The 52,229-nt window shown below is 60.0% G+C and carries 42 protein-coding genes; 23 read left to right on the top strand and 19 right to left on the bottom strand.

Features of this window, described 5'->3' with window-relative positions; all coding sequences use genetic code 11:
- Positions 1 to 341 precede the first annotated feature (341 nt).
- Complete coding sequence (gene codB / locus OC445_RS20450; RefSeq protein ID WP_057976620.1) at positions 342 to 1,610, top strand: cytosine permease; 1,269 nt, start codon at positions 342 to 344, stop codon at positions 1,608 to 1,610.
- A gap of 48 nt (positions 1,611 to 1,658) precedes the next feature.
- Positions 1,659 to 2,894, top strand: a complete 1,236-nt coding sequence (codA, locus tag OC445_RS20455; RefSeq protein WP_262020311.1) for a cytosine deaminase — start codon at positions 1,659 to 1,661, stop codon at positions 2,892 to 2,894.
- 9 nt (positions 2,895 to 2,903) lie between these two features.
- Here the strand turns inward: codA and OC445_RS20460 are convergent, their stop codons facing one another.
- From OC445_RS20460 to OC445_RS20480, 5 genes are all read right to left on the bottom strand, one after another.
- The gene (locus tag OC445_RS20460) at positions 2,904 to 5,054 is read right to left on the bottom strand and encodes a lipase family protein (RefSeq protein WP_262020312.1); all 2,151 of its coding nucleotides are present in this window, start codon (positions 5,052 to 5,054) and stop codon (positions 2,904 to 2,906) included.
- 13 nt (positions 5,055 to 5,067) lie between these two features.
- Positions 5,068 to 5,847 (bottom strand): hypothetical protein, encoded by a 780-nt coding sequence (locus tag OC445_RS20465; RefSeq protein ID WP_374956622.1) that lies wholly within the window; start codon positions 5,845 to 5,847, stop codon positions 5,068 to 5,070.
- Positions 5,840 to 6,676 carry a DUF4123 domain-containing protein gene (locus tag OC445_RS20470; RefSeq protein ID WP_262020313.1) on the bottom strand — a complete coding sequence of 279 codons (837 nt, stop codon included), beginning with the start codon at positions 6,674 to 6,676 and terminating at the stop codon, positions 5,840 to 5,842. Before OC445_RS20470 ends, OC445_RS20465 begins: the two co-directional genes overlap by 8 nt.
- Positions 6,676 to 8,571 (bottom strand): type VI secretion system tip protein TssI/VgrG, encoded by a 1,896-nt coding sequence (gene tssI / locus OC445_RS20475; protein WP_262020314.1) that lies wholly within the window; start codon positions 8,569 to 8,571, stop codon positions 6,676 to 6,678. The genes OC445_RS20470 and tssI overlap by 1 nt, the downstream gene beginning before the upstream one ends.
- A gap of 284 nt (positions 8,572 to 8,855) precedes the next feature.
- Entirely contained in the window at positions 8,856 to 9,842 is a 987-nt protein-coding gene (locus tag OC445_RS20480) for a diaminopimelate epimerase (protein ID WP_262020315.1), read from the bottom strand.
- 360 nt (positions 9,843 to 10,202) lie between these two features.
- Here OC445_RS20480 and OC445_RS20485 point away from each other — a divergent pair, with 360 nt between their 5' ends.
- Complete coding sequence (locus tag OC445_RS20485; RefSeq protein WP_034125817.1) at positions 10,203 to 11,354, top strand: MFS transporter; 1,152 nt, start codon at positions 10,203 to 10,205, stop codon at positions 11,352 to 11,354.
- Between the two features lie 9 nt (positions 11,355 to 11,363).
- On the opposite strand, the gene OC445_RS20490 is transcribed toward OC445_RS20485, so the two are convergent.
- The 7 genes from OC445_RS20490 to OC445_RS20520 all read right to left on the bottom strand — a co-directional run bounded on the left by OC445_RS20490 (position 11,364) and on the right by OC445_RS20520 (position 18,627).
- On the bottom strand, positions 11,364 to 12,026 hold the full coding sequence (locus OC445_RS20490; RefSeq protein ID WP_230960040.1) for a type III secretion effector protein: 663 nt from the start codon (positions 12,024 to 12,026) through the stop codon (positions 11,364 to 11,366).
- Between the two features lie 421 nt (positions 12,027 to 12,447).
- Positions 12,448 to 12,624, bottom strand: a complete 177-nt coding sequence (locus tag OC445_RS20495) for a type III secretion effector protein (protein WP_080757665.1) — start codon at positions 12,622 to 12,624, stop codon at positions 12,448 to 12,450.
- Between the two features lie 291 nt (positions 12,625 to 12,915).
- Entirely contained in the window at positions 12,916 to 13,932 is a 1,017-nt protein-coding gene (locus tag OC445_RS20500; protein ID WP_262020316.1) for a type III secretion effector protein, read from the bottom strand.
- Between the two features lie 245 nt (positions 13,933 to 14,177).
- Positions 14,178 to 16,571: a TonB-dependent siderophore receptor gene (locus tag OC445_RS20505; RefSeq protein ID WP_262020317.1), complete on the bottom strand. Its 2,394-nt coding sequence runs from the start codon at positions 16,569 to 16,571 to the stop codon at positions 14,178 to 14,180.
- A 97-nt stretch (positions 16,572 to 16,668) separates the two neighbouring features.
- Positions 16,669 to 17,619: a FecR family protein gene (locus tag OC445_RS20510; protein WP_034125821.1), complete on the bottom strand. Its 951-nt coding sequence runs from the start codon at positions 17,617 to 17,619 to the stop codon at positions 16,669 to 16,671.
- 26 nt (positions 17,620 to 17,645) lie between these two features.
- Positions 17,646 to 18,146: a sigma-70 family RNA polymerase sigma factor gene (locus tag OC445_RS20515; protein ID WP_034125822.1), complete on the bottom strand. Its 501-nt coding sequence runs from the start codon at positions 18,144 to 18,146 to the stop codon at positions 17,646 to 17,648.
- Positions 18,147 to 18,225: 79 nt separating this feature from the next.
- The gene (locus OC445_RS20520; RefSeq protein WP_080757661.1) at positions 18,226 to 18,627 is read right to left on the bottom strand and encodes a cytochrome c; all 402 of its coding nucleotides are present in this window, start codon (positions 18,625 to 18,627) and stop codon (positions 18,226 to 18,228) included.
- A gap of 146 nt (positions 18,628 to 18,773) precedes the next feature.
- Between OC445_RS20520 and OC445_RS20525 the strand changes: the two genes are divergently transcribed.
- Genes OC445_RS20525 through OC445_RS20535 form a run of 3 tightly spaced genes read left to right on the top strand, consistent with a single transcriptional unit; the run spans position 18,774 to position 22,292 of the window.
- A complete protein-coding gene (locus OC445_RS20525) occupies positions 18,774 to 19,574 on the top strand; it encodes a glucose 1-dehydrogenase (RefSeq protein ID WP_034125823.1) in 801 nt (266 codons plus the stop codon).
- The gene (locus OC445_RS20530; protein WP_127882054.1) at positions 19,567 to 21,393 is read left to right on the top strand and encodes a glycoside hydrolase family 15 protein; all 1,827 of its coding nucleotides are present in this window, start codon (positions 19,567 to 19,569) and stop codon (positions 21,391 to 21,393) included. Before OC445_RS20525 ends, OC445_RS20530 begins: the two co-directional genes overlap by 8 nt.
- Positions 21,381 to 22,292, top strand: coding sequence for an alpha/beta fold hydrolase (locus OC445_RS20535; protein WP_054922252.1), 912 nt, complete (start codon positions 21,381 to 21,383; stop codon positions 22,290 to 22,292). Before OC445_RS20530 ends, OC445_RS20535 begins: the two co-directional genes overlap by 13 nt.
- Here OC445_RS20535 and OC445_RS20540 read toward each other — a convergent pair.
- The gene (locus OC445_RS20540; RefSeq protein ID WP_252950281.1) at positions 22,278 to 23,246 is read right to left on the bottom strand and encodes a GlxA family transcriptional regulator; all 969 of its coding nucleotides are present in this window, start codon (positions 23,244 to 23,246) and stop codon (positions 22,278 to 22,280) included. The genes OC445_RS20535 and OC445_RS20540 overlap by 15 nt on opposite strands.
- A gap of 89 nt (positions 23,247 to 23,335) precedes the next feature.
- Between OC445_RS20540 and inhA the strand changes: the two genes are divergently transcribed.
- Complete coding sequence (gene inhA, locus OC445_RS20545; protein ID WP_054922247.1) at positions 23,336 to 24,016, top strand: isonitrile hydratase; 681 nt, start codon at positions 23,336 to 23,338, stop codon at positions 24,014 to 24,016.
- Between the two features lie 463 nt (positions 24,017 to 24,479).
- Here inhA and OC445_RS20550 read toward each other — a convergent pair whose 3' ends face one another.
- Positions 24,480 to 25,109, bottom strand: a complete 630-nt coding sequence (locus tag OC445_RS20550; protein ID WP_262020318.1) for a LysE family translocator — start codon at positions 25,107 to 25,109, stop codon at positions 24,480 to 24,482.
- Between the two features lie 168 nt (positions 25,110 to 25,277).
- On the opposite strand from OC445_RS20550, the gene OC445_RS20555 reads away from it, so the two are divergent.
- The 15 genes from OC445_RS20555 (at position 25,278) to OC445_RS20625 (ending at position 45,083) form a co-directional block, all read left to right on the top strand.
- Complete coding sequence (locus OC445_RS20555; RefSeq protein ID WP_200583018.1) at positions 25,278 to 25,793, top strand: sigma-70 family RNA polymerase sigma factor; 516 nt, start codon at positions 25,278 to 25,280, stop codon at positions 25,791 to 25,793.
- On the top strand, positions 25,780 to 26,730 hold the full coding sequence (locus OC445_RS20560) for a FecR domain-containing protein (protein ID WP_054922239.1): 951 nt from the start codon (positions 25,780 to 25,782) through the stop codon (positions 26,728 to 26,730). The genes OC445_RS20555 and OC445_RS20560 overlap by 14 nt, the downstream gene beginning before the upstream one ends.
- A gap of 104 nt (positions 26,731 to 26,834) precedes the next feature.
- A complete protein-coding gene (locus OC445_RS20565) occupies positions 26,835 to 29,324 on the top strand; it encodes a TonB-dependent siderophore receptor (RefSeq protein WP_262020319.1) in 2,490 nt (829 codons plus the stop codon).
- Between the two features lie 404 nt (positions 29,325 to 29,728).
- Entirely contained in the window at positions 29,729 to 31,168 is a 1,440-nt protein-coding gene (locus OC445_RS20570) for an undecaprenyl-phosphate glucose phosphotransferase (protein ID WP_034125832.1), read from the top strand.
- Complete coding sequence (locus OC445_RS20575; protein WP_262020320.1) at positions 31,168 to 32,625, top strand: mannose-1-phosphate guanylyltransferase/mannose-6-phosphate isomerase; 1,458 nt, start codon at positions 31,168 to 31,170, stop codon at positions 32,623 to 32,625. Before OC445_RS20570 ends, OC445_RS20575 begins: the two co-directional genes overlap by 1 nt.
- 1 nt (position 32,626) lies before the next feature.
- Positions 32,627 to 33,538 carry a glycosyltransferase family 2 protein gene (locus tag OC445_RS20580; RefSeq protein ID WP_054898216.1) on the top strand — a complete coding sequence of 304 codons (912 nt, stop codon included), beginning with the start codon at positions 32,627 to 32,629 and terminating at the stop codon, positions 33,536 to 33,538.
- A 29-nt stretch (positions 33,539 to 33,567) separates the two neighbouring features.
- Positions 33,568 to 34,344 (top strand): polysaccharide biosynthesis/export family protein, encoded by a 777-nt coding sequence (locus tag OC445_RS20585; RefSeq protein WP_034125835.1) that lies wholly within the window; start codon positions 33,568 to 33,570, stop codon positions 34,342 to 34,344.
- A gap of 14 nt (positions 34,345 to 34,358) precedes the next feature.
- On the top strand, positions 34,359 to 36,350 hold the full coding sequence (locus OC445_RS20590) for a GumC family protein (protein WP_034125836.1): 1,992 nt from the start codon (positions 34,359 to 34,361) through the stop codon (positions 36,348 to 36,350).
- Positions 36,350 to 37,540, top strand: coding sequence for a glycosyltransferase (locus OC445_RS20595; protein ID WP_054898214.1), 1,191 nt, complete (start codon positions 36,350 to 36,352; stop codon positions 37,538 to 37,540). Before OC445_RS20590 ends, OC445_RS20595 begins: the two co-directional genes overlap by 1 nt.
- Positions 37,530 to 38,858, top strand: coding sequence for a cellulase family glycosylhydrolase (locus OC445_RS20600; RefSeq protein ID WP_262020321.1), 1,329 nt, complete (start codon positions 37,530 to 37,532; stop codon positions 38,856 to 38,858). Before OC445_RS20595 ends, OC445_RS20600 begins: the two co-directional genes overlap by 11 nt.
- Positions 38,859 to 38,866: 8 nt before the next feature.
- On the top strand, positions 38,867 to 40,084 hold the full coding sequence (locus OC445_RS20605) for a glycosyltransferase family 4 protein (RefSeq protein ID WP_198791566.1): 1,218 nt from the start codon (positions 38,867 to 38,869) through the stop codon (positions 40,082 to 40,084).
- Entirely contained in the window at positions 40,075 to 41,178 is a 1,104-nt protein-coding gene (locus OC445_RS20610) for a glycosyltransferase family 4 protein (protein ID WP_197883595.1), read from the top strand. Before OC445_RS20605 ends, OC445_RS20610 begins: the two co-directional genes overlap by 10 nt.
- Positions 41,175 to 42,608 (top strand): O-antigen ligase family protein, encoded by a 1,434-nt coding sequence (locus tag OC445_RS20615; RefSeq protein ID WP_054898211.1) that lies wholly within the window; start codon positions 41,175 to 41,177, stop codon positions 42,606 to 42,608. Before OC445_RS20610 ends, OC445_RS20615 begins: the two co-directional genes overlap by 4 nt.
- Entirely contained in the window at positions 42,608 to 44,017 is a 1,410-nt protein-coding gene (locus OC445_RS20620; RefSeq protein ID WP_054898210.1) for a lipid II flippase MurJ, read from the top strand. Before OC445_RS20615 ends, OC445_RS20620 begins: the two co-directional genes overlap by 1 nt.
- Positions 44,018 to 44,039: 22 nt before the next feature.
- On the top strand, positions 44,040 to 45,083 hold the full coding sequence (locus OC445_RS20625) for an acyltransferase family protein (RefSeq protein ID WP_181125381.1): 1,044 nt from the start codon (positions 44,040 to 44,042) through the stop codon (positions 45,081 to 45,083).
- Positions 45,084 to 45,154: 71 nt separating this feature from the next.
- On the opposite strand, the gene OC445_RS20630 is transcribed toward OC445_RS20625, so the two are convergent.
- The 4 genes from OC445_RS20630 to OC445_RS20645 all read right to left on the bottom strand — a co-directional run bounded on the left by OC445_RS20630 (position 45,155) and on the right by OC445_RS20645 (position 49,576).
- Positions 45,155 to 45,730 carry a DUF4174 domain-containing protein gene (locus OC445_RS20630; protein WP_198791588.1) on the bottom strand — a complete coding sequence of 192 codons (576 nt, stop codon included), beginning with the start codon at positions 45,728 to 45,730 and terminating at the stop codon, positions 45,155 to 45,157.
- 152 nt (positions 45,731 to 45,882) lie between these two features.
- On the bottom strand, positions 45,883 to 46,515 hold the full coding sequence (locus OC445_RS20635; protein ID WP_054898208.1) for a glutathione S-transferase family protein: 633 nt from the start codon (positions 46,513 to 46,515) through the stop codon (positions 45,883 to 45,885).
- 49 nt (positions 46,516 to 46,564) lie between these two features.
- Positions 46,565 to 48,922, bottom strand: coding sequence for a DNA polymerase II (locus OC445_RS20640; protein ID WP_034125845.1), 2,358 nt, complete (start codon positions 48,920 to 48,922; stop codon positions 46,565 to 46,567).
- A 186-nt stretch (positions 48,923 to 49,108) separates the two neighbouring features.
- Positions 49,109 to 49,576 (bottom strand): SRPBCC family protein, encoded by a 468-nt coding sequence (locus OC445_RS20645; RefSeq protein ID WP_262020322.1) that lies wholly within the window; start codon positions 49,574 to 49,576, stop codon positions 49,109 to 49,111.
- Between the two features lie 98 nt (positions 49,577 to 49,674).
- On the opposite strand from OC445_RS20645, the gene OC445_RS20650 reads away from it, so the two are divergent.
- Entirely contained in the window at positions 49,675 to 50,076 is a 402-nt protein-coding gene (locus OC445_RS20650; protein ID WP_198791565.1) for a GFA family protein, read from the top strand.
- A 1-nt stretch (position 50,077) separates the two neighbouring features.
- On the opposite strand, the gene mrdA is transcribed toward OC445_RS20650, so the two are convergent.
- Positions 50,078 to 51,970, bottom strand: coding sequence for a penicillin-binding protein 2 (gene mrdA, locus OC445_RS20655; protein WP_262020323.1), 1,893 nt, complete (start codon positions 51,968 to 51,970; stop codon positions 50,078 to 50,080).
- Positions 51,971 to 52,229 lie beyond the last annotated feature (259 nt).

The raw sequence follows: 52,229 nt of genomic DNA on the forward strand, positions 1-52,229 counted from the left end.
CTCCCGCTGGGTCGCGAAGCGGCCCCAAAAGATGGGACTGCTACGCAGCCCAACGGGAGCAAGCTCCCTCGCCACAGGTCACTGTTTGTTCGCTCTAGCTCTTAATTGGCTGGCATTGCCAACTGTAGGTGTTTTTTTTCGAAGCGGCGGGCTGATCCATTAGGAAAACCCGCACAGACGCCGATCGACTGAGCCAGTTTGGCTCACCGCTGCACTGCTTTTGCGCTGATTGGGAGGAGGCGGCCTTATAAAGGGCTTACTCCGTCAGCGCATACCTGCCTGCACCTGCATTGGCACGCAGGATGCACACGACCTGGGTCACCACTCAGGGAGCAGCCCCCATGACGCAACAAGACCCCGGCAACGACTACCCTCTCAGCGAAGTCCCCTTGCACGCGCGCAAGGGTCTGGCCTCTACGGCCATGGTGTTGCTGGGGTTCACCTTTTTTACCGCGACCATGTTCGCCGGCGGCAAGCTGGGGGTGGCGTTCAGCTTCATCGACATGCTCGGCGTCGTGGCCCTGGGTAACCTGTTGTTGGGTATCTACGCCGCAGGCTTGGGTTACATCGCGTTCAAGAGCGGCTTGAACTCGGTGTTGATGGGGCGTTTCTGCTTTGGCGAAGTGGGCAGCAAGCTCAGTGACTTGATCCTCGGTTTTACCCAGATCGGCTGGTATGCCTGGGGCACGGCCACGGCTGCGGTGGTATTGGGCAAGTATTTCCAATTGAGCCAGGGCAGTGTGCTGGGGCTGATGGTGATATTTGGCTTACTGTTCTGCGCCACCGCCTATGTGGGGTATCGCGGCTTGGAAATCCTGTCCTACATCGCGGTGCCGGCCATGGGGCTCCTGTTGCTGCTGTCGATGTGGGTCGCCACCGTAAAGGTCGGCGGGCTGGAGGGGCTGCTGGCGGTGGTGCCCAGCGCTGAGCTGGACTTGTCCACCGCCATCACCCTGGTGTTCGGGACCTTTGTCAGCGGGGCAACCCAGGCCACCAACTGGACGAGGTTTTCGCGCTCGGCCAAGGTTGCGGTGCTGGCCAGCCTGATCGGTTTTTTTGTCGGCAATGGTTTGATGGTGCTGATCGGGGCCTATGGCGCCATCGTCTATCAGCAACCGGATGTAGTGGAAGTCTTGCTGCTGCAAGGTTTCGCCACGGCGGCGATGGCGATGTTGCTGCTCAATATCTGGAGCACCCAGGACAACACCATCTACAACTTCGCCGTCGCCGGTTGCAACCTGCTGCGTACCCAGCGTCGCAAGAGCGTGACCCTGGCCGGCGCGGTGATCGGCACCCTGCTCGCCTTGTTCGGCATGTACGACCTGTTGGTGCCGTACCTGATCCTGCTGGGCACGGTCATCCCGCCGATAGGAGGCGTGATCATGGCGGACTTCTTCTATCGCTATCGCGGCCAATATCCGCGCTTGGCAGAGGCTCACTTACCGGCATTCAATTGGCCAGGTCTGATCGCGTATGGGGTGGGTACCGTGGTCGCGTTCAACTCGCCGTGGGTCGCGCCGTTGGTGGGAATTTTTGCCGCATCGCTGACCTATGTGCTGCTCAGCGCCATACTACGCGCCATGACCGCCTGGACATCGGTATCGTCCTGAGGATCTGGCGGCTGTCTGCCTGATTTTTTAGCCAAGAGGAACTTGCCCATGCACATCATCAATGCCCACCTGCGCAACCGTGAAGGCCTGCATGATCTGCACCTGGAAAATGGCCGGATCGCCAGCATCACTGCGCAAACCGGAGCGCCCACACTGATGGCCGGCGACTTGGACGCCGCCGGCAACCTGGTCATACCGCCCTTTGTCGAGCCCCACATCCACCTCGACGCCACCCTCACCGCCGGCGAGCCGCGCTGGAACATGAGCGGTACGCTGTTTGAAGGCATCGAGTGCTGGGGCGAACGCAAGGCCACCATTACTCTGGAAGACACCAAGGCCCGGGCCAAAAAAACCATTCAGGCGCTCGCCGCCCATGGCATCCAGCATGTGCGCACCCATGTCGACGTCACCGACCCGGACCTCACCGCACTCAAGGCCCTGCTGGAGGTACGTGAAGAGAGTACCCACCTGATCGACCTGCAAATCGTCGCCTTCCCCCAGGAAGGCATCGAGTCCTTCCGCAATGGTCGCGAGTTGATGGAAGAAGCCATTCGCCTGGGTGCCGATGTGATCGGTGGCATCCCCCACTTCGAATACACCCGCGACCAAGGCGTGAGTTCGGTGAAGTTCCTCATGGATCTGGCCGAGCGTACTGGCTGCCTGGTGGACGTGCACTGTGACGAAACCGATGACCCCCACTCACGCTTTCTCGAAGTCCTCGCGGAAGAAGCCCGCAGCCGCGACATGGGTGCCCGCGTGACCGCCAGCCATACCACCGCCATGGGTTCCTACGACAATGCTTACTGCGCCAAGCTGTTTCGCCTGCTAGGACACTCCGGCATCAGCTTTGTCTCGTGCCCCACCGAAAGCATCCACCTGCAGGGCCGCTTCGACAACTTCCCGAAACGCCGTGGTGTCACCCGTGTGAACGAACTGCTTGAGGCCGGCATGAACGTGTGTTTCGGCCAGGATTCCATCGTCGATCCCTGGTACCCGCTGGGTAACGGCAACATTCTGCGAGTACTGGAGGCCGGTCTGCACATCTGTCATATGCTCGGTTACCGCAATTTGCAAAACGCCCTGGACCTGGTCACCGACAACAGTGCCAAAGCCATGAGCCTGGGCGATCGTTATGGGTTGCAAGCAGGTCGCCCGGCCAACCTGCTGATACTGTCGGCCGACAGCGACTACGAAGTCATACGTAGCCAGGGCCTGCCGTTGTACTCGATTCGCAACGGCAAGGTACTGATGAAACGGCAACCGGCACAGGTAGAGTTTATGTAACCGCGTGGGTTAGACGACTGAGTCGATGTCCAACGTTTGCACCCGTACCTGTTCATCGTGGGAAGGCGGCGGAACGCTGGTGAATTGGGCCGGCTCACGATTCTCACGATGGCGGAACCAACGCTTGAGGCTCGCTTGCAGATGTGCAGAAGAGGCATGGCTGCCGTAGACATCGCGGGCTTGCAGGCGACGCCAGCGCAGGCTTGCCAAGCGCTCGCGGCTGGTGTGCAAACGGTCGATCTCTGCGTTCAAGGCATCGGTAGGTTCATGGCTACGATCATTGGCAGGGCGCCGCAGAGCAAGCTCACGCCGCTTGGCCCGTAGTTGCTCGCGCATGTCTTCAAAGGCCCGGTCGAGCAGCTCGAATTCCCTCTGGGTCACCAACGAGCCCTCACTCTCCAGGGTTTGTTGCCAGCGGCGCAATGTCGCCCACGCCGCGGGGATGTAGCTGGTGGTCATGAAGTGCTGGTCGGCTTGAAACAGCTGCCTCAGCACATTATCGCGGTCGGGCATGTCGCCCTGCAGTTGCAATGCGCGGTTGCAACCCGCTTCTTGGAGGGATTCACAGCCAGGTTTCCATAACACCGAAGAATGGCTGCCATCCGGGAGCGTGATCGGCATGAAATGATATTGCTCGCCATGATGCCGATAGGGGTTGCCGCCCACGCGCATCAGCCCTGCGGCGAACAACAGGCCACCGGGTACGGGGTTGCTGAATAGTGTGATGGCCCCGGGAATCCAGAGCTTGGCGGTGGTATTCATCCAGGGCGCCGGGACGCTGGGGACGGGGTCGTTGTGGTTGACGATGCGGTGGTGGACCAGGGAAGAGGCACCGGCGGTAAATTCAGAGTCGGCGGCGCGGGGAGCGCCGTAGGTGTAGAGCAGGATGTTGTAATGGGCGTCTGGGGTTCGGCGCAGTCCTTCTGCCAACAGCAGTGCTATGGCGCCGCCGAGGCTGTGGCCGCACATTACGATGCGCTGGCCGGTGTGAAACTGATCAAGATATTGCAATACGAAATTACGCAGCGCCCGATAGGCCTGGTAAAAACCATCGTGGGCTTTTCCAACACCGCCTTCGAAGGCCACCTGATGGGCGTCGGCGTCACGTAATGCGTCGGCACGGCTGACCGTTCCTCGCACAGAGATCAGGATGACTTCATCGTGGTGGGTGATGAAGGCCTGGGTGTCAGTACCGAATTTTTCATCATCGAAAAAGTGCAAACGTGCGGGATGCTCCTGCTCTTCGTTTCGTTCCGGGCGATTTTGGGGATACAACACGGGATCGAACGGCAGGATTTCGAAGCGTTGGGAGTAAGGGATATCTTCGTAGATCGGGTAAAACCGGTGTGATTGCTTCGGATCAATTCGCCAGGCTTCGTGATACACCGAAAGCTGTTCAGCGAATAAATTTCCAACGCTCGGATCCAACGGAAACCGGACTTCGTCTAATGGTTTTTCGGCGGGGGCCTGTCCAAAATCGCAGTAACTCAACGCAGCAAACAATGCCAGTTGGTATAGGTTAAGGGCGCAGAAGCCGTCTTCGGTGGATAAGATGGGGCGTAAGGCCCGTAGTGGTCGCACTTCCAGAACGGTGTGCTTGTTGGGGAACAGTACGATACCCACCAATGAAGGCTGAGGCGGGCCGAAGCCCAGATCGGCCATCATTTTCAGTGCGTGACGCTTGGGAGAGTGGACTCGAGGCGTTGTCGGAGGCAAATGGGCAACATGACGAACTAAATCTCTAACTTCGACTTGATAAAATCTGTTGGGTTGATGTTGAGCGGGATTGGCTTCAATACGACGTCCATCGACCGAAGCAAATCTGGTTTGCTCAGCACGAAATTGAAGCTCGGTGATAGGTAGCTGATAAGTCGGCCGCATCATTAACCGACGATATGGCTGCTCGGTTCCTGAATACAAATCGTCAAAAACGAGGACCACAGGACCGCTGTAAATGTCTTTTAGCTTGGCGAATCCTTCCTCGTTCAATCTACCTTTGTACTCTCGTCCAGCGCTGTCGCGGACCGTATACGACAGGCCGCCGTACGTCGCCCCAACTCCAGTTTCATCGACCAAGCAAAAACTCACCCACTGCCCTCGCAATGAACAAGCTGGCGTGCTGTCACTGAAAAAGGGTCGCTTCCTTGCGTCCAAATACATGGCCTACTCCTTATTACTCACACGATGGATAAATATTACAAATGCGACCATCCGGCATTTTTATCGGTTTAAAGTCGGTGGTATTGCCGTTGCAATAAGCGTCCCGATCGGCAAAGTTCTTACCCCTACATCGCTTCCATCCACCTGGGACATTTATCCAATTATCGTCAAAGGCGGGTCGTTCCTCATCAGTCAAATTCAACACAACCTTGAGTTTTTTCCCCGGCAGTTGATCTCTTTGTACAACGCCCCCTACCCGCGACTCTTGCAACTTGCCCATCGAATCCAATGAATTGCAGATCAGGAGTTTTCTAATCGCATGCAAAGGCCCTACCGTCCGAAAGTGCCACTTACATTGCCCAAGGACTTCCTGCACACCCGACTCGGGCATCCCAGGCAGGTCGGCCTCCAAACGGTCTCGAATGGAAATACTCCCGAAATTCCCGCCCACATCCGTACTCCGCGTCCCCCACTTCGCATAGAAGTCAAATTCCACGCTGCGCAGGACCAACGGACATCCTTCTACCGTTTCAGTCAGTGGCAACTCGTAACTCACACTGCTCGCCACAGGCTTGTAGTCTGTAAAAAAGACTTTCCGCTCAGGTCTTTTGCCTCGCCGCCGAGGCAAGGTGCAGGTCTCACCCGTTGCGGGCCGGTAGTTGGCAGCCGTTTTAAGTTCAAATTGCGCCGGCAAATCCACCTCCAATGTAAAACGCTCCACCGTCCTCCCCGTACACCCCGAAAGCCACGCAGCCGCAACAACCAGCAACACCCACCCTATCCACCTATTCACCTTTCCCTACCTCCCTGTGCCACTGCTCCACCACTCGTTCAAAATGCTCCCCTGGCGCCTCGCCGGCCCTCGGCTGCCAATGGATAACACTGCTTCGGGTCGCCTCTGCCAAACGACGCACCACCAGAAATTCGAGCTTCTCCGGCTCCCGCCATTGCCAAGCGCGCGCCTGCGCCAGTACCTGGGCCAGCCAAATCCTTGGGTCTTGGAATTCGACCAATGCCGCCAGGTCTTCACTGTGTTCCGCCAACAGGTAACGCAGGATATTGACGTTCAGGATGGCTTCGGCCTGGGGGTTGGGTGTATCGAGCCAAGGCGGGAGCAGAGGCGCTGGGTAATCGCCCGGTGCAGGGTTTTCGTGATGGCACCAATGGCCTTCGTGCCAATAGCACACACTGATCAGCGGCCCGAGGTAGACCGGCCAATGCTCTTTGGCCAGATAGGCCAGGGCGCGGGCCAAGGTGCGGTTGTCGTGAATGCGGTAAAGCGCCTGCTGGCCCTCTGGCCCTATCAGCAGCCTTTCGCGCCAATGGCGCGCCACATCCGCCAAGTCGGTAGCCGACAAGCTCGCGAGCCACCCCCAGTTTGACTCGGGGTGTTGCAACAGATCAGCCAGGGCGGGTTCATTGATCTGCTCAAGCAAGAGGATGATCGGGCCAGAACTCGCCAGCTCCGCCGCGGCGGTATCGCTATAGAGATTGCAATAGTGCGACGGGGCGCAACCTGCCAATAGAGGCTGGCGAGCCTCGTGGTCACCTTCCACTATCAGGCACAATCGGTGCCCGTTCTGCAGCTGTTGGGCCATCCAACGACGGGGCAAGCTGTCCATCAAGCCGCCCTCTGCGTGATATCGCACAGGCCTTCGCGACAGCGCTCGCACAGGGGGCAAAAGTCCGCGTCAAGTTGCCTGGCCAAGTCCATGACGACACTTTGCACTGCCGACAACTGCGCGCCAGCGAACAAAGCCAGGCTCGCCGAACTGTTTGCGACCGACGAACCGGCCTGGGTAAGGGGCCTGCTGCTTGAGATACTGCCCGCTTGCATCACCAAGTGTTCCCCGCCAGCCATCAAGCTCAGTTGCGCACCGGCCTCAATGACCAGGCTGGCACCGGCCTTGAGGTGAACCCGCTGCCCAGCTTCGATCACCAGATTCTGGCCAACGCGAGTCAGGCTATCGCCCTCTACCTCCAGGCGACTGTCATGACCCACCCGTTGTTCCAAGTCACGCTGGGCGTGCAGGTAGATGAGCTCTTCGCCGCGTCGATCTTCAACGTGCAGCTCGTTAGCCCCTCCACCATTCGGTGAACTGCGGCTACGCAGCACGCTGCGTGTCTTGTGTTGCGGCAAGGGATAGGCTGGCAGGTGTGATGCATTGGGCAGGCAACCCGTAACGAGAGGGTGGTCCGGGTCGCCCTCCAGAAAGCTCACCAGCACTTCCATGCCTACCCGTGGAATCACCATGGCACCAAACCCGTCCCCCGCCCAACCGGACGCCACGCGCAGCCAGCAACTGCTCGCCCCCTCGCGGTTGTCCACACGATCCCAATGAAAGCGCACCCTCACCCGACCATAGGCATCGCAATGCACGTCCTCGCCCGCAGGCCCGGTTACCGTCGCGGTCTGGCTGCCACTGATCGTTGGCCTGGGATGCTTGAGGGCCGGTCGATGCACTGCACGCCAGGGTGTCGCGGTGAATCGGTTGCGATAGCCCTGGAATCCACTGGCTTCAACCATCGACTCCTCCAACACCTGCGGCTGGTAACCCTCATGACGCACCGAAGTCAGCAGCCATAAATCGTTGCAGAGTGGGTCGGGGTGATCACATAGCTCAAGGAAGTGACCACTGCACAATGCCGGCTGATCGCTCTTGCCCAACACCCTGTGGCGATCACGCTGGTGACGCTCCAGGCCGCGTCGCGCCAGCTGCGCGCCGCGCGCATGCCTCTTAAAACCGGCAGGGTAGGCATAGTCTTCCAAAGCTTGCGCCTGCAGGGCACCGGCCTCTTTTTGCAGGCGAAATGAAGGGTGCTCGAAGTCATAGTCACGACGTACAGTGCGCCGGCTGCGCGTCTCCAATCGCAGGTCGAAGCGCTGTACAACATGGCTCTGGAGCGCCGGATCAGGCGACGAACAATACCGCTGCACCGACAACCGTCGAAATACTGTCTGATCATCACCGAACACCAGCAGATGATTGTCCACGCTGTGACGAAAGTGATAGTGGATGCCCTCCTCTTCACACAGCCGCTGGATAAAATGCAGGTCGGACTCCCTGTACTGCACGCAAAACGCGCGTGGCGGATACACCACCGGCCCGAGTTCAAAGGCATAGGCGTCAGAGAAGATGCCGTGGTGTTCGAGGACCGTCGCAATGATCTGCGGTACGCTGCGCTGCTGGAAAATCCGCTGGTCGCACCGATGGGCAAGGGATGCCAGACGTGGAGCCAGCGTGATGTGATAACGGGTGAGTCGCGCACCGGGATCGTCCCGACCGATGGCGTAGACGTACCCATGCAGGCCCTGCCCTGCTTCCCCGAAGTCCAGATAGGCGGGTTTATGAAGCAATGCCTCCAGGTCAAGAGAAGGATCTTCGCTGACTAACTGCACCTGTATGAAGTAAGGTTGATCGAGGGCTTCGCTGCCTTTGAACGCTACTACCTGAAGATCTGTATTTATTTCTGAAAGGATCAATTTGAAACATGACGAAAGAAACTTGTTAACCATCCTTTGTTACCCGCCATCAACTTTTCGATTGAACGACTCTCTTTCGCCAACGCCAACTGGATTGGAAAAAAGCACCTGAACATGCTCAAGCTTAGCGATTTCAGGCGATTTTCGGCCTGCATTGAATAAAAAAGAAGTTTCGTACAGCGAGGATGGAAGTGTCTTTTTACAAAATATTAATACTTCCCATAACAAACAGAAAACGCGGACTGTTGCTTGTCTCTTTATAACCAAGTTTTAAGGAAACGACTGACACTAATTCAAGGCGCCTGCTGTTCCGAGGTCTAAATAGTTAGTCGCGCCGTCCCGAAAAGACTCACACTCAGCACATTTCCAGACTCGGTCTGCAATCGCACTGGCGCCGTGCCACCCGGCATCACCACCGTTACGTCGTCACCCTCAATCCAACCCGCGCGCCATGCCGCGCATGCTACTGCGCTGGCGCTGGTCCCCGAGGACGCCGTAGGCCCCTCTCCTCGCTCAAATACGCGCGCGATGACTCGATTGCCAGCGTCTCGAGCAACCCATTGCAGGTTGACCCCGCCAACACAGAGTTGCCCGCACCCTGCCGGCGGTGCAAAAGCGATGGCCTTCAACCGATTGAAAAGTGCCAACTGGTGCATCGTGTCATTAACCGGCAACGCCGACACATGCTCAACCAGCGTCACACAATGAGGGTTGCCTATCCGGACAAATTGGCTGTTTCCCCATTGCGCATTGATCGACGCCAATGCCGCCACGCGGCTGAATTCATGATGTGCCGCGACCACAGGGCTCACACCGACCGCCCCCACCGCCAAGGGGCCAAACTCGGGCCTGCCCAACGCCAGCCAGAAGCCTGGCACCTGTTCATGCTTCGCCGGCTCGACATAGGTGATCACGGGCGATACCGCATCCGGCTTATCGTGATACACCCGCAACTCGCTACCGTGCACCATTAACCCCTGGTCGGTTAACGCCTGGGCAAAAATGGTCAGGCCATTACCACTGCGTTCGGCGAGAGAACTGTCGGTATTGATGATCAGCAGATCAAACGGTGGCCGTGCTTGAAATGGCCCGACTAACAAACCATCACAGCGATACGCCTTTGCACCGGCCGGTGGTGGTAATGCACCCCAGCCACATTCGGACGCAATGGCCGATGCGGCCCACATCTCGCGCGTGCTTGCAGCCAAGCGGGCGTTGTCGGGCACATCGATACCCAGACCGCGCAAATGGGCCGGGCTGACCACCCCATAGATATTTCCGCGTGCATCGTAGAACCGAGTCATGACCACGCCAGCCAGAGATTTTTCATCGGTTCGTCCGCTCACTTATCGACCATCGGGACAGCAGCGTATTACAGAACGGTCGATCTGTGGGAGGTGGGCGCAAAGGCAGTAAGCCACTGCAAGAACCTGGGGTTCAGCCACTCCTGCAGGGAGTACACACCTTCCGGACCACCTCCTACAGATTCGACCATTCCTACGTGGTTACCCCACGCCAAAGCGTTCCATTTTTTGTAAAAAAAATGCTCGCAATCTGCGCTTTTAATCCTGATAACAAAAGGAACCCAGCTCGCTCGAGAGGGCCTGATGTGCAAGGATGTCGCGCCGGACATCGTTCGTTGAACGCCAAACCAAGGATTTTTCATGACTGCCATTCCCACCCCTGCCCCCGTGGTTCCCGGGCGGCTGGAGCAGATGTCGACCCGCATCGCTTTTTTTATCGCAGGTTTCGGTATCGCCGCCTGGGCACCTTTGGTGCCGTACGCAAAGGCGCGTGCAAATCTGAATGAAGGCACCCTTGGCCTGCTGTTGTTGTGCCTGGGGGTGGGGTCGATCATCGCGATGCCCGCTGCGGGCGTGCTGGCATCTCGCTTTGGCTGCCGACGCGTGCTCACCGCAGGGACGCTGATGATCTGCCTGGCCCTGCCGATGCTGGCCACTGTCAGTTCGATCCCGCTGTTGATCGCGGGGTTATTCCTGTTTGGCGCGGGCCTGGGCACCGTGGACTCCACCGTCAACCTGCAAGCGGTGATCGTTGAGCGCGCCAGTGGCAAAACCATGATGTCGGGCTTTCACGGGTTGTTCAGCCTGGGGGGCATTGTCGGCGCAGCGGGGGTTGCGGGGTTGCTGGGGCTGGGCCTGTCGCCATTGCAGGCGACTCTGGTGGTCGTCGTTATCACGGTGGCGGCGCTGTTGAAAGCCGCACCGCATTTGTTGCCTTATGGCAGCAAAAGCTCGGGACCGGCATTTGCAGTGCCCCATGGCGTGGTGTTGTTTATCGGTTGCCTGTGTTTCATCGTATTCCTGGCTGAAGGTGCCGTGCTGGATTGGAGTGCTGTGTTCCTCAGCGCCGAGCGCGGCCTGGATGAGGCTTACGCCGGCCTGGGGTACGCGGCATTTGCCTTGACCATGACTGCTGGACGCCTGACCGGCGATGCCATTGTTCGACGCCTGGGCCCCACTCGCGTAATCGTGATCGGTGGCGCGCTGGCCTGTGCCGGCTTGCTCCTCGCGACCCTATTGCCAACGTGGGAAACGGCGCTGCTCGGCTACGCGCTGGTGGGTGCAGGGTGTTCGAATATCGTACCGGTACTGTATACCGCCGTGGGTAAGCAAACGGTGATGCCAGAGCATATCGCAGTGCCTGCCATCACCACATTGGGCTACGCCGGGATTCTCGCCGGCCCCGCCATGATTGGCTTTATCGCCCATGGCAGCAGCTTGAGTACTGCGTTCATCCTGATCGCGGTATTGCTGGCGGCAGTAGCCATCAGTGGAAAAATCCTCAAGGTATGAGTCCAAGCTTCAACGCGCTTTGCGAGCATCGTCCTGCTCCCGCCAACGTTCGAGGCTTTTGTTGCTGAGCCAACCGTCCTTGTGAGGCGGGCCAAACAGTCGTGTGCCATTGGCTCGCTGTAATGACGACAGCAAACCCGGACGGTCAAGAATATTCTTCGCTGTGTAGACACTGAGCTCGCTGTATTGGGACCTGGGCATGCCTGTAGACGTATCCAGCACAGGCGCGCCGTGTTGATCTACCTCATACGGGTCTTGCATAACCGACCGAAGCTTGGCTATTTCAACGTACTGATGCGTTTCAAAGAGATAGGTTCGATCCATGGTCTCGTCTCGCAGATGCGCAAACTGGCTTTGCAGCGCCTCCACCACCCGTGCATTGCTTTGGGCATGAAACGGATCCTGGCTGAAAACACTTGGAGAGCTGTTGCCCTGCAAGGTCTGGGCAGCCGCACTGAGGCTGTCACGTGTGATATCGCCATCACGGCTGAAGATAGCGTCGCTTAGCCGAGGGCGTTTGAGAATTTCTCTGACGACCTGGATCGCGTTGTCCAACACCTCGTTTTCACCCGTCGGTTGAGCAGCGATCCGCTTCAAGGACGTCCAAGTCAAGCGCCCGTCATTCAGAAACGGGTGCACCGCGCCGAAGGATTTTTCCAAGGCCTTTGCCAACTGGCTATCCTTTGTAGTTGCACTTGGCAGGGAACCACTGGCCCGCTCAACAGGGGAGTTCTGCAAGTCTCGATAGCGCAGAGCGGATAAGGTCCCACGCAAGAGAAAGGGTTTGTGCGAGCCTCCAGCCGAGGGCGCGGATGGGGCTTCATACCAGGTTTCAGATTGGCAGACCGGTGGTGGAGTGGTTGATTGTGCGGCCAGCCTGTCGGGAGGAAGCGGCCGGGCGGAAGGTACTGCACCCTTAATTGTCATGGGTTTTCTCCAACTCTTTTCAGATGCATATCCGCTGGGTGGTCTGTGCCGTGATGGACAAAATCAACGAATAGACTCTCCTCAGGCAGGTACCTCATGTGTGGTTGGATGGGCTCGACAGTTCCGAGTAAAAGGCTAATACCAATGACAATATGTAAAACCGTGGTCAACCACCCTCATCCAGCTTTCGCCTACGCCACCAGCCTGCCAGGCTGTTGATCAAGCCGGTGTCTTTCAATGAATCGCCACCGGCCCCCGGCGTCTGCAACTCCGCCAGCAGGCCCCGGGAAAAATCATCCGAAACGGGCGCCTGGAATTTGCGCTCGCCGGCATAAGCCTTCATGCGCCGCGCCTCGGCCTCATATTCGGTCGACTCAAAGGGAAGACTTTGCGACGCTGCGCACTCCTCTGGCATTGCCAGACTCGCTTGCTGGGTGTTGCGCAAAAGCTCGAGAGGGCCAGGTTTGGGGGAATTAAACGAGGTTGAAGTCATATGTTTCCCTCATTCGAAAGCTGAAAAAACGGCATGCCAAATCACTACCGCAGGTACCACCTATGTGGCAACCGGGAATAATTCGTTCCTTGAAACATATAAAACTGGCGCCACCTCAAAAAGGTGGCGCCGCAAGAGTGGTCAGCGGGACAACGAGTACAGCCCTCTACGGCTGATCTTCCCATCGCCGTCTTTACTGAGGTGGTTATCCATTTTTTCGAGCACGTCACTGCGCGTGAGTATTTCCTGGGATAACTGAATCAGATGGTCCTTGGCTGCATCGCCAGTGAGCGGCTTGCGCGCCCACTCTTTCAGTTCGCTGATTTTCAGGCTTGAGCCCCCGCTCCTTTTCTTCAACTCGTCGAAATGATCAAGCAGCTCACCGGCCAGTTCCTTGTCAGTCTTGTACTTGAAGTAGTTCTCTCCTTTGATCACCATATTCAGTTTTTGCCGGTCGATAAGACCATCCAGGGCGCCGGTGGAACTGTGCCTATCCATCGCTGCCATCAGTTCCGGACGTCGTAGCAGCTCATTGGCCAGGCGGATGTTCTCGTTCATGACGGGGTTAGGCGACCACCCTCTTTTCGCCATCGCAAGAATGCTGTCAACGCTGACGTAGCCAGGCTTCTTCGGGTCTCTGAAGGCATTGAAGTTGTCGAGCAGTTGTTGGGCCAACTCTTCGCGGTTCTTCAACGCGTACTGCGGATCCGGCCTGCCGGGGGCAGGCGGATACGGTCGACCTGTGGTGGGGTCCGGTCGTGGTGGTGGATTGCTATCAATCGGATTTGGCCTGGGGGGCGGGTTGCTGCAACCTGGGTTTGGCCTTGGCGGCCGATGTTCACAACCAGGATGCGTGGGCGGCCGATGTCCGCTGAAGCAATGACCGACCCACTGCTTGAATTGGCTCAGCAAACTCTGCGCCCCCTGCGGGCTGTGGTGACGCCCATACGCGTCAGCCGCGGTGGTCGGCGCCTGAGGACTACCAAATACCGGCCCATCCTTGTTCTCCCTGGATTGGAAATTAACATGGGCAGCATTCTGGCCATTGAAAGAACGCGCAGCCGCAGCCTCGTTAGCGACTTTGATGTCGACCTTGGCCGGTGGAAGGTCAGACGTTGCTGAAGCAGAGACGGGTGTATCCAACATCGATACCGACATAAGTTTCTCCATGACAGTGGGCGATTTTCAGCTTGTCGCTCCAACGCAATGTCGAAGCCCACCAGCTTTCCCATGTGTGGTTTTGCGTCGGAATCAGTTCCTGATCCAGCAACAATATGTGATCAAGGTGTAGGAAACAGCTTGGACAGCGGCGATCTTCTCGCGATGAATGGGCGGTGCCCCTGGCCCGGGCCAAAAAAAAATCGCGACCTTTGAGATCGCGATTTTTCTTCATCGGCTAAAGCTCAAAACCCTACGCTTGCCTGTAGGAAGAACGTGCGAGGCTCACCCAGGTACAACCCTGCATTGTTGTCGCTAGAGCGTGTGTAATGCTGCTGGTCGAAGACATTCTTCACGCCCACGCCCAGTTTCAGGTTCGACAGTTGCGCGCCAAAGTCGTAGCCGCTGCGCAGGTTGACCGAGACATACCCGGGGATATCACCGTATTGGCCATCAGCAGAGCCTTGGGTGATATAGGTGGTGCCGGTGCCGGGCGCACGCTGGCCGGACTGGGCATAGACGTCCAGGTTGTGGGTCCAGTGGTTGACGTCGTAACGCAGGCCCAGGGTCGCCACTTGGCGGGAATACAGTGGCAGGTCACGGCCCTTGAACGGCACATCACCTTCGGAGGTGGCCTTGGTGTAGGTGAAGCCCGCGTTGGCGGTCAGGCCGTCGAGGCGCGGGTCGAGGTTGGACAGGTCGTAATGGGCGGATGCTTCGATGCCGCTGTGCTTGGTGGCGCCGAGGTTGGTCCAGCCCACGTCATTGCTGACGTATTGCAGTTCATCCGAGAAGTCGATGTAGAACAGCGTCACTTCGCCGCCCCAGACGCTGTCGTTGTAGCGCGTACCGACCTCGTAGGTCTTGGCCTTTTCCGGGTTCAGGCCGTTGGCCGTCTGGTCGCCGGTACCGCCCTGGCCGAGTTGGAAATACTGCAGGCTGCCGAAGGACGTTTCGTAGTTGGCGAACAGTTTCCAGGCGTCAGACACGTGGTACATCACGCTCAGCGCCGGCAGCGGTTCGTTGTTGTGGACCTCGCGGCGTTTTTCATCGGTACGCTTGCCGTTCAGGGCAACGACCGGGCGGTCATGCCATTCGGTACGGATATCTTCAAAGCGAATGCCCGGGGTGATGGTCCATTTGCCAATATCGATTTTGTTATCGATATAGAAGGCGTTGGCTTCAGTGCCCCCCGTGCGGTCCTGATACACGTGACCGTCGCTCTGCCCGCCCGGCGTCGGTACGTTGTTGACCAGGTTCAGGCCGGTGGCCTCCTCGTGCATGCCTTCTTTGAGGTAGCGATACCCCACACTGACTTCCTGGGTACTGGGCCCCAGGTCAAACACATGGGACACACGCGGCTCGATGCCGAAGGTGTAGTAGGTGCGCGGGTAGGAGCTGAGGGTCTTGAGATCGCGGTTGGCAATGTTGCTGCCACGGAAACTGTCGGAATAGTAAGTCAGCACTTCGGCCTGGGTGCGGTCGTCGATCTGGCGGATGTACTTGAACGACACGTCCGTGCGGCGCCCGCTGAAGTTGTCCCAGTCACGCACCGATTGGTACGGGTTGGCATCGAACTGCTTCTGGGTCAGGCCGCCGGGCATATCGGCGCTGGCATCGTAATAGTGGAAGTTCAGCGAGAAATCGTCTTGATCGGTCGGCGCCCAGTGGGTTTTGAAGATCACATCATCGATGTCGTTGCCGTTGTTGCCGTTGCGGTAACCGTTACCGTTGACCCCGGAGTACAGCAGCGCGGCGCCGATACCGTTGTCGGCAGTGCCGCCGATAAAGGCATTCTCTACATGCTTCCAACCACCGTGGGCAGACGTTTGCAGGGTGGTGCCGACTTCACCGGAGAAGTCTTGCGGGATCGTACGGGTCACGAAGTTGATCACGCCGCCGACGTTCTGTGGCCCATAACGCACCGAACCCGCACCGCGGACAACGTCGATACTTTCCAGGTTACCGGCAGAAATCGGCGCCATCGACAGCTGTGGCTGGCCGTAAGGAGCGAACGCAGCCGGTACGCCGTCAATCAGCACGGTGGAGCGCGGTGACAGGCGCGAGGTCAGGCCGCGTACGCCGACGTTGAGGGAAATATCACTGCCACCAGTGCCGTTGGATTCCTGCACTTGCACGCCAGGCACGCGGCGCAGGACGTCACCGATGTTCATCGCGCCCTGCTCTACCATGGCTTCGCGTCGAATGACGGTGCGTGCGCCGGGATGGTTCTGCACCACTTCGGCATCGGCGTCGGCAAGCCAGTCGCCCACCACCTTGATATCGGTGACCCCCAGTTCCAGCGGTGAGCCCGCTTCACCGGTGCCGCGGCTCACCGGACGCAAGGTCACGGAGCCGGCGTCAATCTGGTAATCCAGGCCACTGCCTTGCAGTAATTGCCGCAGGGCTTGTTCGGGCGAGAGATTGCCATCGACCGCAGGAGCTTGCTTGCCAGCAACCATATCGGGGCTGAAGAACACTTGCAGCGAGGTCTGCTGGCCCAATTGGCTCAAGGCTGCGCCGAGGGATTGCGCACGAATGTGGATACCCTCGGCAGCCTGTGCGGTACTGATGGCAACGGCCAGGGCCAAGGGCGCCCAGCGGGAAATTTTATTGTTGTGGGGGGCAAGTTTTTTCACGTCGAACCTAGTCCTGTGATCGCAAGCATGCGCGGCCGTTAATGCAAACCAGTTGCAGTTGCAGGAGAAGACGAAGAACTCGAAAAAAACCTGAATGTCAGCGCGAAATAATTTCCTGGCTACCGTCCGGCAAAGTGCGCAAGGCGACCGGCAGGATGTGGGGCAAGGCCTTGAGCAAGGCATCGGTATCGCTGGAGTTGAAGACACTGGTCAAGCGCAGATTGCCCACCGCTGCCGTACTGACACGCAGCGGTTGCTCGCGGTAGCGCGACACTTCCCGCGCCACGTCGACCAAGGTGGCGTTGTTGAACACCAGTTTACCGTTGCGCCACGCGGTCAGTTCTTCAGGGTTCACCGCGTAGGCCGCCGCCACTTGGCCTTGGGGATCGACATGGGTGCCACGCCCGGTGGTGAGCGTGACGATGTGATCGGATGCCCGGCCCTGCACCTTGACCGTGCCGGCTTCGACCGCCACGCGGGTCTGGTCCGCCTCCCGACGTACATCAAAGCGCGTGCCGGTGACGGTCACCTGCCCTGCCCCGGCTGCGACCACAAACGGGCGCCCGGCGTCATGCTGCACGCTGAACATCGCCTCGCCCTGCTTGAGCTCTACGCCCCGACGGCCCTTTTCGTAATGAACCGCGACCACGCTGCGGCTGTTGAGGTCCATCACGGAACCGTCAGGCAAGATCACCTGACGATGCTCGCCTAACCGCGTGCTGAATTCGGCATTGTAGGGCTTTGGCTGCCCCAGACCGCGGTACGCACCCAGGCCCACTGCAATGGCGACCACACTGGCGGCCACGGCATAACGCATCAGCGCACGCCGTCCAAGGCGCTCGGTCGGCGCATCGCCCAGCGCCTGCAAGCGGGCCTTGGGCAGCAAATCCGTCGCACTCCATAGCCCTTGCAGCACATCGATTTCGTACTGATGCGCGGGCTGCGACCTGCGCCAGGCATCGAAACGTTGGCGTTCCTGGGCGCTCAATGGGCCGTCTTGCAGGCGTACAAACCACTGCGCGGCCTCATCACGGACACGGTTATCCATCGTGGAAGATCCTGTTTCAAAGCCGGTCATGGCGCGCTCGCATCCAGACGATCACGCAGATGCCGCAGGGTGCGGATCATATACTTTTCCACCATGTTTTTAGACAGCCCCAGGCGTGTGGCGATTTCCTGCTGGGTGAGCCCTTCGATCTTTTGCCAGATGAAAATCCTGCGACAGTTGAGCGGCAACTCGGCCAGCGCCCGCTCGATGGCATCGGCCAACTGGATCGCGTGCATGTAATGCTCCGGGTCGCTACTGTGAGGCGTGCTGTGATCAGCCGCCTGCAGCGTCAACGCCTCGCGGCGGTCTTCGCGGCGGTAGGCATCCACCGCAATATTGCGCGCGGTTTGATGCAGGTAGGCGCGTGGCTGCGCCACACCGCAGGCAGCGGACTCAAGCACCCGCACGAAGGTGTCGTGCGCCAGGTCTTCGGCTTGCTGACGGTTTCTCAGGCGGCGTGTCCAGGTGCCGATCAACTCTTCGTAGTGCTCGAAAAAGCCTGTTCTGCGGGGCGGCTGAGGAGTCATCGCGTGAGCACTGGGGAGGCGGGGCGTGAATAGTAATGCTTCCTATTAAGTGGGGCAATTGCTGCTCATCGCCCACCCACTATTTGTTTGAAATGACCTCACTCATGTATTGATGCAAATCGCGAAAGTCTTTAACGCTCCAGGCATGTGGCGCGATCTTTACGCCATTGTCTTGCAGCGTCTTGGGGATCAGGTTGCCATTGGGGCGAAGGATGACCGAGGAGACGATAACGCCCGGATAATCATGGAGTCGTTTCTTGAAGGTGGCAGTTGTCAGGTCGGGGGTTGGCGGATTACTTTTTTTTGCCAATGGCCCCGTGCCTTTGATATCGGGCCCGTGGCACACAGCACAGCGCTGTAGATACAGCGTTTTACCATTGCTGTTTTCCGCGACGCACAAGGCTGTCTGAGCCAGTGATAAAGCGGCCACTACGCCGCTGAGTAATAGTTTCATCCATCGGGTATCGGCCCACGCATGCATTCCATCGATTCCTGTATTGCCCTTTGTTTTCAGCATCATACGATAAAGTCGCGCTTTGCCCGAGTTGGGCGTAAGCGCCAGGGGGTGAACTTCCGCTCGCCGCCGCCAGTCAGCAAGAAGGACTCTCATAAAACGGTGGGTGGGCGATGCAGATTTCCTTGCAGCAACAAGTGGCCCTGGTCACCGGGGCCAGTTCCGGCATTGGCGCGGGCGCGGCCAAAGCCCTGGCCGCAGCAGGCGCGGCGGTGGTGCTTAACTACAACTCCCAGGCGGCACCGGCTGAGGCTCTCGCCGCGCAGATCAATGCCAACGGCGGCCGAGCGCTTGCGATTGACGGCGATGTGTCCAAGGAGGCCGATGTCGAACGCCTGTTCGCGCAAACCCTCGACGCCTTCGGCCACCTGGATATTCTGGTGGCCAACTCCGGCCTGCAAAAAGATGCCAATCTGGTCGATATGACCCTTGAGGATTGGAACACGGTGATTGGTGTCAACCTCACCGGGCAATTCCTGTGCGCGCGGGCGGCGGTGCGTATCTTCAATCGCCAGGGTATTCGCGAAGGTGTGTCACGGGCCGCCGGCAAAATCATCCATATGAGTTCGGTGCATCAAGTCATCCCCTGGGCCGGGCATGTGAATTACGCCGCGTCCAAGGGCGGCGTGGAGATGCTGATGCGCACCCTCGCCCAGGAAGTCAGCGAACAGCGCATCCGTATCAATGGCATTGCGCCTGGGGCGATTCGCACGGCGATCAACCGCGCAGCCACTGAAGGTGCTGCAGAAAAAGAGCTGCTCAAATTGATTCCTTATGGTCGTGTCGGTGACGTCGAAGACGTGGCCAATGCGGTGGTGTGGCTGGCCAGCGATGCCTCTGATTATGTGGTTGGCAGCACCTTGTTCATCGATGGCGGTATGAGCCTCTACCCGGAGTTCCGTGGCAATGGTTGATTTCAAGAACGAACCTCAAAGCGCCATCGATGCCCACGGGATCATCGGCGACATGCGCAGCGCGGCACTGGTGAACGACCGCGGCAGCATCGACTTCTTCTGCTGGCCGGAATTCGACAGCCCTTCGGTGTTTTGCGCACTGCTCGACACGCCCGAGGCCGGCACGTTCCAGCTTACCCCGGACCTGCCCAACGCCCGCCGCGAGCAGATCTACCTGCCCGACACCAATGTGCTGCAGACTCGCTGGCTGAGCGATGAAGCGGTGGTGGAGATCACCGACCTGCTGACCGTCAGCGAAAACGTCGATGAACTGCCCTTGCTGATCAGGCGGGTACGGGTGGTCAGTGGCAAGGCGACTATCCACCTGAGCTGCGCCGTGCGCCACGACTATGCCCGGGCCCCCACCGAGGCTAAGGCCGAGGCTGCCAGCGTGGTGTTCACCGCCAGCGGCCAGCCCGGCCTGCGCCTGATTGGCAGTCAGCCGCTGACCCTCCAAGGCAACACCGCCATCGCCACCTTTACCCTCGCCCAGGATGAAGGCGCCGAATTTGTCCTCGGTGGCCAGGAGGATGCGCGCGTCACCAACGACTGTACCGACCTCTACCTGGAGCGCACCTTGAAGTTCTGGCGCGGTTGGATCAGCCAGTCCAACTATCGCGGGCGCTGGCGCGAGATGGTCAACCGCTCGGCCCTGGCGCTGAAACTCCTGACCTCGCGCAAACACGGCGCCATCATCGCCGCGGCCACGTTCGGGCTGCCGGAAACGCCCGGCGGCGAACGCAACTGGGACTACCGCTATACCTGGATCCGCGATGCCTCGTTCACCGTCTATGCGTTCATGCGCCTGGGTTTCGTCGAGGAAGCCAACGCCTATATGCGCTGGCTCAGGGGCCGGGTCAGCGACTGCTGCGGCCAGCCGACCAAGATCAACATCCTGTACGGCATCGACGGTCGCCAGGAACTGCCGGAAACCACCCTCGACCACTTGAGCGGCCACGGCGGCGCCCAACCGGTGCGGGTGGGCAACGAAGCGTTCGACCAGGTCCAGCTGGATATCTACGGCGAACTGATGGACGCGGTTTATCTGGTCAACAAGTACGGCGAAGCCATCTCCCACCAAGGCTGGAAACACACGGTGGAAGTGGTCGACCAAGTGTGTGAGATCTGGAACCACAAAGACGTGGGCATCTGGGAAATGCGCGGCGAGCAGCACCACTTCCTGCACTCACGCCTGATGTGCTGGGTGGCCCTGGACCGTGCCATTCGCCTGGCCTCCAAACGTTCGCTGCCGGCCCCGTTCGCACGCTGGGACCAGACGCGCCAGGCGATCTACGCCGACATCTGGACTAACTTCTGGAACGAAGAACGCGGGCATTTTGTGCAGCATATCGGCAGCACCGCCCTCGACGGTTCGATGCTGTTGATGCCGCTGGTGCGCTTTGTCGCCGCCACGGACCCGCGCTGGCTATCGACACTGGAAGCGATCCAGAAAAGCCTGGTGCGCGACGGCATGGTCTACCGCTACCGCAATGACGACAGCCAGATCGATGGGCTGCAAGGCGTCGAAGGCGCGTTTGCCGCCTGTTCGTTCTGGTACGTCGAATGCCTGGCGCGCGCCGGGCAAGTTGAAAAGGCCCATCTGGAATTCGAACAGTTGCTGCGTTACGCCAACCCGCTGGGGTTGTACGCCGAAGAGTTCGACAGCCAGGCCCGGCACCTGGGCAACACGCCCCAGGCGTTGAGCCACTTGGCATTGATCAGCGCGGCAACGTTCCTGGACCGCAAACTCAGCGGGGAGAAAACCGTATGGCAACCCTGACGTCCCCCGCCCCACTGCTGTATGTGCGCACAACCCTGCTTGATGTGGCGTACGAAACCCACGGCCCCATCGATGGCGAACCGGTGATCCTGTTGCATGGCTTCCCTTACGATCCACGGGGCTACGATGACATCGCGCCGGTGCTGGCTGAACGTGGTTATCGGGTATTGGTCCCGTACTTACGCGGTTATGGCCCGACGCGATTTATCAACACGCAAGTGATGCGCTCCGGCCAACAGGCGGCGCTGGCCAAGGACCTGCTCGACTTCATGGATGCCTTGGCCATCCCGCAAGCCACCCTCGCCGGCTTTGACTGGGGTGGGCGCGCCGCCTGTATTGTCGCGGCGCTATGGCCGCAGCGGGTGCGCGGCCTGGTGACCGGCGATGGCTACAACATCCAGGCCATCAGCCAGTCGCTCAAGCCCAGGCCACCTGAGACAGAGCACCGGCTCTGGTATCAGTATTACTTTCACACCCAGCGCGGGGTCGACGGGTTGACGGCCAATCGGCGTGAACTCTGCCAATTGCTCTGGACGCTGTGGTCACCGTCCTGGGCCGAGGGGCCAAGCCACTACGCCCTGACCGCGCCGTCGTTTGATAACCCGGATTTTGTCGAGGTGGTGATTCATTCCTATCGCCATCGCTTTATGTATGCGCCGGGTGATCCCGCGCTGGAATACATCGAGCAGGCGCTGGTGCCGCAACCGCCGATATCAGTACCGAGCATTTCGCTGTGCGGGGCCGACGATGGCGTGGGCCCGCCGTCGCTGGAGGATGATGACGTGGAGCACTTCAGCGGTTTTTATCGCCGCCAGGTGTTGCCCGGCGTGGGTCATAACGTTTTTCAGGAAGCACCCCAGGTCACGCTTCAAGCTTTGCTGGAACTACTGGAGCGGTGAAAAACGCTCCCGATAAGCCTGGGGCGTCACCGACAAAGCCCTTAGAAAGCTGCGGCGCAAAGTCTCTTCACAGCCAAAACCGCATTGCATGGCGATACGCTTGATGGAGGTTGTGCTATCTGCCAGTTGCCGGCGTGCGTTTTCGACGCGAATCAGTTCCACGGCCCGCGCCGGGGTTTGGCCAGTCTCGGTGCGATAGTGGCGTACAAAGCTGCGCTCGCTCATGCCAGCCTGGGCCGCCAGGGTGGCGATGCTCAGATCCAGCGTCAGGTTTTCGGCGATCCAGGCATGCAGCTCGGCAAAACGGCTGTCGCTCTTTTGCAGGGATAACGTCACGCTGAATTGCGACTGACCGCCAGGGCGCTTGAGGAACACCACCAAGTGGCGCGCCACCTCCAAGGCAATCGCACGCCCCAGGTCATCCTCTACCAGGGCCAGGCACAGGTCGATCCCAGCGGTCACGCCGGCAGACGTCCACACCGCACCTTGCTGGATGAAAATCGGATTGGCCTCCACCGTGAGCGCAGGGAACTTGCGCGCCAGTTCTTCACAGCGCGTCCAGTGCGTGGCCACGCGACAACCATCGAGCAAGCCACTGGCGGCCAGCAGAAAAGCCCCGGTGCAAACCGAAGCCATGCGCCGGGTGTGCAAGGATTTATCGCGCACCCATTGCACCAGCGCCGGGTCCTCGGCAGCGCCGTACACGCCCCAGCCACCGGCGATCACCAGGGTGTCGCAGGGCTGGTCAATGGAGGGCAGCGGCTCAGCCAGCAGCGCGAGGCCGGAGGACGTCATCACCGGCTCAGCCTGAGCGGCGATGACGTTGACCGCGTAGGGCAATGGCAAACTACGCTGGCGCGCCAAATCGTTAGCCGATGCGAACACCTGTAGAGGCCCGGTGATATCGAGTACCTGGGCATTCTCAAACGCGAGTACATGAATAATTTTAGGCATGATTGGCGAGATTGGTGGGCTCAATGGCGTATTCGCCAAAGCCTAGGCTTCTACAGTGAGCACGTCCATTCCTTTTCGGAGCTTGAAACATGACCTTGCAGATCGGCTTTCTGTTGTTCCCCGGCATCCAGCAACTGGACCTTACCGGCCCCTATGATGTCCTCGGTTCGCTGCCAGACGTGAAGCTGCACCTGGTGTGGAAAGACCTCGCGCCGATCACCTCCAGCACTGGCCTGGTGTTCACGCCGACCATGACCTACGCCGACTGCCCGAACCTGGATGTGCTTTGCGTACCCGGCGGCGCCGGTGTGGGCCCATTGATGGAAGACCCGCAAACCCTGGACTTCCTCAAGGCCCAGGCCCAGACAGTGCGCTACATGACCTCGGTGTGCACCGGCTCACTGGTACTGGGCGCGGCAGGGTTGCTGCGCGGTCGCAAGGCCACAACCCATTGGGCGTACCACCACCTGCTCGCCCCGCTCGGTGCCATCCCCGTACAGGAACGTGTGGTGCGTGATGGCAACCTGTTTACCGGCGGCGGGATCACCGCCGGCATTGATTTTGCCCTGACTTTGGCCGCGGAGTTGTACAGCGAAGCGGCGGCGCAACTGGTGCAACTGCAGATCGAATACGCGCCGGCCCCACCGTTTGACTCCGGCCGCCCGGAGACGGCGCCCAGGCATGTGCTGGAGGAAGCCAACAAGCGCACGGAGGAGTCACGCAAAGTGCGCGGGGAGATCGTGGCGCGGGCGGCTGCGCGGTTGGGGTGAATTTGTATTTCTTACGTCCGGTCACTGAATTTGCAGCGACTGGGAAGGTCCGTGGGAATGAACCGGTTTCAACGCTTGAACGTGAGGAAGTCCTAGACCGCTGTACGAAACTCCTTTTGATTATTTCGGTGCTCAACGGCTGTCCAGTCGTAGCCAGTCTTTCGACTGACCTGGTAGTCGCGGCAAAGCTGGCCAAAGGTATCTCTTTCAGCCAAATAGGTGGCCGTTACCGCAGGAATGGATATGTACTCGGTCTGATACCCGGTGTCGGCTGGCATGCCGCCATCGCAGGCAAGCCCGCTCTCACAATTGGATCGTGGAGTGTCAGGTAGAGAAGCGTCGGCTGTCAGGCCGTAATCGCAGGCAAGCCAGCTCCCACATTTGGATTATGGGGTGTCAGGTAGATGAGCATCGGCTGTCGGGCACCCGCCACAAAGAAACTTGCTTGGCTTCCCGCGTGTGTTCAGGCAGGACGTGACATCACCGCCAAGCGCACGGCCAACGCCGTCAGCACCGCTGCCAAGCCCCACTTCTGCAGCCAGGCGCTTTTGGTGCGTTTGGCGAAGAAACGACTGAGCGCCCCGCCAAACACGCCCAACAGCACATGAAACACATTGGCGATCAACGTCAACACACCGCCCAGCACCATCAATTGCAAGGCGATGGGCCCCGCCTCGGGCCGCACAAACTGCGGCAGGAACACCATGAAAAACAACAACGCCTTGGGGTTGAGCAAGCTGTTGAGCATGGCCTGCAGAAACACTCGGCCCAACGCCACGCGGCCGACGTGAGCGGCGTCCAGGCCGGGGCGTTTCTGCAACGTTTTGAAGACCAGCCACAGCAGGTAGATCACGCCCGCACAGCGGATGAGGTCGAACGCTAGCGGCCAGCTGGCGACCAACGCCGTCACCCCCATGGCGGTCAACGCTGTCAGCAACAGGTCGGCCACGCCAATGCCCAGGGCCGAAGCAACGCCGCCGCGCCAGCCATGGGTGACGCCCTGACTGATGACAAACGCCATGTTCGGCCCCGGTGACAGCAACAACAGCAACACAGCGCCGGAAAAAACACCGAGTGTGACAAGGCTGATCATGGTTGAACCGTCCGCTGGAAAAAAAACAGATTAATCGGCGCTTGCAGGCCCTACAAAAAATTGTGCTGGATACATTGCTCACGCAGCGAACCGAGTGATTGCTGAATGCCACGACCAACGTCTAGAATGCGAAACATTATCAATTAAGCCTGCTGCGCCAGGATGACCATGTCGAGCGATCACCCACTGGACCCTGCTGCCATCGGCCAGCTATACCAAGCCCACCATTCATGGCTGCGAGGCTGGTTGAGCCGGCGCACGGGCTGCCATGAGCGCGCCGCTGACCTCGCGCAGGACACCTTCGTGCGCCTGCTCAACGCGCGTCAGCAACAGACTTTGCAGCAGCCGCGCGCGTATCTGAGCAGCATCGCGCGCAGCTTGATGATCGACCAATACCGGCGCCGCGAACTGGAACGCGCCTACCTGGAAAGCCTGGCGCACTTCCCGCAAGTAGAGGTGCCGAGCGAAGAAACAAAGCGGCTGATCCTCGACAGCCTGGAGCGCATTGACCGTTTGCTCGACCAGCTCAAGCCGAGGGTGCGCGAGTCGTTCCTGTTGGCCCAATTGGACGGCCTGACCTGCCCGCAGATCGCCTTGCGCCTGGGCGTGTCCAAGGCCACGGTGGAACGCGACCTGTCCAAGGCGCTGCACGCCTGTTACCGGTTGCGCTATGCCGACTCCTGACTCGCACCTGGTCGACCAGGCCATCCAATGGATGATCAAGCTGCGCTACAACACCGCCGACGACGCCAGCACCGCGGCCTTTGACCAGTGGCTGCACACCAGCGAGGCGCATCAACAGGCCTGGCAACGGGTCGCCACCCTGAATGACGATTTCAACCACTTGCCGGCGCATGTCAGTCGCCATGCACTCGACGGCGCACGCCAGCACATCAGCCGTCGTGAAAGCCTGAAACTGCTCGGGCTGTTTGCCGGCGCCGCAGGTTTAGCCTGGCTGGGCCGCGACTACACGCCCCTGCCCGCCTTGATGGCGGACTACCGCACCGCCACTGGCGAGCGGCGCTGGGTAACATTGGAGGATGGCAGCAAAGTCCAGCTCAACAGCGCCAGTGCCGTCGACATTACCTCCAGCGCCGAACAACGGCTGGTGAACCTGCGCCAGGGTGAAATATTGATCAATACCGGCGCCGACCACCGCCCGCTGTGGGTGCATACCCGCGACGGTTACCTGCGCGCCGTCGGCACGCGCTTGCTGGTGCGCGAAGAACCCCAAGGTACCCTGCTGGCCGTGCAACAGGGTGCGGTAGCGGTGTTTGCCGATCGCCATGACGGCGCCGCACGCCAGGTGATCAAGCCAGGCGAACAGGTGATGTTCAACCGTAGCGGCATTCGCCCTTCCCCCAATAACGGCCTGGACCCCTGGGCCTGGAGTGACGGCGTGATCAGCGCCCACAACATGCGCCTGGACGACTTCCTGGCCGAACTGGGCCGCTATCGCAATGGGTTGGTGCGTTGCAGCGAAGCCGTGGCAGGGTTGCGAGTTTCGGGCACTTACCAACTGGAGGACACCGACCAGGTGCTCAAGTTGGTCACTCAATCGCTGGCGATCGATGTGACCTACCGCAGCCGCTACTGGGTAACCGTCTCCGCTCGGGTGTGACCGGCCGAAAATAAATGAGGTGAATTCTCATTGCCATTCGACCTGTAAGGAAGGGCCGATCAACAGGCCGGTTTGTCCACTTCCTTCAGGAGCATCCCGCGGTCATGCAAGCGTTCCCCTCCAAACGTTCTCTTCTCAAACACGCGGTGCAGGCCGCCCTCCTTGGCGCCTGCCTGGGCGGCGGCGTCTTGCCGCTCGCAGTGATGGCCGACTCCGCTAGCGCTGATACCCAGGTTCGCGCATGGGCGATCGCCCCCGGCTCCCTTACCTCGGCACTGGATCAATTTGCCCGTCAGGCCGGCATCAGCTTGTCCTACGATGCCACCAGCGTTGCCGGTAAAACCAGCACAGGCCTGAGCGGCAACTTCGATCGAGAACAGGCCTTGGGCCAGTTACTGCGCGGCCAGGGCCTGCAAGCCCAGCGCCAAGGCAAGGATATCTGGCTGCTGTTGCCACAAATGGCCGACACCGGTGCCCTGAACCTGAGCGCGACCACGGTGACCGGCCAACGCCTGGGGGCCCTGACCGAAGGCACCGGTTCGTACACGACCGGCGCGGTCACCATCGGCAAAGGCCAACACAGCCTGCGGGAAACGCCACAGTCAGTGAGTGTGATGACCCGCCAATTGATGGACGATCAGAATGTCACCACCATTGACGATGTGATGGAACGTACACCAGGGATCACCACCTACGAGTCGCCCATGGGCGGCAAGTATTTCTATTCCCGTGGATTCAAGATGCTCGGCCAGTACCAGTACGACGGCGTACCGCTGGACATGGGCAAGGACTATGTGCAGGCGGACAGTTTCAGCGCCAACATGGCGATCTATGATCGCGTGGAAGTACTTAAAGGCGCAGCCGGCATGCTCAAGGGTGCCGGCACGGCCAGCGGTGCGGTGAATTTCGTGCGCAAGCGGCCACAGGCCACCCCGACCTCAAGCCTGATGCTGTCCGCCGGCACCTGGGACAACTACCGCGCCGACGTCGATACCGGTGGCCCGCTCAATGACAGCGGCACCGTACGCGGCCGCGCGGCGTTCAGCCAACAGGATCGCGGCTCCTACATGGACATTTCCAAGCGCCAGGACCAGGCCTTCTATACCGCACTGGACGTCGACCTGAGCCCCGACACAACCCTGGGCGTGGGAGCCAGCTACGAAGACGTCGACGCCAGCCCCTGTTGGGGTGGCTTGCCGCGCTATAGCGATGGCAAGAGCGCCAGGTTAAGCCGTTCCACCTGCCTGGGCCAATCCTGGAACGACTGGCAAAGCCGACGCACGACGTTCTTCGCTGACCTCACCCATCACTTCAATGACGACTGGCAAATCAAAGTCGCCGCTGTGCACAGCCGCAACCTGCAAGACACCAAGTACGCCGCCAGCGAAGGTACCATCGCCTATGGCGCCCCAACCCCCACCGCCAACTCCTACGCAGCATTGATGGACTATGAGCATAAGGACTTCGGCCTCGATGCTTACGTCGATGGCAAGTTCCAAGCCTTTGGCCTGGAACACGAACTGATCCTTGGGGCCAACGGCAGCCGAGGCACCCAGGATGACGTATTCGCGATCCAGAACCTGCCCACGCGCCAGAGCATTTATCAGCCCGACCACCACTTCCCCGAACCGGCCAATGACACCTTCTGGCCAAACATGTACCGCGGTGGCACGGTCAAGGAAACCGCTACCCAGTATGGTACTTACGCCACCTTGCGCCTGCGCCTGGCCGAGCCCTTGATGTTCATCGTGGGCAGCCGTGTGAGCTGGTACGAAAACCGTCGGCAGTCCAACACCCTGGGTTGGGGCGAGTGGAGTGTGCAAGATGCGCGCACCAAGGAATCCGGTGAAGTCACGCCGTTTGCCGCTCTGATCTACGACCTCGACGAACACCTTTCCCTGTACGCCAGCTACGCCGATATCTTCCAGCCGCAGAGCTCTTATGCCACCGCCGACGGCGCGGCACTCAAGCCCAAGATGGGGGACAACTACGAGCTGGGTATCAAGGGCGAATGGTTCGACGGGCGTCTCAACAGTTCCATAGCGTTGTTCCAAGCCACAGAGAAAAACGGCGCCGAGACTGACTTCCTGAGTTTCTGCCCAACTTCGTCCGATGGCTACTGCTATACCGACACTGCCAAGGTCCGCGCCCAGGGCGTCGAAGCCGAAGTCAGCGGCCAGTTGCTCGAACGTCTGCAAGTCTCGGGGGGCTACACCTACACTCAGACCAAATCGCTTAAAAACATTGATACCGCTATCGAAGGAGGCGCGTCCAACACCTATGTACCCCGCCACATGTTGCGCATGTGGGGCGATTACCAGCTGGATGGCGCGCTGTCCAAATGGAGCGTGGGTACGGGGGTCAATGCCCAGAGCGGCAACTATCGCATGCAGCAGGGCCTCAAGCTCGAACAGGCCGGCTATACGGTTTGGGATGCACGATTGGCCTACCGCGTAGATGACACCTGGACCGTCGCCCTTAACGCCAAGAACCTCTTCGACAAAAACTATTACCAAACCGTCGGCACAGCCTCATGGGGCAATTTTTATGGCGAACCGCGTAATTTCACGGTCAGTCTGAAAGGCACCTTTTAACCCGCTCAATCCTCTTGAGGGCACGCGCCTGGTGCGTTGCGCCCTCTTTTCCCACGCCTCCCCGGGGCCCGTCAAAAAAGTGTTTCCTGACAAACAGAAAATTCACACTTTTGTTCCTACACTCAAAATCACACCCCGAGACCGGGTCCTCTCGCACAAGGAATGTCAACAAAATGACACAACAAGGAACATTTAAAGTGTCTATGATATCATCGCTGAAACAAGGTCAAATTATTGACTGAAAGAGAAAAGGAAGTCCTCCTGTAGTAGCCACTGCCCTTGCAAAATTCTTTCATTTGGAGCGATCCATTCGAAGGAAGGGATGCGTTTTACCCAGCGTAGTCCGCTGCCGTCTGGTTCAGACGACCGAATAGAACGCCTGGTGTGCAATGAGGGATGTTTGTATGCGAGAGAAGTCGTCAGTTGTCAGCTTGTTTTTGACCCGAGCAGGGTTTGTCGAGTTTTTTGTGGTTTTCGTCAAGCTGGTCCACGGTCTGACGGCCATTTTCCCACCGCTGGTCCTGGCGCTTTTCCTCGACCCGATGGACCCTGAAATGCGTTCGCACTTTCTGGGCTTGCTGCTGTTTTTTGCGGTATTGACCATCATTCTGTTCCAGGCCCTGGGCATTTATTCCGAGGAACTGTTCAGTAATCGCTTGCGCCTGCGCACCAATATCGTGGCCTGGTCCTCCGCATTCTGCATCCTGTTGTTCATGTACCAGATCCTGCAGGTATTTCCGCAATTGAACCCGCGCAACCTGGTGGTGTGGTATATCGCCAGCTTGACGATGTTCTGTGCCGAACGCCTGGTGATGCTACGCCTGTACCGCAAACTCATGCGCAAGGGCAAATACCTGCAACGCACAGTGATCCTGGGTTTCACTGACACCGCCGTGCATGTCGCCGACCACTTGCAACGCAACGGCGACATTCGCTCCGGGCTTATCGGCTTTATTGACGACCGCACCGAGCGTATTCCCAAGGAACTGAGCAGCCTGCCGCTGTTGGGCAATACCCGCGACCTGGAAAAACTGATCCGCGCCGAACAGGTCAACCAAGTGATGATCTGCCTGCCCTGGGCTGCCGAGCAACGCATTCACGGCCTGGTCAATCGCCTGCGGCAAATGTCGGTGAACGTGATGCTGGTGCCCGACATGGCTGCCCTGCGCTACGGCCATAGCCGGATCACAGACGTGGGCGGCATCCTGATGTTCAATACCTCGCAGTTGCCGCTGCGCGGTTGGTCGCCGTTTATCAAGCGTTGCGAAGACCTGCTCCTGGCGAGCATCACCCTGGTGCTGGTGTCACCGGTGATGCTGGTCACGGCCATTGCGATCAAGCTCGACTCCAAGGGCCCGGTGCTGTTTCGCCAGAACCGCTACGGCTATAACGACAACGAAATTCGCGTGTTCAAGTTCCGCTCGATGTACACCGACCAGAGCGACTTTACCGCCGAACGCCAGACCACTCGTGAAGACCCGCGCATTACCCGGGTTGGCCGCATCATCCGCAAGACCAGCATCGATGAGCTGCCGCAGTTGTTCAACGTGCTGCAGGGCAACATGTCGATGGTCGGCCCGCGCCCTCATGCCACCGCCACCAAAGCCGCCGGTATTCCGTTCGAAGTGGCTGTGAGCGAATACAGCTCGCGCCACCGGGTCAAGCCCGGCATCACCGGTTGGGCGCAGATCAACGGCTACCGGGGTGAAACTGACACCCTGTTCAAAATCCAGAAACGCGTCGAATACGACCTGGAGTACATCTCCAAATGGTCCGTGTGGTTCGATTTGTACATCGTCTTCATGACGGTCCCAGCCGTCCTTTCCACCAAGGAAGTCTATTGATGAATACACTCAACGGATTAATCCCCTGCATTATTTCCGGTGGGTCAGGCACGCGGCTGTGGCCGGTGTCCCGGCAGAACATGCCCAAGCCATTCATGCGTATGCGTGACGGCCAGAGTCTGCTGCAGAAAACCTTTCAACGTGCCGCGCGCCTGCCCGGCGTGGAAAGTGTGCTGACCGTCACTAATCGCGACTTGCTGTTTCGCACCCTGGATGACTACCGCGGAGTCAACCAGGCCAGGCTGCCTTTGGACCTGTTGCTGGAGCCGTTCGGTCGCAATACCGCAGCGGCCATTGCGGTGGCGGCACTGCATGTGCAGGAGCATTTCGGTGGCGACGCCCAGTTGTTGGTGATGCCAGCCGACCATCTGGTGCTGAATGAAACCGCGTTCGCCGACGCCGTGACCCAGGCACGCGAGTTGGCCGAAGCCGGCTACCTGGTGACCTTCGGGATTCAACCCGATCACCCGGAAACAGGCTTCGGCTATATCGAAAAAGGTGACGCCCTGAGCCTGGGTAACCGGGTCAAGCGTTTCGTCGAAAAACCCGACCTGGCCACGGCCCAAGCCTACCTCGACGGCGGCAAGCACTTGTGGAATGCCGGCATGTTCTGCTTCAAGGCCGGTACTCTGGTGGACGAGCTGGCGACCCATGCTCCCGACGTACTGGGGGCCGCTCGTGCAGCCCTCGAGCAGAGCCAGCTCCTGCAAAACAGCACCTCGCGCCAGCGTGAACTGGGCAGCGAGGCCTTCGGCACCGCGCCAGACCTTTCCATCGACGTGGCGTTGATGGAGAAGTCCACGCAAGTGGCCGTGGTGCCGTGCGACATCGGCTGGAGTGACATCGGTTCCTGGGAAGCCCTGCGCCAGCTCACGCCCAGCGATGCCCAGGGCAACCAGGTCAATGGCGAAGCCATCTTGCATGACGTGCACAACTGCTATATCGACTCGCCCAAACGCGTACTCGGTGCCGTCGGCGTGCGAGACCTGATCATCGTCGATACCCCCGATGCCCTGCTGATCGCCGACGCCAACCGCAGCCAGGACGTGCGCTACATCGTCGCCGAACTCAAGCGCCAGAACCATCCGGCGTTCAGCCTGCACCGCACCGTCACCCGGCCGTGGGGAACCTACACCGTGCTGGAGGAAAGCAGCCGGTTCAAGATCAAGCGCATCGTGGTCAAGCCCCAGGCATCGCTGTCGCTGCAAATGCATCACCACCGCAGCGAACACTGGGTAGTGGTCAGCGGTGCCGCGCAGATCACCAATGGCGAGCGCGAATTTTTGATCAACGCCAACGAATCGACCTACATCCCGGCTGGGCACAAGCACCGCTTGACCAACCCCGGCATCATCGACCTGGTGATGATCGAAGTGCAGAGCGGCGAATACCTGGGCGAGGACGACATCGTACGCTTCGATGACATCTATGGGCGCGCGCCCGCAGAGAAGAAATGACATGCGCACCTCGCTGATCATTCCAACCCGCAACGCGTCCAGTCATTTGACGCGACTGCTGCCCGCGCTGCAGATGCAGACTCTGCAACCGGACGAGATGCTGGTAGTCGACAGCGCGTCCAGCGATGACACCGTGGCGCGCTTTCGCGAATTTGGCGCGCGGGTCGAGGTTATCGACGCACGCGACTTCAACCACGGTGGCACACGGCGCTGGGCCAGTGAACACACGAGCGGTGACGCACTGATCGTGATGACTCAGGACGCAATCCCGGCTGACCCAGAGACCTTCGCCAACCTGCTCGAAGAATTGCAACAAGACCCACTCAACGGCGTGGCCTACGGCCGGCAATTGCCGCACCCTGGCGCTGGCGTGCTGGGAGCCCAGTCACGCCACTTCAATTACCCGGCCCAGAGCCGCACCAAGAGCCTTGCCGACGCTGCGCAGTTGGGGATTAAAACCTGCTTCAGCTCCGACTCGTTTTCAGTCTACCGGCGCAGCGCCCTGCAGGCCGTGGGTGGCTTCCCCGCCGATGTGATCGGCAGTGAGGATGCCTACGTCGCGGCGCGCATGCTGCTTGATGGCTACAAGGTGCGCTACGCCGCCACGGCGCGGGTGTACCACTCCCACGATTACCGACTCATGGATGAGTTTCACCGCTACTTCGACATTGGCGTGTTCTACGGTCGCGAGCCGTGGATTCGCCAAGCCTTTGGCGATGCCGGCGGTGAAGGTAAACGCTATGTACAGGCTGAACTCGCAGCGTTGCGCGCAGCCGGTGCATTGCACCGCGTACCCGAAGTACTGGTGCGCAGCGCGTTCAAATTGCTCGGCTATCGGCTGGGCCATCTGGAACGCCGCCTACCCCTCGCCCTAAAGCGGCGCATCAGCATGTTTCCCGGTTATTGGAGGTGAGCATCATGACCTACAGGAAGTCCCCCTTGATGAAAAGAACTATGCTCGTCCTGGCCATGATGGCACTGGCCGCCTGCAATACCCCTGCACGTATCGTCCCCCCCGACGGCAAGACGGTCGAGGACGGCAAGCGCGCCCTCGACCAGCTTGCGCAGCTGCCGCCGGCGGTAGAGCGTATCCGCATCGGCGATCAGTTGCGCATTGTGCGCGATGCCGGTGAGATGCCAACGCTGTCGGCGTTCAACGTCAGCACCATCTATGAGCTGACGCTGTACACCGTGCAAACCGATGGCAAGATCAACTACCCGTTCTTGGGCCCGATCCAGGTAGCCCGTCGCACGCCAGCCGAGGTGGCGAACGAGCTGAGCAACAAGCTTGCGCCGGTGTATCGCGAGCCACGGGTGACGGTGAACATCAACCAGGCACCGGGCAACTCGATCATCGTCGGCGGTGCGGTAAACAACCCGACCACGGTGCCGATCGCCTCGGCCAACACCCTGGAACAAGCCATCGTCGGCGCCGGCGGGGTGAACCCGGCGGGCAACGCCAGCATGGTCGCACTGTTGCGCGAAGATACCCAAGGCACCTACCGCGCTTACTTCCTGGACTTCAGCCAATACCTCAAGACCGGCCCCAACGGGCGTAAACAAGTGCCGCTGCAGCGGGGAGATGTGGTGTTCGTGCCCAAATCCAACGTGGGCGAGCGCATCCAGGGCGTAGATACCTACTTGAACCAGTTGATCCCATTCACCAAGTCGATCGGGGTTGGCTACAACTACACCCGAACCAGCGGCGGCAGTAACTAAAGGAGCGACATCCCATGATCGAGATCCGTTCTTTTCGCGATCTTCTGCGCTTGTTCTTCATCTTCCGGCACGAGTTCAAGCTGGCGGCCATCGCGGCGCTGGTGATCATTCTGCTGGGGGCCTTTTTACTACCAGCCAAATACGAGTCCACCGCACGCTTGCTGGTCAAGCCGGGGCGCGATTCGACGCTGCCCATTGAGATCAGCAACCGCCAGGCGCTGGTCATGCCGAGCACTCAACGCGACCCGATTGTCGATGAGGAACGCCTGCTGACCGGTCGCCCTATCGTGCGGGCGGTGGCCGAGCATTACCTGGAAGTCATCGACAAAATGCCGCCACCGGAAGGCCTCTGGAAGCGCACCAAGTACTACGTCAAAAGTGGTATCGGCGCAGTGTTCGACGGTGTGCGCGTGGTGCTGGAAACCGTGGGCATCATTGAACAGACCACACCCGTGGAGCGCCTGGCCGCCAGCCTGGAGAAAAACTTCGACGTCAGCCACGCGGCCGGTTCCACCGTCATGGACATCAGCTTCAAGTGGAGCGACCCGGAAATCGCCCAGGCGGTGGTCAAAAGCTGGGTCGAGACCTACATCAACGAACGCACCCAGGCCCTGGGACGCAAGAGCCTGTATGCCTTCTATGAAGGCCAGGTAGCCAACAGCGCTACCGAAATCAAGAGCTACAAGGAGCAGATTCTTGCCCACTTGAACCAGATCGGCGCGGCAAGCATCACCGATCGCCTGGAGGATTTGTCCGAGCGCATCAACGTGCTGCGTGGCGAAACCTTCAATACCACGCGCTTGATTGCCTCGTCCGACAGCGCCCTGGAGAGCACCCGCACTCAGCTCAAGACCCAACCCAAGGAAGTGACCACGGTACGCCAGATTGCGCTGAACCCGCAGCAGCAGGACTTGCGTCGCCTGCTCAACCAGAAGTTGCTGGAAAAGGCCGACATGATGCGCACCTACACCGACAATGCGCCGCCGGTCAAAGCCCTGGATGCGTCGATCCGCGCCATGCAGGCCCAGGTCGCGAATGAAAGCAACACCGTGCAAAGCTCGGAAAACCGTGCGCCGAACACCCTGGAGATCCACTTGCAGCGCGTGCTGCTCGATGAGTCCAGCAACAACTCGGCACTGCGTACACAACTGGTGCAACAGCAGAAACAACTGGTGAACCTCGAGGCGCAACGCAAGGAAGCCCTGGAGATTGAACCGGAGCTGGCGCGCCTGTCCCGTGAACTGAGTGCCACCGAGCGTAACTATGCGCTGTATGTCGATAACCTGGAAAAATCGCGCATCGACCGTGAGCTGGATAACAGCCAGATCAGCAATATCGCGGTGATCGAGGAGGCCACCCTGAACCCTGGCCGAATCTTCCCTAAAACCCTGTTGATGCTGTTGTTGGCGATCCCGTTTTCCATCGTGGTCGGCTTGCTGGTGATCTACCTGTGCTACCTGCTCGACCAGCGCATCCATGACGGTGGCTTGGTGGAACGCAAGTTCGGCCTGCCGCTGTGGACCACCCTGCCAGAACTGGATACCAGTACCGCACAAGGCACCAACGCATTCAACGCGAGCATCTACCGGCTCTACGGTCTGCTGCAGTTGGACCGTATCACTGAACGCGGCCTGACCCTCGGGTTGACCTCCGCGCGCCATGGTGAAGGGGTGACGTTCGTAGTGGAACAGTTGCGCCAGTTGCTTCAGGAAAACGGCATTACTGTGCGTGTCGGCGGTGCGGCCCCGGCGGCGCCGGGCGAAGTGGTACTGCTGGATGCCTCGGCGCTGCTGGACAACCGCGATGCCTTCGTCAATCTGCGTCGCGCCGACCTGATCGCCCTGGTGGTGGAGGCGCAGAAAAGCACGGTCCCGGTGGTGGAGCATGCGCTGTCGATCCTCAATACCGCATTCGGCAAAGTGGACGGCATCATCATCAACCGGCGTAAATTCGAAGTGCCGGCCAAGGTGCTGCAGACCATCGCCAAATATCGGGGGGCGTTCTGATGCGCATCGCCCTGCTCGCGCCTTTGCCGCCGGAAAAAAATGGGATCGCCGACTACGCGAACCATTTCAAGACGGCACTGGAGCAGCTGGGCGTGACGGTGGCGACACCGTTGAGCGGCGTCGAGGGCACCAGCATCGCGATCAAACAGGCCATCGGTGCATTCGACTGGCAGAGCGTGGACCTGGTCCACGCCGAGCTGGGCGGCGGCCGGCTGGGGGAGTTCCTGGCGTTGCGCGAGTTGCGCAAGGCCTATCCCAACCTGCCGCTGACGGCCACCGTGCATGACCCCGAGCGCATGGTATGGCGGCGCGAGCAACTGCCCTTCCCGCTCAATCTGTTGGAGCGCTTGCCCAGCCCGTTGCCGCAAGCGGCGGTGGTGCTGGCAGACCCGCTGACCCTGCGTGAAGAGCGGCAGGTGGCCCGCGGCCTCACAAGACTGATCACCCTCACCCGCCTGGGCGCCGATTGCCTCAGCCAACGCATGCAATTGCCCGCAGGCAAAGTGGCGGTGATCAACCATGCCAACCTGGCGATTGCGGCGGTGGCGCTGCCGCCCCTGGATACGCTGCACCTGCTGTATTTCGGCTTTATCTACCGGGGCAAAGGCATTGAAGACCTGTTACAGGCCCTGGCCGCAGTTTTCCAGCAAGCCCCCCAATTGCGTGACCGTGTGCGCCTGACCCTGGCCGGTGGCACTGCCGCCGAAATGGCGTTTGGGGCTGGCGGCAATTACCTTGAACAATTGAACCGCCAGATAGCCGACCTTGGCCTGTCTGGCTCCATCGACTGGCGGCTGAACCTGCCGGCCAGCGAGATTGCGCAGACGATACAGGCGCACCACGTGATGGTGCTGCCGTATCGCGAATCGAAAAAACTCGGCCTGCTGGGTCGCCAGCGCGGCACCAGCGGCGCGTTGTCCTGGGCCGCCGCGTGCGGGCGCGGGGCGATTACTTCGGATGCACGGGCATTTGCCGAAGAGGTTGCCAGCGGGAACGGCGCAATCTATCCCCAAGGCGACGTCGCCGCGTTGAGCGCGCAACTACTGCGCCTGGCGCAGACCCCGACGCTGGCCAGGGACTGGGCCGAACGCGCCGCGCACATTGGCGGCCAACGCCTGTGGCCACTGACCGCACGGCAGTTCAAGCAGCTTTTTGAGCAAGCGATTGCGGGGGCCCCTTATGGTGCGTAAACGTACGTACTTGGCCACGCTTGCACTGGTGGCGGTCATGGGCGTTACCGTCTTTATCTGGGGGCGCCCGGCCGATGCCGAGAGCCATGTGCTCAAGGGCAACAAGGTGCTGGTGTGGAAGGATTTCCTGGGAGTGAACGCGCAGTTCCTGTGGTTCAGCCCCCAGCGTTACCAGATGCAGATCGACCGTCTCAAGGACCTGGGCTTGCAGTGGGTACGCCTGGACCTGCATTGGGATCGGTTGGAGCCGGTGGCTGATCAGTACCAGGTGGCCACGCTGGACGAACTGGTGGCCAAGTTGCAGGACAACCAGCTCAAGTCGGTCTTCTACCTGGTGGGTTCGGCGCCCTTCATCACCACCGCGCCCGTGGGTGCACCGTATCAGGACCAGTACCCGCCCAAGGACCCGAATGTGTTCGCGATCCGCATGGCGCTGTTGGCCCAACGTTATCCCAGCGTTGATGCCTGGCAGGTGTGGAATGAACCGAATCTGCTCGGCTTCTGGCGCCCCGTGGCCGACCCGGCCGGCTACGCCGCCCTGCTGAAAAGCAGCGCAGCGGCCCTGCGTGCGGTCAACCCGAATAAACCAGTGGTGGCGGCTGGCCTGGCGTTTTTCAGCGAGATGCCCAACGGCCAGACCATGCTCGGCGCCTTCGATGCCCTCGGCGTGCCCAGCCTGAACACCGTGATGTCCTATCACCCTTACACCCAGTTGCCCGAAGGAAACGACCCCGCCAACCTGGACTTCGTCGCCAAGACAACTGCGCTCAACCAAAAACTGCGCAGCAATGGCGTCAAGACGCTGTGGAGCACCGAATGGGGCTGGTCAGCGTACACGGGGCCCAAGGAAGTCCAGGACATCATTACCCTGCAAGGCCAGGCCGACTATGTGCTCCGCCGCCTGGCCCTGATGAGCGCGATGGATTTCGACAAGATCTTCCTGTTCACCTTGAGCGACCTCGACCAGCGCGCCAGCGTGCGCGACCGTGCCTACGGCTTGCTCGACCTCGATGCCAAGCCAAAACCGGTCTATACCGCACTGAAGCATTTTCTCGACGTCAGCGGACCGCAATTGACGCCTGGCGACCCACCCGCCGCCGATCAACTGCCCGAGGGCCTGTTCAGCATCGGATGGACCCGCGCCGATGGTCGCAAGCTGTGGTTCTTCTGGTCGGCAAAAGGCGGTAATGCGCACCTGCCGGACCTCGCCAACGCCACCCTGTATGACCCGCTGCGCGGCACGCAAACCCCAGTGAGCGGCACCAACGGCTTGACCGTTGCGGTCAAGCCGAACCTGCAAATTCTGTTATGGGATTGAAACCCGTCATGCGCATTTTATGGATCCTGCCCTACTCACCCTGGCCCGCCACCAGCGGCGGCAAGACGCGTCAGTTCCACCTGCTGCGCAGCCTGGCGGCCCGGGGGCATCGGATCACCTTGCTCCTGCATGACAAACACCCGGTATCGCTGACCGATCGCCAGGTACTGGAAGCCTTTCTCGAGCAATTGATCATCTTGCCCCGCCGCCCACTGCGCAGCGTGAAGACCCTGGTGGCCGGACTCTTTGCACCCTACCCCTTGCTGGCCAGCGTGAATGGGCTGTCGGGGGCGTTGCAGGACCGATTCAACCAACTGCTCAATGAGCACTGGGATGTGGTGCAAATAGAACACAGCTACAGCTTCCAGCCGTATGAAGACGCCCTGGTGCGCAAACCCCAGCCCTTCGTGCTCACCGAACACAACGTGGAATCGGCCCTGGGCGCGGCCACCTATGACCGCCTGCCGAGCTGGGCGCTGCCGTTCATTCGCTACGATCAATGGCGCTATATGCGCTGGGAACGCCGGGTAATGCGCCAGGCTACCCAGGTAGTAGCAGTAACCGACAGCGATGCACAGGTGATGCAAGGCATCGCCGGCAAACCGGTGCCGGTGGTGGTCAATGGCGTGGACTGCGACCACTTTGCCGCCGCACACCCAGATCCATCGACACGCCGTGTACTGTTTCTCGGGAACTATGAGTACGCGCCCAATGTGGATGCGATCGAGTGGGCCCTGGATGAAATCCTGCCCAAAGTCTGGGAGCGCTGCCCGGATGCGCGCATGAGCGTGTGCGGTTTCGGCATGCCCGACAGCTGGCGCGAGCGCTGGCAGGACCCCCGCATCGAGTGGCAAGGCTTCGTGCCGAACCTGCTGAGCCTGCAATCGAGTTGTTCAGTGTTCCTGGCACCGTTACGCCATGGCGGCGGCTCCAAGCTCAAAGTGCTGGAAGCGCTGGCGGCCGGGCTGCCCCTGGCCAGCACCGAGCAGGGCGTGTCGGGCTTGGACCTGGTCGACGGCTTGGACTACCTCGCAGGGCAGACCGCCGCTGAACTGGCGAATGCTGTAGTACGCCTGCTGCAATTCCCCGCGGCCGCAGCGCCCATGGGCGAAGCCGGGCGCGCCTATGTGCGGCGAGCCCATGACTGGAGCGTGGCCGCCAGCCAATTGGAGCAGGTGTACGCCAGCCTGTCGCCGCTCACTCAAAAGGAGCCTGTATGCGTGTAGGCCTGGATTACCGCACCGTCGGCACCTCGCCGCAATCGGGTATCAGCCGCCAGGTGTATGCCCTGGAAAGCGCCTTGCGTGCCTTGCCGGGTATCGAATTGGAACGGTTTACCGTGGCCCCGCTGGGCGACCAGACACGCTTGCAGGCCCACTGCCCGACCTGGGGTTGCGCGAAGACGGCGATGCATCAGCCACAGAATCGCCTGCGTTTCGAAGCCGGCTTTTTACCCCGGGCCCTGCGCGAACAACAGATTGACCTGTACATCAGCACCTTCAATATGGGCTTGCCATTACCACCCAAGCCCAAGGGGCTGCGCACTGTGGTACTGCTGCACGACCTGTTCCAGATCACCTTGGACAACTACCACGCCAATCGCCTCAAGGCCCTGGTCTACAAGACCAGCGACCGGCTGTCGATTGCCTATGCGGTGCGCAGCGCCGACCGCGTGTGGACACCCTCCCAATACAGTGCCGATGAAACCGTACGCCTGTTTCCCCAGGCGGCGGGCAAGGTGCGTGTGCTGCCTAATCAGGTGGATGGGTTCAATGAGCCGGCAGCAGACCTGTCTGATCGCCACTTACCCGAAGCCTTCTGGCTACTGGTGGGCACTCGCGAGTTGCGCAAGAACGTACCCTTTCTGGTGAAGGCCTGGCAGCAGGCGCGGCAGCAATCACCCGCTGTACCGGAATTGGTGCTGGTGGGCAGCCTTGAGCATTTGCCCGAAGCACAGCGCGGGCTACCGGGAATTCGCGCACTCAGTGGTGTCACCGATGCCCAACTGCAGGCGTTGTACCGCCAGGCGTCCCGTGTATGGCAGCCCTCCTACGCGGAAGGGTTTGGTTTACCGGTGATTGAAGCGCTGAGCGTCGGCACACCTGTGGCCGTGGCCAGCGGTACCTCGCTGGATGAAATCACCCCGCCGTCGGCGCCGCGGTTTTCCCCGACCGATGGCCCGGCGTTGGTGCAACTGATGCTGAGCCTGGGCGAGCGCAGCGACGAGTCTTCTGCAGAACAACGCAAGCAATGGGCCGAACGCTACAACCCAAACGCCTATCGTCGGCGCCTGGCCGAACTGATCGAGGAACTGAAATGAGACTCTCCCTGGCAAGCCTCGTCGCCATCCTCTTCGGCGTGCTGTTTGGTGCAGCCGCCCTGGCGCTGTCACCGGCCAAGGCCTTTCTCGCTGTGATGGGTGTTGCGGCAGCCGTGACCATCCTGCGCTTTCCCTTCTGGGGCTTGTTGCTGTTTGCCTTGGTCGCGACCTTCATGCCCTACTCCACCCTCAACCTGGGCATCCGCAGCACGGTAAGCGAAGCCATCCTGGCGCTGACCTGGGGCGCCGTGCTGTGGCACAGCTTCCTGTCACGCCTGCCCGATGCACCGCGCCTGGCACGCCGGCCCACCGACCAGATGCTGCTGTGGCTGATGCTGTTCAGCGTGTTCCCGTTTATCGTTGGCCAGGTGAGCATCCACGCCGAAAGCAGCGGCGTAGCCAACTGGCTGCGCTGGTTGTTGAACCTGTCGGGGGTGTTCCTGGCCGCCAAGCTGCTGGTGGACTATAAACGCCGCGAAAGCCTGGTGATCGCCTTGCTGCTGGGCACTCTGGCGATGCTGGTGATGTCGATCGCCGTGTTCGTGCGCACGCGCTCCGGGGCAGGGATTGCGCCGATTCTCGCCCTTCTCAACTACGGCAACTTCGACATGTTGAAATTCGGCCTGGAAGCCATGTCGTCGCGCATGGGTTCACCGTGGATGCACCCGAACGCCATCGGCGGGATCATGGCGCTGTTGCTGCCCCTGGCGTTCTGTTACGGCATGACCGAACAAGGTTTCAAACGTGCGCTGGGCCTTGGCGTGGCGTGCCTGGGAGCGGCGGCGTTGCTGTTGGCCAGCAGCCGTGGCGCGATGGTCAGCCTGGCGCTGGTATTGATGTGGATGGCCACCCGTCGCGTGCCTTACACCGGACGCTTGTTGATGATCGGCGCGGCGTTGACCGTGGCCTTGGTAATGGCCTATCCACCGCTGCAGGAACGCTTGGCGACGATCTTTTCGTCGAGCAACGCCAGCACCGAAGTTCGTTTTGATGAATACCGCATGTTCCCCCAGGCCATGGTGGCGTATCCGTTCGGCATTGGCTTCAAGGTTGACCCTCCGGTACCGGGCACACACTTGCTGGGGATCTCCAACCTGTGGCTGAACTTTATCTACAAGACCGGCATCGTCGGCATGCTGCTCTTTATAGCCGTTACGGTGCGTTGGTGGCGTGAAGCCAGGCCGGAAAAAGGCCCGATCCGCCTGACCAAGGACAATGCCCTGTGGCTGGGCAGCACGGCAGGAATTCTGTCGGCGCTGGTCAGTGGGTTATTTGACCACTACTTCAGTTTTGCCGTCGTGATGGTCGCGCTGTTCTGGCTGATGGTTGGGATCAATGTGCTGGAAGCACGGCGCTTGTTCCCAGCGCGCCTGCCACAGGTCAAGACTGTGGTTTTTCGCAAGCCGCTGCTTGATGGCGCACGCCCCTGATGCTCGGTTCTGCAGTATGGCTGACCCTGGCGACCCTGCTCGGCCTGTGCCTGGGGTTCGCACGCGAATGGTTACTGGTGGCGGCCTGGAGCGCGGGGGAGCGCAGTGATGCGTTCTTGATCGCGCTGTTCTTGCCCGAGGCGCTGCGAATGTCGCTGGCCGGTGGCGTGTTGAGCGCCGCCGCGTTGCCGCTCTACTTGCAGCGCAAGGACAGCGAGCGCCTCGATTGGCTGGCCGTGTTGTTCCCGGCATTGCTGTTGGTTGCCCTGCTGGTCAGTCTGCTGCTGATGCTGTCAGCCCCCTGGCTGGTGCAGGTACTGGGCCCAGGGCTGGCGACCAGTGCCACCGCCCTGGCCGCCAGCAATTTGCAGGTCGTGGCCTGGTGCGTGCCAGGCTTGATGCTGCATGCACTGTTCAGTATTCCCTTGCAGGCCAGCGAGCGTTTTGTGCTGGCAGGGCTTGGCTCGTTGTTGTTCAACCTGCCGCCGGTGGCCTATCTCGCTTTGGCCGGCACGGCCAGTCAACCCCATAGCCTCGCCTTGGCCTGTCTCGCCGGTAGCCTGTTGATGCCTTTGGCGTTGTTGCCGTCGATTTGGCGTCAGGGCTGGCGGCCGTGGCGCATGCAGCTGGCGGTTGCCCCCCTGCGGGAGTTGGGCCAGCGTATAGGCCCGCTGTTACTGAGCAACGGCGCCAGCCAGGGCTTGGCTTTGATAGAACGCCTGGTGGCGTCGCTGCTGGGGGAAGGCGCGGTGACCTGGGTCAACCTGGCCCGCAAGCTGATGAACCTGCCGCTGATTGCGCTGATGAGCCTCAACCAGGTGCTGCTGGGCATGATGAGCCGCCGCCAGGGCGATGAACGCCTGGCCCTGCTCAAGCGCGGCCTGGAAACCGCCAGTGTGCTGACGCTGCCGGCCGGCGTCGGCCTGGTGGCGGCGGCGCCCAGTCTGGTGGCGTTGCTGCTGCCCAAGCAATCGGTTGATTCGCCTCTGCCACTGTTACTGGCATGGTTTGCCGTGCCCTTGGTGTTTGGCGCATGGAACGCCCTGCTGGCGCGCTATGCGTATGCCGCGGGCGATACGCGCCAGCCGCTGCGTTGTGAATTATTGGGCAGCCTGGTCAACGTGCTGTTGCTCTGCGCACTGCCGTTTGCATTTGGCCTGGCCGGTATTCCGTTGGCGGCGTTGGCTGGGGTGATCTGCACCGCACTGCTGCTGATGCAGCGCCAGGGGCTGCTCACGGCACTGCCTTGGGCGCGGCACTGGCTGCTCGGCACGTTGATGCTGGGGCTGGCGGCGCTGGTGTTGTTTGGGTTGCAAGACGTATGGCTGCAATTGGGGTTGAGTACCCTGGCAGGTGCTTTGGTGTTGCTGGGCATGGGGCTGTGGCTTAGGCCGTGGCGCAAGGCGTGAATGATCGTTCGGGAAGACTTAGATGAAACATCGCTGGATTCAAATGGATATCGCCAAGGGCATTGGTATCCTGATTATTGTGTATGGTCACAGTTGGTTCGTCGCCACCTCGCTGGACTTGATGTACCCGATCCTGGCGTCGTTCGTGCTGCCGTTGTTCTTTTTCCTGTCAGGGGTGTTCTTCAGGCCCGAGCAACCGTTCGTGGAGATGGCGGTGCGCAAGGCCGATGGCCTGCTCAAGCCGTTTTTTTTCACCATGCTGCTGTACGTGATCGTACGTGACGTACTGCGGGGGCAACCGCTGCTGCCGGATATAGGCGGCGTGCTGTATGCCTCGGTGGACACTATCCCATGGCAAGCGCTGTGGTTCTTGCCACACTTCTGGGTGGCGATTCTATTCAGCTGGCTGATGCTGCGGCTGATCCAGCGCTTGAAGCTGCCCCTGTTGGCCGCCTGCATGCTGATCGGCGTGCAACTGTTGCTAGGCATCTGGACGCTGCAATGGTTCTGGCAGATACCGGTGAGCGTCGGTGACCACACCTGGACGTTGCCCGGCCTGCCCTTCAGCCTCGACGTCACGCTGATCAGCAGCACCTACTTCATCTATGGCTACCTGCTGCGCGATTGGCTGCGCCGGCATGAAGGTTCGTTGCTGACCCTGTTGATCTCGGTGGTGCTGTTCGCCGCCGTGTTCATTTACAGCCACGACACCATGGACTTGGCCCAGCGACGCTACGACCACTGGCTGTGGACCAGCCTGCTGGCAGTGATCGGCGTGTACATTTGCTGGGCGCTGGCGCGGGTGTTGATGGTGTCGGCGCTGCTCACCCGAGTGATGACCTATATCGGCCAGTCCACCCTGATTCTGTTGATCTTCCATGGCGAAATCCAGCACAAGACGTTTGACCTGATGGAGCGCCTGGGCCTGCATCCGTTCATGGCGGCATGTGTAGGTCTGGTGGTGGCACTGTTGGTGCCGTTGCTGATCGGGGAAGTGATCAAGCGGGTGGCGTTCTTGCGATTTTTCTATTTTCCGTTTCCGGTGCGCAAAGCGCCTAAACCGTAAAAGCACTACAGGACTAATGGGGAAGCGGGCTTGCTTGCCACAACAAGCCAGCTCCCACATGGGTCATGTAGTTAATCATCAAGTTGCTGAGGCGCCGACTTGCTGATGGGTTTGCCAGGTTTGGCCCCCTTGGCCGGCGCAGCAGGTGCGGCAGGCTCAGGTTCTGCCACGGCAGCTGCTTCTTTTTCTGCCATCGGCATCTGGTCGATGGCGCTGAAGAATTCCTTCAGGTCGAGGCTGTCCGGCGGCACGGTTTTCTCGAGTTTTTTCTCGCCGTCCTTGCCGACCAGAATCACTTTGGTGCCGCTGCCGACGCCGAGCTTGAGGGCACGGATCAGTGCGTTGGTTTCAGGCGGCGTGAGCTTTTTGCTGTCTTTGGGATCCTTGGCGAACTTCTCCCCTTCGGCACCAATGCTGCCGAACTTCACGGTGTAGAACACCATGCTGCGCTCTTCGAAGGCCTGCTTGGTGGCAGCCTCTTCCAGTTGTTTCTTCAGCGTTGCCAGTGTCGGGTTTCCAGCATCAAGCTCCACGACCACCAGGGGGCGCGTCTTGCCCAATTCCTGCTTGAGCGGATTATCATCAGCGGCCAACAAAGGCCCCGTAAAAGCCATCAAGGTAGCCAGGGTCAGCGACCGGATGAGCATGCGCACCTCCTTTGAATTCCATGCAGGGTTCTTGAGTTTCATGTCTGCGACAGCCAAATTCAAGGATGATTCCTACACCACTTTGAGAAGCGTAGGTCAGGAAGCCCGCTACGCAAGGGCTTGGACAGTGGCCTGGTCATTGTTTCTTCCGGTTACGAGACCTTCCACTGCGGCCAATGCCGGGCAAAAACGGGGGCCACGACAGGGTCAGCGTCTACCCGCTCCAGGCTCTGCGCAAAGCCCGGCGCCAGGTTGCCGAGCACCTCGCGCGCGTCGTCCCAACGCGACACCGCTGCCGCCATGATGCCCAGTGCATTCGGCGCGTTGCTCGGGGTAAACAGCTGGCCGGCAAACTGATCGGCAAACACGACCCAAGCCTGGTGCAGGTAGCGCCGTGTGCCGCTGACCAGTTGCGCTTGCTGCGCCTCATCGGCATTGCCCAACCAGCGTTGCGGGTAATCGATGATACCGATCGCCGAATAGCAGTTGGCGGCGATATACAGCAAGCCACGCAGGATCTGCGCACGATCGCCAGCCAGCAACTCGGCCTTGGGATACTCCAGGCCCAGGTGGATCAGGATCGCGGCGCTTTCGGTCAGTACCTGGCCATTTGGAGTGACCAGGGTGGGGATCTGCTTGAGTGGATTGATTCGTGCAAGCGCGTCGCTACCCTCGCCGTCCTGCCAGGAACTGGCCTGCACGCGATGCCACGGCACTGCGCAGCGTTGCAGGGCAATTTCGATCATGCAGGAGCCGGATTCGTCGGTGCCATAAAGGGTGTACATGGGCGTTTCCTCCTGAGCGATGGGCAATATCGAGCCTGTGGTCGGGTACCTAGAATAGCCCCATCTGCCCGCCTACCAGGGTACCGAAATCGTCATTCACGAACGGCAGGATTGCGTCAGCCACGGGCTGCAATTGGCGCGTGACGTAGTGGTCGTAGTCGATGGGTGCCCGCCGCACTTCCAGCGGTTCCGGGCCGTTGACACTGATCACGTAGCTGATCCAGCCACCCCGCTGGTACTGACGCGGGCGGCCCAGGCGATCGTTGTACTCGTCTGCCAGGCGCGCGGCGCGTACGTGGGGCGGGACGTTGCGTTCGTAGTCGTGCAAGGGCCGGCGCAGGCGTTTGCGGTAGATCAAAAACTCATCGAATTCGCCGCTCAAGGTACGCCGCACATAGTCGCGTATGTAGTCTTGATGGGGTTGGCGATGGAAGATGCGTTGGTAGAGTTCCTGCTGGAATTGCCGGGCCAGGGGCGACCAGTCGCTGCGCACGGTTTCCAGGCCTTTGTAGACCATTTCTTCGCTGCCATCTTCGCGCACGACCAGGCCGGCATAGCGCTTTTTGCTGCCCTCCTCGGCGCCACGAATGGTCGGCATCAGGAAGCGACTGAAGTGGGTTTCGTATTGCAGTTCCAGGGCGCTTTGCAGGCCGTACTCGTTGCTCAGGTGCGCGCGCCACCAGTCGTTGACGTGCTGCACCAGCGCCAGGCCGATGCGATTGGCGTCCTGCGCAGAGTGCGCGCTGCCCAGCCAGACGAAGGTGGAGTCGGTGTCGCCGTAAATCACCTCGTACCCTTGGGCCTCAACCAGGGCGCGGGTCTGGCGCATGATCTGATGCCCACGCAGGGTAATCGAGGACGCCAGCCGGGTGTCGAAGAACCGGCAGCCGCTGGAGCCGAGCACACCGTAAAAGGCGTTCATGATGATCTTCAGTGCCTGGGACAACGGCGCATTGCGCTCGCGCTTGGCCTCTTCGCGGCCTTCGGACACCCGCGTGACGATGGACGGCAGGCAATGCCGGGTGCGGGAGAAGCGCGCTCCGCGAAAGCCTTCCACCGAATCGCTGTCGTCGGGATGCTTGAGGCCTTCGATCAAGCCCACCGGGTCGATGAGGAAGCTGCGGATGATCGACGGGTAAAGGCTTTTGTAGTCCAGCACCAGCACCGACTCATAGAGGCCTGGACGCGAGTCCATGACAAAACCGCCGGGGCTGGCTTGGGGCGGTTTGTCGCCCAGGTTCGGTGCTACAAAACCCTGGCGGTGCATCAACGGCATGTACAGGTGGGTGAAGGCGGCCACGGAGCCGCCGTTACGGTCGGCCGGCAACCCGGTGACGCTGGCACGTTCCAGCAGGAACTTGAGCAGCTCGGTCTTCTCGAAAATCCGCGTGACCAGTTCGCAGTCCTTGAGGTTGTAGCGCGCGAGGGCAGGCTTGTCCTCGGCAAACATGCGGTTGATTTCGTCCATGCGCTGGTACGGCGTGGAGATGTCCTTGCCTTCGCCGAGCAGGGTTTGTGCAACGTTTTCCAGGCTGAAGGATTCAAAACTCCAAGTGGCCGAACGCAGCGCTTCGATACCGTCGATGATCAGTCTTCCTGCCGCCGCCGCAAAGTAGTGATTGCGGCTACCGTGTTCGCGCCAGGCCATTGATTCCCCGCCACGTCCCAGCAACAGCGGCACGTTCAGGCGTTGGGCGTGTTCGTGGAGTACGCGCAGGTCGAACTGCACCACGTTCCAGCCGATGATCGCGTCGGGGTCAAAAGTGGCCAGCCATTGGTTGAGGTGTTCGATCAGTTGAGCGCGGGTGTCGCAATAGTCGAGCTTGAAATCCACGGCTTCGGTTTTGTTCGGCGGGCCGAGCATGTACACCTGGCGTTCGCCACAGCCTTCAAGAGCGATGGAGTAGAGATCGCCCTGGGCGGTGGTCTCGATGTCCAGGGACACCAGCTTCAAGGGAGGACGGTAGTCGGGGGCGGGCTTCATTTGCGCGTCGAGCAAGGTGCCGCTTGCATCAGCGGTGCCACCGAACCAGACAGGAGCGGTGATAAAACGCTCCATCATGTAGCGCTCCGGAGGGCGCACGTCACCTTCGTAGACATCGACCCCGGCAGCGCGCAGGCGCTTCTCGATGTCCATCAACTGGCGGTGCTGGCGGGCGTAGAGGCCCAGAACCGGGCGGTGATGAAAGTCGCATAGCTGCAAGGGGCGCAACTCGAGATCGCGCTCCCCCTTGAGCAGCCAATCGAGTGGCTTGCGATGGGCCTCTGGGATGAAAACCACCGAGGTCTGCACGGGTAGGCGAATGCACCTTGGCCCTTGGTCGGTGGCTAGCCAGAAGCTGACCTCCGTACCCGCCGGGGTATCGCGCCAATGCCGGGTCAGGACAAAACCCTGCTGTAGATCCACCGTACCGCACCTCAGGAATCGCTTTCAGGGCGTGATTCTACTCGGCATCCGTGCAAACGCCACCACCGACCGCTATGTGCATGAAGGCCAGCAAATCAAGAAAAGGCATCGAGCTGAACGTGCTTTGTGAGCCCGTCAGCGGCCTGTCTGCCTAGGGGAGTGAAGACTGCCCTCCGGTGTGCGCCATCACTTTGTTGGGGGCTTGCTCAGATAATTTTCGATATTGCCCATTTGCTCATCCCAGCCACGGGAGTTCATTTTGAAGGCTTTCTGACGCCGCGCTTCGGGCACCTTGTCAAAACCGGACTCAACGACCCGCAACAGAATGCCTGGAGCGCGATCTTCAATCGTGAACTCCACCAGCGTCGGCTCCTCTTTGTCGTAGTCGACGCCATCTTCCACTGCAAAAGGATGCCACCAGAAGGAAAACAGCGTTTGGGGCAGGATACGTTCGATCCGGGCCTTCCATACGACATGTTCATAACCTGGATAGGTAATCGGCGCTTCGATGGTTTCCCCAGCCACAAAAGTTTTACCCTTAAGCGCGATACCGAACCAGTGTCCAAATTGCTCGGCCTGCGTGAGAGCCTCCCAGACCTGTTTACGTGACGCATTGAGCAGGACTTTACGTTCGATGCGATCTAATACGTGCATAAGTCACCTCCTTCATTGAACAGTAGGCGACATCAATCAATGCGCAACCTTGCGTTGTGCGCGATGATGATGACCCCCTCCTTGCCTGGCCATAGGTTATGACTGACCCACTGAATGGAAGTTGCTTGTGCAAAGGCGTGCGCTACCAAGTGGACAGCCTGGACATGCCCATCAGCCACTGCCACTGCGAAAGCTGCCGCAAGGCACACGCGGCAGCATTTGTTGCCACGGCCGGGGTGATGCGTGAGCATTTTCGCTGGACGCAGGGTGAAGAGCTGCTGTCGTCATTTGAATCTTCACCGGGCAAACTCAGACATTTCTGCTCGCGCTGCGGCTCACATCTGATCGCTGAACGTGGGCATCAGCCTCACGTGATCGTGCGGGTGGCGACGCTGGATGATGATCCGCGCGTCAGGCCCACCTCGCATATCTGGACGGCCCATGAAGTGCCCTGGCTGGCCTATGATGGCGTAGCACGCTGGGATGAGTGGGAGGTTTGAGTCAAACCCTTGGATCGCCGGGCGCCTTGGCCGGCGCTGCATATTGCGGCTTGAGATGGCCTTCCTGGTCGAGCAGCCAGGCATCCATGATCTGTCGCACCACAGGCCCGGCTACACGGCCGCCGGCCTCACCGTTTTCGATCATGACTGAAATCACGATTTTCGGATGTTCGGCCGGCGCAAAGCCGACGAACAAGGCGTTATCGCGATGCCGCTCCAACGTCTTGTTGCGGTTGTAGCGCTCACCCTGCTTGATCGCCACCACCTGGGCGGTACCACTCTTGCCGGCGATGCGGTATTGCGCGCCTTGCGCTGCCGCTCGGGCGATACCGCGGGGATCGTGCATCACTAATTGCATGCCATGGTTGACCTGTTCCCAGTCACGCGGGTCCTTGAGGATCACGTTGGGCATTGGATGCTCATCCACCGGTGGCACACTATTGATTGTCTTGGCCAGGTGCGGTCGGTTCCATACGCCTTTGTTGGCGATCAATGCAGTGGCCTGGGCCAATTGCAGAGGTGTTACTTGCATGTAGCCTTGGCCAATGCCGAGGATCACGGTTTCGCCTGGGAACCACGGCTGGCGTCGGGTTGCACGCTTCCAGGCCTGGGATGGCATTAAGCCGGCAGACTCTTCGAACATATCCAGGGACACTTTCTGACCCAGGCCGAACTCGGCCAGATAGTCGTGCAGGCGATCGATCCCGAGCTTATGGGCCAGATCGTAGAAGTAAGTGTCGTTGGAACGCATGATGGCCGCGTCCATGTCCACCCAGCCGTCACCACTGTGGTTCCAGTTTCGGTATTTATGGTCAAAGTCTGGCAACTGATAGTAACCCGGGTCGAACACTCGGGTTTGTGGAGTAACAACGCCACTGTCAAGACCGGCGATGGCCACTTCCGGCTTGATGGTTGAGCCCGGCGCATAAAGCCCGCGTAACACGCGGTTGAACAGCGGTCGGTCAATGGAGTCGTGTAGCGCAGCGTACTCCTTGAAGCTAATGCCTGTGACAAACAGGTTCGGATCGAAACTCGGTTTACTGACCATAGCCAGTACTTCACCGGTCTGCGGGTCCAGGGCGACCACCGAACCACGACGGTCACCCAAGGCCTCTTCGGCAGCTTCCTGTAGCTTGACGTCAAGGCTCAGGACGATGTTTTTGCCAGGGATCGGATCGGTGTGCTTGAGCACGCGCAGCACACGGCCCTGTGCGTTGGTCTCTACCTCTTCATAACCGACATGGCCATGCAGTTCAGACTCGTAAAAACGCTCGATTCCGGTTTTGCCGATAGATTGGGTACCGCGGTACTCCACCGAATCAAGGGTCTTGGATTCCTTTTCGTTAATACGACCGACGTAGCCAATGGAATGGGCAAAGTGCGCGCCCAGGGGGTAGTGGCGAACGAATTGTGGTTCCACGTCCACCCCAGGTAGACGGAACTCGTTGACGGCCAAAACGGCGATCTGCTCTTCGGTCAACTCGTAGAACAACGTGACGGGAACAAACGGGTGGCGGGCCTGCTTGAGCGCCTTATCAAACACCGCACGGTCTTCGGCTGGCAGATGCAGCAGATTGACGATTTCGTCCAGTTCACCCTTGAGGTCGGCTGTGCGCTCACGGGTGATGGTCAAGTTGTAACTCGGGCGGTTGTCGGCCAGGACTACACCATTACGGTCATAGATCAAGCCGCGAGTCGGTGTGATGGGCAGTACGTGGACCCGGTTGTTTTCCGAAATTGTTGAGTGGTAGTCGTACTGCACGACTTGCAAAAAATACATACGCCCCACCAAGGCGCACGTGATCCCAATTACCAGCAATGCGCAGGCAAACAAACGTTTGTTGACCAAACGGTTTTCTTTTTCGTGATCTTTGATAGGTATTGGTTCAGGCATTTCTACAGCATCTCGTTGGAAAAGGTCGACGCCACATCCTGCGGATAAAGATCAATCCTTGTGAAAATGTGCTGCACCATAGCAAAAATGCAGAAACACTTTGTATCGAATTCCCTCAACGGCAGCTTATTTAATGTTGCTGAAAGCGCCGGAATTTTCGAGCGCCCAAAACAAAACCCCAACTGCTTTCGCAATTGGGGTTTCGGAATTTAATCTTGACGATGACCTACTCTCACATGGGGAAACCCCACACTACCAT

This window comes from Pseudomonas sp. Pse35 (assembly GCF_024519715.1).
GTDB lineage: Bacteria > Pseudomonadota > Gammaproteobacteria > Pseudomonadales > Pseudomonadaceae > Aquipseudomonas > Aquipseudomonas paracarnis.

Bases quoted from the DNA above. Each gene is read 5' to 3' on its own strand.
- OC445_RS20550 (WP_262020318.1), bottom strand. From the start codon at position 25,109: ATGATCAGCCTTGTCACACTCGGTGTTTTTTCCGGCGCTGTGTTGCTG.
- OC445_RS20580 (WP_054898216.1), top strand. From the start codon at position 32,627: ATGCGCACCTCGCTGATCATTCCAACCCGCAACGCGTCCAGTCATTTG.
- OC445_RS20470 (WP_262020313.1), bottom strand. From the start codon at position 6,676: ATGGACAGCTTGCCCCGTCGTTGGATGGCCCAACAGCTGCAGAACGGG.
- mrdA (WP_262020323.1), bottom strand. From the start codon at position 51,970: ATGCCTGAACCAATACCTATCAAAGATCACGAAAAAGAAAACCGTTTG.
- OC445_RS20615 (WP_054898211.1), top strand. From the start codon at position 41,175: ATGAGACTCTCCCTGGCAAGCCTCGTCGCCATCCTCTTCGGCGTGCTG.
- OC445_RS20645 (WP_262020322.1), bottom strand. From the start codon at position 49,576: ATGCACGTATTAGATCGCATCGAACGTAAAGTCCTGCTCAATGCGTCA.
- OC445_RS20570 (WP_034125832.1), top strand. From the start codon at position 29,729: ATGCGAGAGAAGTCGTCAGTTGTCAGCTTGTTTTTGACCCGAGCAGGG.
- OC445_RS20520 (WP_080757661.1), bottom strand. From the start codon at position 18,627: ATGCATGCGTGGGCCGATACCCGATGGATGAAACTATTACTCAGCGGC.
- OC445_RS20650 (WP_198791565.1), top strand. From the start codon at position 49,675: ATGACTGACCCACTGAATGGAAGTTGCTTGTGCAAAGGCGTGCGCTAC.
- OC445_RS20510 (WP_034125821.1), bottom strand. From the start codon at position 17,619: ATGGATAACCGTGTCCGTGATGAGGCCGCGCAGTGGTTTGTACGCCTG.
- OC445_RS20600 (WP_262020321.1), top strand. From the start codon at position 37,530: ATGGTGCGTAAACGTACGTACTTGGCCACGCTTGCACTGGTGGCGGTC.
- OC445_RS20630 (WP_198791588.1), bottom strand. From the start codon at position 45,730: ATGCTCATCCGGTCGCTGACCCTGGCTACCTTGATGGCTTTTACGGGG.
- OC445_RS20540 (WP_252950281.1), bottom strand. From the start codon at position 23,246: ATGCCTAAAATTATTCATGTACTCGCGTTTGAGAATGCCCAGGTACTC.
- OC445_RS20495 (WP_080757665.1), bottom strand. From the start codon at position 12,624: ATGAAGGCTTATGCCGGCGAGCGCAAATTCCAGGCGCCCGTTTCGGAT.
- OC445_RS20590 (WP_034125836.1), top strand. From the start codon at position 34,359: ATGATCGAGATCCGTTCTTTTCGCGATCTTCTGCGCTTGTTCTTCATC.
- OC445_RS20500 (WP_262020316.1), bottom strand. From the start codon at position 13,932: ATGTCGGTATCGATGTTGGATACACCCGTCTCTGCTTCAGCAACGTCT.
- inhA (WP_054922247.1), top strand. From the start codon at position 23,336: ATGACCTTGCAGATCGGCTTTCTGTTGTTCCCCGGCATCCAGCAACTG.
- OC445_RS20605 (WP_198791566.1), top strand. From the start codon at position 38,867: ATGCGCATTTTATGGATCCTGCCCTACTCACCCTGGCCCGCCACCAGC.
- OC445_RS20460 (WP_262020312.1), bottom strand. From the start codon at position 5,054: ATGTATTTGGACGCAAGGAAGCGACCCTTTTTCAGTGACAGCACGCCA.
- OC445_RS20565 (WP_262020319.1), top strand. From the start codon at position 26,835: ATGCAAGCGTTCCCCTCCAAACGTTCTCTTCTCAAACACGCGGTGCAG.
- OC445_RS20635 (WP_054898208.1), bottom strand. From the start codon at position 46,515: ATGTACACCCTTTATGGCACCGACGAATCCGGCTCCTGCATGATCGAA.
- OC445_RS20485 (WP_034125817.1), top strand. From the start codon at position 10,203: ATGACTGCCATTCCCACCCCTGCCCCCGTGGTTCCCGGGCGGCTGGAG.
- OC445_RS20555 (WP_200583018.1), top strand. From the start codon at position 25,278: ATGTCGAGCGATCACCCACTGGACCCTGCTGCCATCGGCCAGCTATAC.
- OC445_RS20610 (WP_197883595.1), top strand. From the start codon at position 40,075: ATGCGTGTAGGCCTGGATTACCGCACCGTCGGCACCTCGCCGCAATCG.
- OC445_RS20585 (WP_034125835.1), top strand. From the start codon at position 33,568: ATGAAAAGAACTATGCTCGTCCTGGCCATGATGGCACTGGCCGCCTGC.
- OC445_RS20480 (WP_262020315.1), bottom strand. From the start codon at position 9,842: ATGACTCGGTTCTACGATGCACGCGGAAATATCTATGGGGTGGTCAGC.
- OC445_RS20525 (WP_034125823.1), top strand. From the start codon at position 18,774: ATGCAGATTTCCTTGCAGCAACAAGTGGCCCTGGTCACCGGGGCCAGT.
- codB (WP_057976620.1), top strand. From the start codon at position 342: ATGACGCAACAAGACCCCGGCAACGACTACCCTCTCAGCGAAGTCCCC.
- OC445_RS20535 (WP_054922252.1), top strand. From the start codon at position 21,381: ATGGCAACCCTGACGTCCCCCGCCCCACTGCTGTATGTGCGCACAACC.
- OC445_RS20530 (WP_127882054.1), top strand. From the start codon at position 19,567: ATGGTTGATTTCAAGAACGAACCTCAAAGCGCCATCGATGCCCACGGG.
- tssI (WP_262020314.1), bottom strand. From the start codon at position 8,571: ATGGTTAACAAGTTTCTTTCGTCATGTTTCAAATTGATCCTTTCAGAA.
- codA (WP_262020311.1), top strand. From the start codon at position 1,659: ATGCACATCATCAATGCCCACCTGCGCAACCGTGAAGGCCTGCATGAT.
- OC445_RS20625 (WP_181125381.1), top strand. From the start codon at position 44,040: ATGAAACATCGCTGGATTCAAATGGATATCGCCAAGGGCATTGGTATC.
- OC445_RS20575 (WP_262020320.1), top strand. From the start codon at position 31,168: ATGAATACACTCAACGGATTAATCCCCTGCATTATTTCCGGTGGGTCA.
- OC445_RS20620 (WP_054898210.1), top strand. From the start codon at position 42,608: ATGCTCGGTTCTGCAGTATGGCTGACCCTGGCGACCCTGCTCGGCCTG.
- OC445_RS20515 (WP_034125822.1), bottom strand. From the start codon at position 18,146: ATGACTCCTCAGCCGCCCCGCAGAACAGGCTTTTTCGAGCACTACGAA.
- OC445_RS20595 (WP_054898214.1), top strand. From the start codon at position 36,350: ATGCGCATCGCCCTGCTCGCGCCTTTGCCGCCGGAAAAAAATGGGATC.
- OC445_RS20560 (WP_054922239.1), top strand. From the start codon at position 25,780: ATGCCGACTCCTGACTCGCACCTGGTCGACCAGGCCATCCAATGGATG.